This window comes from Chryseobacterium foetidum, from assembly GCF_025457425.1.
Classification (GTDB): domain Bacteria; phylum Bacteroidota; class Bacteroidia; order Flavobacteriales; family Weeksellaceae; genus Chryseobacterium; species Chryseobacterium foetidum.
In genome coordinates, this window is the sequence record NZ_JAMXIA010000001.1 from 1612958 (window position 1) to 1670628 (window position 57671).

Sequence of the window (57671 nt, forward strand, 5' to 3'; positions counted from 1 at the left end):
TACAGAAAAACCGAGTGCATCGCTTCACGTACCGTATCATTTCCACGAAACGAGAACGAAACATTGGAAACTCCTCCACTGACTGAAGCATAAGGAAGATTCTGTCTTACCCATCTCGTAGCTTCGATGAAATCGATTGCGTTCCGACGGTGCTCATCCATCCCAGTGGCTACGGGGAAAATATTTAAATCGAAAATAATGTCTTCAGCAGGAAAACGAACAATTTCGGTTAAAATTTTATAGCTTCTTTCGCAGATTTCGAGCCTTCTGTCATACGTATCGGCCTGCCCTACTTCATCAAAAGCCATAACAATCACGGCTGCTCCATATCTTTTGATGGTTTTTGCCTGTTTTATGAATTCTTCTTCACCACCTTTCAAACTGATGGAATTCACCACGCATTTTCCCTGAACAACCTGCAAACCGGCTTCCAGAATTTCCCATTTGGAAGAATCGACCATAATTGGGATTTTGGAAATATCCGGTTCGGAGCCAATCAAATTCAGGAATTTAATCATGGAAGCTTTTCCGTCGATCAAACCGTCGTCAAAATTCACATCAAGAATCTGAGCACCGCCATCCACCTGATCTCTTGCGATATCTAAGGCTTCAGAAAATTTCTCTTCTTTTATTAATCTTAAAAACTTTTTAGATCCGGCAACGTTGGTTCTTTCGCCCACGTTGATAAAATTTGATTCCGGAGTAATAATCAGAGGTTCCAGCCCTGATAATTTTAAATATTTCATTTTTATTTATGTAACAATTTATCAATTTAACAGTACACCAATGTTTGGAATCGCTAAACTGATTTGTTTTTAATTTAAATTTTTAATCATCATTTTAAATACTAAGTACACTAAGTTTTTTAATGCTTATTGTTTTAAGTTTTACGAACCGTTAAACCTGTAAAAGCAAGCTAAGTTCTTTATCTTAAACAGTACTCAATATTCATCTTTTTTTATTTTAAACCATTTATTCTTCTAAAATAAAATAAGCGTTGTTCGCATTTTGCTTCAGCAAATCGACGTGTTTGCCCAAAGCGGTAAACATTGGAAAGCGTTTGTAACCCAAATTGTTTTCTTTGGCAAACTGCTCAATTTCCTCTGTAATTTCGTTGTAATACATATAGCTGTAGTTTGGGAAAAGATGATGGGCAACGTGAAAGTTGAAATTTCCCAACACATTTCTCACAAACCAGTTGTTTTCTTTTAAATCATTCGTCACTTCGAGCTGATGACGGATCCAGCTGAACGGGAGTCCGTTTTTTTCATCTAATTTCGGAAAGGCATTGTCTGGCAGCGGATGTAGTGGCAACAGTACAAAAAGCGCAAAAATGCTCGCTGCAATTACCTGTAAAAACCATGCACCCAAAGCCAACCCCAAAGAAACCTTTAAAAATAAAACCGGCACGGCGATTTGGTAGAAGAAGTAAAATAATTTAAAGCAAATCATCTTAATTTTCTCTGAAACCGGAATTTTGCCCTGCGTTTTTAAAATCACTCTGTCGTTATCAAAAAAATCTCTGAAATCCCTGATAAACATCCAGTTGAACAGATATAAAGGATACACCAGAAAGAAAAAGAAGTGTTGGTATTTCTGAATTCCTTTAGCCTTGATCCATGGCACAATCAGTAAAAGACCGCTCTGCTCGATGTCGGTATCCCAGCCGTCCACATTCGGATAGGCGTGGTGCGCTGCGATATGTCTTTTTTTCCAGATGTAGGAATTGGCTCCCACAAAATCGAAAATCTGCAGCACAAAACTGTTGAGTTTTTTATTTTTAAAAATATTGTTGTGAGCCGCCTCGTGAATCAGATTTAAATAGATTAAAACCAGAGAAATTCCCATCAGAACAAAACTGGAAATGTAAATCCAAGGTCTGTCTGCATTAAAAAGTGCAAACACATACAAACCAAAATAGACCAAAGGCAAAATAATGGCTTTGATCTGGATGTAAATATCTCTGTTTTTGGGAAGTTTTTCTACGCGCTCGTTCACTCTTTTTCTCAGTTCATTAAACAGTTTTGTATCGTCGGAATTTTTAAGGTAAAGTGGCTTGTCCATAAGATTGTTGATTTGATTTTAAAAAAGTTTTTACACTCGTTCTAAACTTTCAACAATCAAAAATCATACAAAATCCTTTACTTTTCTCGGTTCGTATTTGTCGACCAGTTCGGCAATCGCTTTGATGTGTTCAGGCGTTGTACCACAGCATCCACCGATGATATTGATCAATCCTTTTTCCACATATTCTCTGATCTGAGCAGCCATCTGATCCGGCGATTCATCATACTGCCCGAACGCATTCGGAAGACCCGCATTCGGATAAGCCGAAACATGGAATTCTGAATTGTGCGCCAGTGTTTCCAGATAAGGCGTCAGCTGATTGGCTCCCAAGGCACAGTTGAAACCTACGCTCAGTAAATTTAAATGAGAAACTGAAATTAAAAACGCTTCGGCTGTCTGCCCGCTCAACGTTCTTCCTGAGGCATCGGTAATCGTTCCCGAAACCATAATCGGAATCTGAATTCCTCTTTCCTCCTGAATTTCGTCAATGGCAAACAATGCCGCTTTTGCATTTAGTGTATCGAAAATAGTTTCTACCAAAAGAATGTCTGAACCTCCATCCAACAAAGCTTCTGACTGTTGTTTGTAAGCCAGTCTCAAGTCTTCAAAAGTAATTGCGCGGTAGCCCGGATCGTTCACATCCGGACTTAAGCTTGCCGTTCTGTTGGTTGGTCCGATGGAGCCTGCAACGAATCTCGGTTTATCAGGATTTTGAGCTGTGAACTCATCACAAACTTTTCTTGCGATTTTAGCTGACTCAAAGTTAAGTTCGTACACCAGATCTTCCATGTGGTAATCTGCCATTGCGATGGTCGTTCCGGAAAAAGTGTTGGTTTCCAGAATATCTGCTCCTGCTTCCAGATATTTCCTGTGAACTTCTTCAATTGCGTGAGGTTGAGTTAAAGAAAGCAGGTCATTATTTCCTTTTACCGGATGTTCCCAGTCTTTGAAACGCTCACCACGGTAATCTTCTTCTTCGAATTTATATCGCTGAAGCATGGTTCCCATTGCTCCGTCGAGAATAAGGATTCTTTCGGAAAGGGCTTTGTATAGTTGTTCTGAATTTTTCATTTTTATTTAATACTAATTACACGAATTATATTCGAATTTTTCAAATTTTTGCGCTGAATCTCTCTTGCAGCCCGACTTGAACGGAGCTCTTTTTGCCGCAGCGCAGCGGAGGCAAAAAAGCGGGAGTGGAAGGCGGATACAGCTGCCCAAATCATTCTACTCCAATGCCTGCTTCAAATCGGCAATAATATCATCCACATTTTCCAGACCTACCGAGCAGCGAACCAATCCTGCAGTGATTCCTACTTCATTTCTCTCTTCATCAGAAAGTTTGGAATGCGTTGTAGATGCCGGATGAGTGACAATGGTTCTGGTATCGCCCAAGTTTGCAGACAGTGAACACATTTTTATTTTATCTAAAAAGTTTCTTCCTCCTTCAATTCCGCCTTTGATTTCAAAAGCAACGACGTTTCCGCCTAACTTCATTTGCTTTTTGGCAATTTCATAGCTCGGATGCGATTTTAAAAACGGGTACTTTACCAATTCCACATTTGGATGATTTTCTAAAAACTCTGCTACTTTCAAAGCATTTTCGCAGTGTCTTTCTACACGAATCGCCAAAGTCTCTAAACTTTTCGACAAAACCCATGCATTAAAAGGTGACATTGCTGGACCCGTATTTCGTGCAAAAAGATAAATTTCTCTGATTAAATCTTCTCTTCCAACGGCTACTCCGCCCAAAACACGACCCTGACCGTCAATCAGTTTTGTGGCTGAATGCACCACCAAATCGGCTCCGTATTTTATCGGCTGCTGAAGGTAAGGCGTCGCAAAACAGTTGTCTACAATGAAAATCAAATTATGTTTTTTGGCAATTCGTACAAAAAATTCTAAATCTAAGACTTCAATCGCTGGATTGGTCGGCGTTTCTAAGTATAAAATTTTTGTGTTGGGTTGAATATATTTTTCTACGTTTTCAGCATCTTCGGCTTTGAAATAAGTCGTTTCAATATTCCATTTCGGGAAATATTTTGTGAACAATGTGTGCGTGGAGCCGAAAACCGACTGACAGCTTACGATGTGGTCTCCAGCATTCAACAAAGTTGCAAAGGTAGAGTAAATTGCGGCCATTCCTGTGGCAAAAGCGTAACCTGCCTCAGCACCTTCCATTTTGACGATTTTATCTGTAAATTCTGTAACGTTCGGATTTGAAAACCGGCTGTACAGATTTTTAGATTTCTCTTCGGCAAAACTCGCTCTCATATCTTCTGCATCCTCAAAAACAAAGCTTGAAGTAAGATATAAAGGCGTAGAATGCTCGTCAAACTGAGTTCTTTCGGTTTGTGTTCTTATCGCGAGGGTTTCGAAATTTTCGTTTTCCATTTTTTATATGAATTTGATTGATAGGATTGCATCCTATCCTTTATTAAATCGTCCCGTTGGGACTTTTTACATTTCTACTTTATACTTTTTACAAAACCTACTTCGTTTCACTTAATCTTAAAATATCTCCAAAAACACCGCGGGCAGTTACTTTTGCGCCGGCACCAGCTCCCATGATAACGATTGGGTTTTCGCCGTAACTTTCGGTATAGATTTCGAAAATTGAATCTGAACCTTTTAACTGTCCCAAAGCGGAAGTTGCGGGAACGGAAATTAATTTCACATCCAGTTCACCTCTTTCTTTCTGTAAATCTCCGTGCAGATCGCCAACGTATCTTAAAACATGATTCGATTCCTGATTTTTCTTGATTTGATCGTATTCCTCGTCTAATTCTTCCAATCGTGAAAGAAATTCCTGTTTTGAAACTGAAAGCAAAGCTTCAGGAACCAAATTCTGAATGTTGATATCACTAAATTCATTAATTAAATCCAGTTCTCTCGCTAAAATCAAAAGTTTTCTTGCGACGTCGTTTCCGGACAAATCCTCTCTCGGATCTGGTTCGGTAAAACCTTTTTCTAAAGCTTCATTAACGATCGTGGAAAATTTATCATCGCGCAAAGAAAAATTATTGAAAACATAGCTCAGTGTTCCGGAAAACACACCTTTGATTCTCGTAATATTCTCTCCGGAAAGGTGAAGAAGCTTTATCGTATCGATTAGAGGCAAACCTGCACCTACGTTTGTTTCATAAAGATAACGTTTGTTATTTTTGTTCAACGTATATCTTAGTTTACGATATTCTTCAATCGGAAGCGTGTTGAAAATTTTGTTGGAAGAAACCAGATCAAAACCATTTTCTGCCAAAGCCTGATAATTTTTCACGAAGTCAACACTTGCTGTGTTATCTACAACAATCAGGTTTTCAAGTTGATTTTCCTTTGAGAAATTAATGAGTTCAGAAACATCAGAAGATTTTTCGGCCGCAAAAACTTCGTCACTCCAAGTATTGTCAAAACCTTTTTTATTGAAGGCAATCTTTCTGGAATTGGCCACTGCCACAACTTTCAGGTGTATATTTTTTCTTCTTTTAATTTCTTCTGAAGAATGTAAAACCTGCTCAATTAATGTCTTTCCAACATTTCCATGACCGATAATTGCCAAATGAACCGTTTTTGGTTTTTTAAAAATTTCCGATTCAATGATATTTTTAGTTTTCTCATCCTGAGAAGACGTCACCACAATATTGATTCGCTTTTCGCTTGAATTTTGATTTAAAAGCAACGGAAAAACATTGTTTCTCGCCAGTTCAGAAAGTATTTTATTTAAATCATCCGCCACAAAACCTATGACAGAAACATTATTGATGCTGTAAATCTGAGAAACCTTACCTGATTTTCTTTCTTCGGCAAATTCCTCGATCAGACAGGTTACTGCTTTTTCAGAATCATCTTCGTGTACCAGAATTGACAAACCGTTCTCAACGGCTTGCTGAGAAATTACGCCCACGCTGATTCTCGCTAAAGTAAGCGCTTTAAAAACCCTTCCATCAATCCCTATTTCACCAAGGAAATCTGCTCCTTCAAATTTGATAATTGATCTGTTTTTTAAAAATTTTATTTCGTTTGCATTAATCTTACTCATCTCTACAAAATATTTTTTATGATATAATTTAACTGTTGATATTCCATTAAAAAGGCGTCGTGCCCATGAATTGATTTGATCTCGTGATAGAAAACATCCTCTTTTTCCTTTCTCAGCTTTTCAAAACACATTCGGATTTCAGAAGCAGGGAAAAACAAATCGGTATCTACGGAGATCATGTGCATTCGTGCTTTGATTTTATTTAAATCTTTATCGTTTGCATTGATGTTCATCAGTAAGTGATTCATCAGCTTATAGGATTCTAAACTAAATCTATCGTTTAAAGAATTTCCGTGATAAACAAGCCAATCTTCAGATTCTAACTTCTGCTTTTCCTGATTGAATTTATTCTGAAACCTGTCATTTAGAGACTGTGGTGTTCTGTAGCACAACATCGCATGAATTCTTGCTTTCTGAAGTGGCTCATCATTTCCGTTCAGTAAAAATTTCTGAACAAGACATTGAGCGTGCAGCCAGTCATGAGTTTTGGAATCACAGGCGATCGGAATGAATAGCTCAGCCAGATCTGGATTTTTAGCCAGCATTTCCCAGCCAATTCCACCTCCGAGCGATCCTCCGATAATCGCGTAAACGTTTTTAATATTTAAAATTTCTAAACCTTTCAGAAAAATATTGGCTATGTCTGAAGGCGTAAAATCTGCGTAGTCATCAACAAAAAAATCATCATATCCGTTTCCGGGAATATTGAAACAAAGCATTGTATATTTATTGGTATCAATTACCTGATCTTCACCAATCAACTGTTTCCACCAACCTTTTTCTCCGGAAACGTTTGAATTTCCGGTTAAGGCATGATTAACTAAAATGATGGGTGCAGAAAACAGGTCTTTCCCAAAAAGCTGGTAGCTCAATGAGATATGGTATTCCTTTTGGGAATCGGTTTGATACGGAAAATTAATATATTGCAGTTCTGTTTTCAATTCTATTATACTTTTTGATAATACAATTTGAAAATGCCATGAGAAATGGCTGAAAAGAACTTCAGTAAGTTATCTGTCCAAAAAATAAAAACTTTTGGTAGAACGTAGCACCTTCTTCGCTTGCGCAAAGGGTTGCTAAGGTTTCACAGGGTCTGTCCCTCAACCTTTCTTGATAACATTTTCAATATGTGAATGATCGAATGGTGCAAAGATATATCATTATTTTTAAATATTAAAATAATTTAATTTAACATTGAAAAATACCTCTAATAAAGCAGAAAAGGGCTCTGTTAATAATAATTCAGATACTAAAAATTGGTTTTCTGTCAATAAAAAATTAAATTCGTAAAGAAAAAGGAGCTTTATGAGTGTAGAAAAAGAAAGACTGAACAGCCACGACTGGCAAAACTGGGGACCATACGTAAGCAACAGGCAATGGGGAAATGTGCGGGAAGACTACAGCCCAAACGGTAATGCATGGAATTTCACCAATCACGACAGTGCTGAAAGCTACACCTACCGCTGGGGTGAAGAAGGCATCGCCGGAATCTCCGATCACAAACAGCTTCTTTGTTTTGCGCTGTCTTTCTGGAACGGGAAGGACAAAATGGTGAAAGAGCGTTTGTTCGGTCTCAGCAATCCGCAAGGGAATCATGGTGAAGATGTGAAAGAACTTTTTTACTACCTTGACAACACGCCTACTCACAGCTATATGAAGATGCTGTATAAATATCCCATCAATGAATTTCCTTACGATGATATCCTGAATGAAAACGCAAGCCGCAGCAAAAGGGAGCGTGAATACGAGATTATAGACACCGGAATTTTTGATAACGACGAATATTTTGATATTTTCATTGAATACTGCAAGGCAGATAAAAACGATATTTTAGTCCGAGTGACCGTTCATAACAGAAGCAAAGTGGATGCACCACTTACGGTATTGCCTACGCTTTGGTTCAGAAACAACTGGAAATGGGGTTACAATGAATATAAAGGACAGCTCAACTCTTATTCAAACAATCACATCAACATTTACCACGACAGTATTGGAATTAAAAAACTTTATACTAAATCTTTAGGCGAAACACTTTTCTGCGAAAACGAAACCAACAGACCAAAAATCTACGGCTGCCCTGAAAAGGAAAACACTTACTACAAAGACGGAATTAATAATTATATCACCAAAAACGAAGCAACCGTAAATCCTGAAAAACGTGGTTCCAAGGCTGCGATCTCAATCAATAAGGTGATAAAAGCAGGTGATTCTGAAGTTTTTGAGTTTAATCTCTCTTCGGAAGAAACGGACAGCCCGTTTGAAAATTTTGATCAGATTTTTGCACAGAGAATAAATGAGGCTGATGAATTTTATAAAAACATTCAGGAAGAAATTTTAAATGAAGATGAAAGAAATGTTCAGAGACAGGCTTTTGCAGGTCTTCTCTGGAACAAACAGTTCTATCACTATAACGTTGGAAAATGGCTGAAAGGAGATCCTAATTTTGAAGCTCCCAGAAATTTCAATGATTATGTAAGAAATGTAGAATGGGATCATCTTCACAACAAGGATATTATCTCAATGCCCGACAAATGGGAATATCCCTGGTATGCGACGTGGGATCTGGCATTCCATTGTGTTCCGTTTGCCATCATTGACGCAGATTTTGCAAAAAACCAGTTGCTTCTATTGACCAAAGAATGGTACATGCATCCAAACGGACAAATGCCTGCCTATGAATGGAATCTGAGTGATGTGAATCCGCCTGTACATGCGTGGTCGTGCTTCAGGGTTTTTAAAATTGATGAAAAACACAACGGGAAACCGGATCTTCTTTTTTTGGAAAAAGTGTTCCAGAAGCTGCTTCTTAATTTCACGTGGTGGGTCAACAGAAAAGATAAAAACGGGCAGAATATCTTCGGTGGAGGTTTTCTTGGTTTGGATAACATTGGTGCCTTTGACCGTAATATGGAACTGAGAGACGGTGAACATCTGGAACAGGCCGATGGTACCAGCTGGATGGCAATGTATGCACTCAACATGATGAGAATTGCCATGGAACTGGCTCAGTATTATCAGGTTTATGAAGACATGGCAATCAAGTTCTTTGAACATTATCTTTACATCGCCGAGGCCATGGAAAATCTTGGTGAAGGCACAAAAGGTCTTTGGAATGAAGAAGATGGCTTTTTCTATGACGTTTTACAATTGCAAAGCGGTGATGCGGTTTCGTTGAGACTGAGAAGTATTGTCGGATTAATACCGTTGTTTGCGGTAGAAATTATCGATCATCATTTGCTTGAAAAGATGCCGAATTTTCAGGGAAGAATGGAATGGATTCTTAAAAACAAGCCCGAGCTCGCCAAACTAGTTTCCCATTGGGATGAAGAAGGACAGGGGCGTAAGCATTTAATGAGCATCGTAAGAAGAACGCGGTTAACCAAAGTGCTGACAAGAATGCTTGATGAAAAAGAATTTCTGAGTCAGTATGGAATTCGTGCCATGTCTAAAGTGTATGAAGAAAACCCATTTATTTTTTCGATAGACGGCGTTGAGAATATTGTTTACTATACTCCTGCAGAAAGTGACAGCCGGATGTTTGGAGGAAACAGCAACTGGCGCGGCCCGATTTGGTTTCCTATAAATTTTCTGATTGTGGAAAGTCTTCAGCGTTTCCATTTTTATTACGGAAACAGTTTTAAGGTAGAATTTCCTACGGGAAGCGGCGAAAAGAAAAATCTTGATGAAGTAGCACAGGACATCAGCCACAGACTTTGCTCAATATTTTTGAAGGATGAAAACGGCAGAAGAGCTTTCAACGGCGAATATGATAAATTTAATTTCGACGAGAACTTCAAGGATTATATCACATTTTTTGAGTATTTCCATGGCGACAATGGTCGTGGTGTAGGAGCTTCTCACCAAACCGGCTGGACGGCTACTGTTGCTAAACTTTTGAAACCGAGAATGAATTTTTAATACATCATCTGAATTAATTTTAAAATTAAATTCGTAAAAAATCCTCTTTCTAATTTGAGAGAGGATTCTTTTATATCTGAAGTATAATTAAAAACTAAAAAGGCAAAAAATTACGGTTTTATCAAATTCCTGGTTTCGAACATTCACAAAAATATATGACAAAATCACAATTTTAAATTAACAACAACAATAAGTGAATCATATTGCTGAAAAATTAAAATAATTGCGAAACAATTATTATATTAGCAGTTCAAATCAAATTATTAATTTATGAAAACAAAACTACTGTCTGTAGCTGGGGTTGTTCTGTCCAGCATTTTAGTCAATTCATTAAATGCTCAGGAATACCAGCCGATTTCGTTATCAGGCTTTAATGCCGATGTAATTGCAAATGGCGTTGGAACTTCGGCAACGTCTACAAATAATGATGTGGATGGGGTAAGCTATAATTTTATATCAAGAGACTTTCAGCTTACAGCAACCAGCACTCCACTCACATACGGCTTACCTACAAACGGAATTATCAGTACTGCTGTGGCTTCAACATCTGGACTCCAGTATCAACTTGCTCCTTACAGTTCTAATAATTCTCTAAGGTTAGAAACTGCTGGTACTTCAGGGACATTAACATTATCCACTCCTGTTGCAGCATTAAGTTTATATATGCTGGCCACTGGCGGAAGCGGCGCCTGTACAGTAGATGTAACCGTAAATTTCTCTGATAATACGACACAGGTTTTCGCAGGACAAAGTATTTCAGACTGGTATGGAGGCACCAATTACGCCATTCAGGGGATTGGTAGAATCAACAGAAACAATGATAATTTGGAATCCGGCGGTGGTACCAATCCAAGACTTTATCAGATTCCAATGGCAATTTCTGCAGCCAATCAGTCAAAACTTATTCAAAGTATTACGGTAACTAAGACAGGAACAGGCGGAATACCTAATATTTTTGCTTTCTCAGGTGATTTATACACCAGCTGCCCGGCTCCTACCAATTTCACATCTACTACAACGATGAATAGTGCAACCGTAAACTGGACAGCTCCTACAACAGCCCCTACAGCTGGCTATCAGTATTATCTTACAACATCATCTACTCCACCTACAGCTACTACCACTCCATCCGGAAGTGTAGCTGCCGGTACAACAACGCTTAATTTACCAGGACTTCAGACCGGGCAGACATACAATCTCTGGATCCGTTCAAACTGTGGAGCGTCACTGGGATTCTGGAAAATGACCAGCTTTACGACAGGACAGATTTCAGTAACTTATTCAGCCGGCGATATTAATACAGAATTTAATAGCTCTGTAAGTGCAACAAGCACAACCAACTGCCCTGGAACTATGTCTGTTACAATTCCTGCCGGATACAAAATTAATTCAACAAGCGTTTCTTACAATATGACCACCGCAGATAACGGATGGATGTCGGAACAAAGAAGTATTTTGGTATGTTCGACTAATGGAAATACAGAGTCTGCCATATCCTCAGGAAGTGGTAGTAACGCAGGAACATTTTCCTATAACAGAACAGGCCTGGCGCTTGCTAATGATCTGACAGGCACTGTAAATTTTGAACTTCGTGCATGGAGAACGTATGGCGGATCTGCATGTTCTGCAACGCACAATAAAGTAGACAACAATACATGGAAAGTGACTGTTACCCTGGAAGCCCTTCCTCAACTGGCAACGGCCGAAACTCAAAACAAAACAAAAGAGATCTCTGCATATCCTAATCCTTTTCAGGATGTGTTGAACATTAAAAATCATGGAGATATCAGAAAAATAACGATCACAGATTTCTCTGGAATTAATTTAAAAACAATTGAAAAGCCATCAGCTACAATTCAGTTATCTGATTTAAAATCTGGCGTTTATATTCTTACTTCTATTATGAATGACGGTTCTGTAAAGAGCATGAAAATTATCAAAAAATAGATTCTTATAAAAGATAAAATCCGTTCTGCAAAACAGAGCGGATTTTTTTATGCTTAAAATTTTTCTAAATTTTATAAAACTACTTTTTCTCCATTGACAAAAACTTCGTAGCTGATTTCTACATTCGGTTCCAAAGTTTTTGAGACGGAACAGTATTTTTCAAAAGATAATTCTGAAGCTTTTAATGCTTTTTTTGGATCGATATTCCCTTCCAGGAAGAATTTTACAATCATTGATTTAAATGGTTTTGCATCATCAACGGGAATTCTTTCGCCTTCCACTTCAGCTTTGAAACCTGTGATTTCCTGTCTTTGTTTTTTCAAAATTGAAACGACGTCAATTCCGCTGCATCCTGCTACCGCCATCATGACGCTTTCCATGGGAGAAACGCCTTTTGCTCCAGGTTGCGAAGTGTTATCTAAAAGAATTGAATTTCCCTGTGCGTTGGTGCATTCAAATAAAAAATCGTCATTGATTCGGTTGAGGGTTATTTTCATGAGTAATGAGTAATGAGTAATGAGTGTAAAATTACAAAATCAATTTTGAAATTTTATAAGTACAGAAAATCTCTTTAGATTAAAATATATCATCATCAGAATAATTCATAGAAAATACAGATAAATTATTAAGGTAGGAATCAGATTATTCAAAATATGCACAGACAAACAATATAAAAAGCCATATTTTATTCTTATGAAACCTGCAGTAAGTCCAAAAATCAGTTGAGGCAGTATTATCAAGGGATATACTAAATATTTATCTAAACTTATTTGAAAATTTGATATATGTAAAAAAGCAAAAATTAGTGATGAAATATAAAATACAGTTCGGAAATTATTCTCAAAAAAATAAGCAAGCATTCCTTCATATTTCTTATAAGCAAAATAAAAGATGATTCCAATAAGAATTGAAATCATTAGTGAGGATATGATTCTTATCAAATAATAATTTTCGCCGATAAATATGTCCCGAGTTTTAAGGAAGTTATTAATAATTAAAAAAAATAATCCAGCAGTAGTAAAGGACAAGTTACATCTTGAGTAAATTAGCGATAATCTAAATACTATTTCTTCTATCAATGGTAAAAAGAAACATGATAAAAAAATATAACCAAAATTCAGATCAATATGTTCAGCTTTTCTTTGAGGTGTATCAATAAAATAATAAACAGCAATTGAAATAGAAGTACTTAATATTAAACAAAATAAGTAAATAAAAAATGTTTCAGAAATTTTCCTGTATAAAGGCCTATGCGACGTTATTAAAAGTGGCGTAAAAATAAATTTAAAATAATCAGCGAAAAAAGCAAACTTAATGAGATATGACATTATTAGAGATAGGGATAAAGAGCTGTTTAATTCTATCTTAATTTACAAAATTCCTCTTGCTTTAATCTCAAGATATTTATTAATCACCTCAATATTCAGATTTTCGGGAAGGGTGTAGACAGAAAAAATTCCGTATTTTCGGAGTTCCTGAATGATGAGTTTCTTTTCAAATTCAAATTTCTCGGCGATGATCTGGTCATAGACTTCCTGAGTGTTCTCAGGTTTTTTGCCGATAAGCTGATGCAGTTCAGAATTTTTGAAGAAAACCACGACGAGTAAATGATTTTTGGCAATTCCTCGAAGGTATTTCATTTGGCGGTTGAGCCCGTCTAAAGTTTCAAAATTGGTAAAAAGCAAAACCAGACTTCTCTGATTCAATGAAAATTTTACGTCCTGATACAATCTGTTGAAATCACTCTCAAAAAAATCGGTTTTCACATTGTATAAAGCTTCGGAAATCTTTTTCAGTTGGCCAGATTTATTGTCTGCAGCTACTTTGTTTTCTGCTTTTTTAGAGAAAGTCATCATTCCGGCTCGGTCGCTTTTCTTCAAAATAATATGTGATAAAGCCATGGACGCATTGATGGAATAATCCAGTAAACTCAATCCTTTGAAAGGCATTTTCATTGTTCTGCCTTTGTCAATAATCATGAAAATACGCTGCGATTTTTCGTCCTGAAACTGATTTACCATCAACCTGTTGGTTTTGGAAGTCGCTTTCCAGTTCACCGTACGGATGTCATCGCCAGGAACGTATTCTTTAATCTGCTCAAATTCCATCGTGTGTCCCAGCTTTCTGATTTTTTTGATGCCGCCCAAAAGGACTTCATTCTGCAAAGCCATTAATTCATATTTCCTTAAATGAATAAACGAAGGATACGTTGCCAGCATCGCATCTTTCTGAAATCTGAATCTTTTTGCCACAAATCCCAATGGCGAAGATGCGTAAACATTTAAAGCTCCAAAACTGTATTCACCACGCTCTTTTGGCTCTAAAATATATTGGAAATAGGCGTTTTTTCCACTTTCAATCTGCTTTTTAATTAAAAAATTCCTCTTCTGAAACTGAAATGGTATTTCATCAATCACATTGACATTGACTTTAAAACTGTAATTATTTCTAAGGTCAATCTTCACTGGATTTTCGTCACCGTTTGAAAGTTTTTCAGGTAAAATTCTCTGTGCCGAAATGTTTTCTTTTCTGCTGAATAAAAACAGGGATTCCACCATTGCCGCAAGAAAAACCAGCAGCAGTAAAACATGCGCCACGACCATCATCCACGGAAAGAAGAATGCAAAAACATACACAATTCCCACTATGATGAGCGCCAGAAAAAAACGGGTATGGATGTAGAGATTTTTCATTGATTTTAAAGTTAAAAGTCTTCAGACTTACTTATTGTGAAAGGATGTAGTATATTTCTTTTTCATTCTTATTTTTTAAGATGAAAAATCTTTCTACCTTAATAATTTCAAGATTTGTTTTATCCATCATTTCCAAATTAAGAAACCAATTGGGTTTATTTTTACTGTTATTTCGCATTTCATTCTCAAATAATTCTACATTAATTTCCTGATTTTTTGAAAAAATTGAGTCATATAATTCTGAGTTTTTGTAGCTAAATTTCCCAAATGCATTTTGGGAATCTAAATAAGAGATGTTTCTTAATTTAGTAGCGTCAGAATAAATAATTGGCGGAAACCAGCCCTTATTTCTTTGATTCATTTGATTAAACTCATCAAACGTTTTGTAATTCTGCTCATACCCATTACTACAACTCAAAATACAAGTCATTATAATAGACATTATCAAAATTCTCAGTTTGCTCATACAACTCAAATATTCAGATTCTACCTCGGAATTTCAATTCCTTCTAAAATCTGTCTGATAATTTCGTCGGCGGTAAGACCTTCCATTTCACGCTCAGGAGATACGATTACACGGTGTCTTAAAACAGCAAAACTCGCTTCCTTGATGTCTTCAGGAGTTACAAAATCTCTTCCTCTCAATGCAGCAAAAGCTTTTGATGCTGTAAGCAATGCCAAACTTGCTCTCGGAGACGCACCCAAATATAAAAACTGATTTTCTCTTGTATTGGAAATGATTTTAGCGATATATTCAATCAGCTGAGATTCTACAACGATTTCTTTTACTAAATTCTGATAGGTTTTCAGCTGACTTGCTGTAATTACTTTGTTGATACCTTCAGTCTTATCTTCAACACGGCTTTCGTGCTGGTTTTTGATAATGGCAATTTCCTGTTCTAAATTTGGATAGCCAACATTGATTTTAAATAAAAATCTATCCAGCTGAGCTTCCGGAAGACGGTATGTTCCTTCGTGCTCGATTGGGTTTTGGGTGGCGATGACGATGAAAGGTTCATCCATCTGATAACGGATTCCGTCCATCGTGATTTGTCTTTCCTCCATCACTTCAAATAACGCGGATTGCGTTTTCGCAGGTGAACGGTTGATTTCATCAATCAAAACAAAGCTTGAAAAGATAGGACCTTTTTTAAATTCAAATTCAGAATTTTTGACGTTAAAAACTGATGTTCCCAAAATGTCCGAAGGCATCAAATCCGGTGTAAACTGAATTCTGCTGAAATCGACCTCGATCGTTTTTGCCAAAAGCTTTGCCGTGATGGTTTTTGCCACTCCCGGAACGCCTTCAATCAGAACATGACCGTTGGAAAGTAATGCTGCGAGCAAATGCTCAATCATATCTTCCTGACCTACAATCACTTTTGCCAGTTCAGATTTTACTTTTTGCAGACTGTTTTTCAGATCGATCATGTCGATTCTCAATTCGAAGTTATTGTCTTCTTTCTGCAGATTGATTCCTTTGTTTTCTGTATTTTGATTTTCAATGTTTTCCATTGTTTGTTTTTTTAATGTTTTAAATTAGATCGAAGAATTTTAACCTGTGATTTAATTTTATAATTATTTCAATATTTCATCCAGCAATTCATTCATTCTCACTAAATCTTCCTTCATTACCGATGCATACGGATCCTGAGCTTTTTTGATTAAAACGATTGCTTCATTTATTTTTTCTTCGCTTCTTCCTGTTTTCAGCTGAAGTTTTTTAGCAAAATCATCATCTATATTTTGGGTATCGATTAATAGATCAAGTCTCACCTTATGAAGAAAATACTGTGCTTTTTTAGCCATCATTTCATGGAAATCGCCTTCCTGCATGTAGAGATTTCCAATACTTTTCACAAAATCCACAGAAGAATTTTTTAACGGATCGATAATGGGAACAATTCTCTGTTTTCTTTTTGCGTTGAAGAAAATGAACAAAATCATTCCGGCTAGCAAAAGCCACCACGCATATTTCAGCGCTGGATTGCTCAGAATAAACCTCATAAAAAACTGCGAGTTTTCACTTTTCTTATCCGTAAACCAAAGCGTTTCCCTGTCCGGTAGATACGAAAGAACATCCTGTGCGTACTGCGTATTCCCTTTTTTCAGAAGATAATAATTGGTGAGAAATAGCGGTTCTGAATGTACGTAAAAATGACCTTTCCCAAAATTGGCTTTTATAAAACCTGCCTGATCATCCGATTCTTCCGAGATAATTTTACCCAAAATTTCTATTTCAGGTTTAACAAATGTGAAACCCCGTCCTCCCGGAAATTTTTCAATTTTCACATAGCTGTTGGAGAACTTTTTATCTGTGAGTTTCAGTACATTGCTTTCAGAATAAGAAAAGTTTGAAGTATAAAAACCGATACTGTCTGAAATATCCTTCGGAACGTGCTGATTGATGATCATTGCATCTGAACCTTTGGCAACTTCATCCATGATTTTCTTCCACGATTCCAGATCAAGCTCAGTTTCCAGAACAAAAATATTGTGTGGTTTCCGGTCTGAACTTTCGTAATAATCGTATGGGTTTTCTGAGATTTTTTTGAGTTTATCTTTAAATAAAAATTTTGCCTCATGATCAAAAATATAAAGACCAAAGGGTGATTTTTTGGAAGTCTGAAAATTTTTGCGCCAGTCTGTAACCTCAGTTTTATTGAGTTCAAGCAACGCTATGACCGCCAGAATGATGGCGAAAATTACAGCATATATTTTGAAGGTTCTGTTCATTTTTTTTAAATCTGATTTACGGTTTGAATGACTGAAACTGCTCTTTAAACTTAAGGTAAGAATTGTGATCTACACCAAACTCGCCATACCAGATGTAATCGAAAATCAAAGCCAGATCTGAGAATTTATTTTTCAGATTTTCGTCTTTTATTTCGTAGCTGTAATCTTTATTTGTTTTCTCGGGATTCCATGAAATTATTTTTTTATCACTGAGTTTTTTTAGAATTAAAAGGAACTGATAGCGTACCGCCAGACGGTATTCTGCAGAGTTTTCAAACTTTGCGATGGTATCTGAAAAATTAATTTCATGAATATTTTCGTGCAGATCTTCATCTTTAATATCGATAGTTGAATTTTTCTTTCCGAAGAAACCGATGTTTTTACCGATCAGAAATCTTATTAGAAAATAGATGATAAATCCTGCCAGAATGATCACAAATATTCTCAACAGAATTTTTCCCAAACTGAAAGATGAGTTTAAATTGTTACCGAAAATACTGTTTAAAAAACGGTCGACCTTCCGCATCAGTCTGTCCCAGAAAGATTCACGGGGTTTTATCGTTTCGTAATTAAATTCCTCATCTTTGTATCGGGACGGAATATCTTCTTTAAATTTTCTGCTGTAAACTTCATTTTCAGTCTGAGGCCTTCCTTTCAGCAATGAGTCTGATGCCACCATCCCGTCAAACGGACTTTCTTCCGAAACCATCTGCTCAACAGAATCAATTTCCACGTATGCGGAATCATAATCCTGTGCAGTGGCAGGATTAGTGAGAGAAAAAATGCTTAAAATTATAATCAGCTTACGCATTCAGACCGATGGTATCAATTTCTTCCATTTCCAGCTTCTGGTGTAAATCTCGCCGGCTGTCGAAGTACAGCAAACCTGCATTTACGTAAAGAATATTCATCAGTAGAGAAGACATGATGATTGAAATTCCGTAAATAATCATAATGACTGCACCAAAACCTCCTCCGAACGGATTCTGCTCAAATCCATTATCTGAAGTAGTCGTAGCAAGTCTCATCATTAAAATAATCATCGGAATCGCTGTGAAAACAGATGTGATGACGTAATACAAAACAAAAAGAATGATGGTGGAGCCCCAATATTTCCAGTAAGGCGTTTTTTCTCTCCCGTTTGAATAGGAAAACTGAGATCTGATCGCATAACTCAGGCTTTCAAAGAAACCACGGTCTGTATAAACAAAATCGTAAACCAAAAATGTAATTGCGTTGAAAAGTGTAGGCACCACGAAAATCAGTACAGGAATTCCTATCAGTATCAAAACCATCGCATACGAAATCGCAAAAAGCACGAATGCCGCAGGAATCACCAGAAGTATTAAACCAAAATACAGTTGAATAAGCTTTCTGGAATTGCTTTTCAGATCAGAAATAATATCTTCAACGCTCACCTGCTTTTGTCCATTGGCGATTCGTCTGACATAAAATACAGGATACAGAAAATTGAGCATCATCAGAAAAGAATAAATCAACATGATGATAATTCCCGTGATGATCGTTAGCCCGAGATTATCTTCAAAATATCTTTCAAAAAAATAACTTTGCCCTTCCAAGTTTCCGTTAAAAAACTGCCCTAACAATTCTCTGAAACCGAAATACATTACCAAAACCAAAAGAATCAGCACCATCTCGTTGATGAGAATAAAATTTTTAAAATAATTCTTTCCGTTGGATTTGAAGAATGCAAAACTGTCGGTGATAAATGTTCCGAAGTCGCGCTTTTTATAAAATGTGATCATTCGCTAAGAGTTTTTGCTGTTTTGCAACATAGTTGGGATAAATAATATAGTAGCCGCCGATTAAAAAGAGCGAACCTAAAATAATAATAAAGTTGAGTACCAAAGGCATATTTAGAGCATGTCTCGTCACATATCCTTCAATAATTCCGGCACAGATGGTAAACGGAACGGTACTTAAAAATATTTTAAATGAATCTTTGAAACCTTTTTTAAGAGAGTTGAATCGCGAAAGCGTTTTTGGAAAGAGGATGGACGCTCCTAAAATCAATCCGCACATCGCTTCGATAATCATAGAAAAGATTTCGAAAGTTCCGTGAAGCCAGATTCCTTTGGCACTGTCTGCCAACGCTCCGTAATCGTAGAAAAAATACTGGAAAGAACCCAGCATCACACAGTTTGAAAGGTAAACAAACAGAGTTCCGACACCTGCAAAGAGACCAAACAGATACAGTTTTGCACCCACCTGAATATTATTAAACACAATCCCAATCGTACTTCCCCACGTAGAACCGCTCTGGTAAACACCCACCGCATTTTTGTTTTTGATATTTTCAACGGTCATATTTACGTAATCTTCACCCAGAATGATATTGACAAATTCTTTATCATAAACCGCAGAAATTAACCCAATGCAGGTGAACAGTAGAAAAAAAGCAAAAGCATATCCCAAATACCTTCTGTACTGGTGCACCAGCAGCGGAACTTCAACAGCAAAAAAATGGAAAAGCCTGTTCTGCTCTACCCTTTTGGTCTTATAAATCTTTTGATAGATCTGCGAAGAAAGATGATTGAGATAAACCACCGTATTGCTTTTCGGGTAATAAGTCTGGGCAAAAGAAAGGTCGTTGATCAGGTTGATGTAGAGAGATGAGAGCTCATCAGGATTTTTTTTCAATTTACCCTGAATAACCTCCTCTATTCCCAACCATTTTTCTTTATTTTGTTTGATGAAATAAACTTCTCTCATAATTGTAAAGCTAAAATAATAAAAATTATGTCTCAAATTGCGATAAATACATCACAAAATGTTAATATTAATTTTAACATATCCAATATTGGTGAAAGATTTCTGGCATTTTTGATCGACGGCGCAATCCGGATTGCTTACCTTCTCCTGATCTACTATGTTTTTTTTGATTTTTTTAATCTGAACAGGTATCTGATGGGCATGGATCAGTGGTCGCAGAGAGCCATTTCGATCGCTATCGCATTTCCGGCCTCTATTTATCCATTGGTAATGGAAAGTCTGATGGAAGGGCAAACCCCAGGAAAAAGAATTATGAAAATAAGGGTGGTGAAAATCGACGGATATCAGGCAAGTTTCGGAGATTATCTTATCCGTTGGGTGTTTAGAATTATTGATGTAACTTTTTTGGGAATAGTGGGTCTTGTCTCTGCCATCGCCACTAAAAACAATCAAAGATTAGGCGATATCGCTGCCGGAACTGCTGTGATTTCATTAAAAAATAACATCAACATTTCGCATACGATTCTTGAGAAACTACAGGATGATTATATTCCGACATTCCCACAAGTGATTGCTTTGAGCGACAATGATATGAGAATTATTAAAGACAATTTTCTTAAAGCATTAAAAATTGACGACAGACAGGTGATTACCAAACTTTCAGACAAAATAAAAAGTATCCTCAAACTTGAAATTGATCCTCAGCAAATGACCGAAAGACAATTCATTGGCGTGGTCATCAAGGATTATAATTTTTATACCGGAAGAGAAAGTTAGTAAGATTTAAAACCAGGATTTAAATTTAAAATCAATTTGAGGAAATTGTGATTGAATTTCTTACTCTGTTAATCGGTTCAGTTTTTGTAAGATTTTATTTAAATTAAGCTTATGACATTCACTAATAATAAAAGCGGAAACGGCGGCGTGATTACCTTGAACAACGAGATCAGCGAGGTCGGAAGATTGACTTATACCATTTTCCCTGAAGACGAAAAGCTGATTATTTCATTCGTTTTGGTTCACGGTCAGTTTGAAGGCCGTGGAATGGGGAAATTTTTGGTAGAAGAAGCCATCAGATTTTCAAGGGATAACAATTGGAAAGTTTATCCTCACTGTTCATACGCCAGAGCCGTGATGCGCAGAATGAATGACGTGGAAGACATTTTACTTGAAAGGTAAAACTTCTGTTACCAGAATATCTTCAATATTATCGGGATAATTTACCCTCAAATGTTGTCTGGAATTGACCCAGTTTTCAATTTCTTCTTTTCTGAGGGTTTTCGAATTGGGAATTCCCAGTAAATCTAAAGCAGCAGCGTTGCATTCCTGTTCGTACTGGTTATGAATAGGAATGACAAATAGTTTTTTATCCAAAAATAAAGCCTCTGCCGGAGTTTCAAAACCTGCGTTGCATAAAATACCTTCACAGCTTTCGAATGCCTTTAAATATTCAGTTTGGTCGATTAGGAAAATCTCAACATTTTTTTCTTTAAAATAAAGTTTGGAATATTTTGAAAAGACTTTCCATTCAACAGCAATCTGACTTAAAATTTTAATAATATTTTCATCCGAAAAACTCGGTAAATACACAAGATAAAATCCTTTTTTTGAAGCGTTAAGTTCTCGGATTTTCTTTCTTATTACCGGCGTTTTGATTTGATCATGATAGGATTCAAAATGAAAACCAATACGGTGTTCGCTCGGAACATAATACTTCAGAATCTGCTCACCAAAAAAATCTTTTCTCGCTGGTTTAGGAGTTTCCTTAAAACTCATAGAAGCCTGATGGCTCAGTTCCAGAAAACGGATTCCCTTTGTTTTGCAGGCCCATCCGGTCAAAGGCTCGTAATCGTTAATGATCAGATCATATTTAGAAAGATCAAGAGATTTGATGGTATTAAAAGCCTTGAGATAATTATTTTCAAACAGAATTTTAGAATATGAAATCCCTCCTGAATTATTGTACAGAAGCGAAATTCCTTTATGCTGAAAATCAAGCTGAAAATCTGCTTTCAGCTGTGACTGATGCCCGCTGATGAGCGTTTCTACATGACCATATTTCTTAAGCAAAGGAACAATTTCCTGTGCTCTTGCCATGTGGCCGTTTCCTGTTCCCTGAAAAGCGTAAAGAATTTGCATATCACGAAAATTGAGTTACAATTTGCATCAGCTGATCGCTGTTGATGTCCTGAATTTCATCCGTCTCATCGTCTTTCAGATTATGTTTATGATCATCATAATTAAATATGGACCACTTTCCTTCATTGTATTCCAATGCCGACAGATTTTCAATCCAATCCCCTGAATTTAAATATAAACAGGAACCTTTTTTATTCTGAACTTCTCTCATTTGAGGCTGATGAATATGGCCACAAAGCACGTAATCGTAACCATTGTCGATGGCTAATTCTGAAGCTGTCAGCTCAAAATCACCGATATATTTCACGGCTTTTTTTACGTTGTTTTTAATCTTTTTTGAAAATGAATATTTCTCACGACCCATTTTCTCCAAAAACCAGTTAACCATATTATTAATGACAATCAGAAGGTCATAGCCTTTTCCGCCGAGTTTGGCAATCCATTTCGAATGTTGAACGGAAGCATCAAAAACGTCGCCGTGGAAGATCCATGTCTTTTTCCCGTCAAGAGTAAGGTGAAGTTTGTTGCAGACTTTAAGTTTACCGAGCTCAAAATCTGTGAATTTCCGAAACATCTCGTCGTGATTTCCGGTGATGTAGAATACATCGGTATTTTTTGTGGCCAAGGAAAGAAATTTCTTGATGACCTTTAGGTGGGGTTTAGGAAAATAAGACTTTTTAAACTGCCAGATATCGATAATATCTCCGTTTAAAACTAATGTTTTAGGTTGAATAGAATTCAGGTATCTGAGCAACTCTTTGGCTTTACATCCATAAGTTCCCAAATGCACATCTGAAATGACAACCAGCTCAACGTTTCTTTTCATTTGCCGAGATTTTTTTCTCTCAGATCAAATGTGATCGCCATAACCGTAAGTATTTTGATTAACCAATGATGGCGATGTCACAATTGATTCTTATGCAAAGAAAGTGATTGAAAATGAACTGTGTATGAATGCAATATTATTTTTCCTGCTGTCTGAAATTTGAGTCATAAAATAGCCACGAATTCACGATTTATTCAGTTTTCTTTGAAAAAGATTTTAAATAAATTCGCGAATTCGTGGCAAAATATTTTAGCCGTTGAAAAACTGTTTGACTTATAAAGATTCTAACAATTCGTCAGTAATTTCCATGTTGTGATAAACGTTTTGTACGTCATCATCTTCTTCAAAACGGTCAAGCATTTTCATATTTGCCTTAAACTGTTCCGCCGTTACTTCTTTTATATTGTTTGGAATTCTCTGCAGCTCTGCACTTTTAGCTTCGATTTTCAGTTCATCTAACTTGTGTGATAACGATCCGAAATCTTCAAACGCAGTCGTAATCATTACCTCTTCATCGTCTTTTTCAACATCTTCTGCACCACCGTCGATCATTTCCATTTCAAAATCATCCCAATCCATTTTGATTTGAGATAAATCTATCGTGAAAATTCCTTTTCTGTCGAAGATAAATGCCAACTCACCGTTCTTACCTAGGTTTCCGTCGAACTTATTGAAAATCGCTCTTACGTTAGCCACCGTTCTGGTTGTATTATTCGTTGTACATTCTACGAAAAATGCAACACCACCCTGCCCGTAACCTTCGTAATTGATTTCTTCATAGTTTTCGGCATCAGCACCGCTGGCTTTTTTTATAGCTCTCTCCACATTGTCTTTTGGCATGTTGGCACCTTTTGCATTCAGAATACATCTTCTCAATGCAGGGTTGGCTTCCGGATCGGTTCCTCCGGCTTTTACCGCTAAAGCAATGTCTTTACCAATTTTTGAAAAGGTCTTGGCCATTTTATCCCAACGAGCCATTTTCGAGGCTTTTCTATATTCAAACGCTCTTCCCATTTTATGTATTATATTTTGACAAAAATAATTAAAATCAACCACAAAAAAAATACCCCCAGATATCTGGAGGTATTTATTATTTAGAAAAATTAATTATTTTCTTTTTTTAGCCGGAGCTTTTTTCTTAGCCGGAGCTTTTTTAGCAGGAGCAACTACATCTTCGTAGTCTTTCTTCTTGATAGAGTTCCACTCATTCATATCTGAAACCGCTCTTACTTTTACAACTCTGTCTTTTTGTCTCTCAGCATCAGAAGCTTTCTCAGAAACTGTTGCTTTAGATTCACCAACACCTATAGATTTAAGGGCGTCAGCATCTACACCTCTTGCATCTAAAGCAGCAACTACAGAAGCAGCTCTTTCTCTAGATAATTTCAAGTTGTAAGCCTCAGATCCTTTAGCATCAGTTCTACCTTCTAATAAGAAGTGAGCACCTGTTGCACCTTTGATGATAGTTGCAGCTCTGTCTAATGCAGGAGCAGACTCAGCTTTAATTGTAGCTTTGTTGAAGTCGAAGTAAACATTGTTAAATTCTTTTTCAACTTCTATACCTACTACCTCAGCTGGTTTAGGACATCCGTTGTATTCAGGAAGACCTGGAACTGTAGGACAAGCATCATCTTTATCTAAGATACCGTCATTATCCTGATCTGGCCAAGGACAACCGTTGTTTTCAACCGGACCTGGTACTGAAGGACAAGCATCATCTTTGTCGATTACACCGTCACCATCTGTATCTGGCCATGGACATCCACCGTTTTCAACCGGACCAGGTACATCTGGACACTGATCGTCTTTATCTGGAACGCCGTCACCGTCTGTATCAGGACATCCCTGGAATTCTGGTAAACCTGGTGTATCAGGACATAAATCGTCTTTATCTAAGATACCATCCTTATCTCTGTCTCTGTTTCCGAATCTGAACAATAGGGAAGCAGAAGCCTGCCAAAAGTTAGCATAATCCGGCTTGTCAATTGGAGTTCCAACATAATCTCCCTGAACACCTACACCGAAGTTTTTAGTTACCCAGAAGTTTGCACCTGCACCGGCAGATACTGTAAAGAAGTTAGCTTTACCGTTAAGGTCACCATCATTGTCATGAGTATACCCTAATCTGTCTGTTCTTGGGAATGTAAGACCAGTGTAGTCTTGTCTTAAATAGTTAGCACCTACTCTCAAGTAAGGATCAAACCAAGATTCTTCGTCCCAAAGAAGACCTGCTGCTTTAGCCTGTAAACCAAGACCTGTCATCAACATAAACTCTTTCCCTGTGTTGAATCTTTGATTTTCAACATTACCTACAGTAGTAGACCAATCGATAACGAAACCTTTGGTGATGTTTCTTGCTACCATTAGCTTTGAAAGCGGTGGCGTGATCGAAAAATTGTTCATATTGAACATAGTTTTCGTTAAGTTTCTAGCCGAAAAAGTTTGGCTGAACTCTCCACGTACTGCTTTATGATTTTCACCATGAGCACCAACTCCGATTAACCACGGATTGTTGGTAGTCTGTGCGAAAACAGTAGAAGCGACAGTAAGTGCCAATACTGAAATTCCTAATTTTAGATTTTTCATAGAATTAAATGATTAAATAATTGATATTGCAAAATAAATATAATTTTTCTTTATAAACAAAGTTTTCCAGATGATTTTTAACTTTTCTTTAATATTCTGTCGAGGTTTCGTTTGCTTTCTCTATCCTTTATTGACTCTCTTTTGTCAAACAGTTTCTTACCTCTCGCCAGTGCAATCCTCACTTTAGCTTTGCCTCTATCATTGATATACAACTTTAAAGGAACTATTGTATTCCCCGCATCTTTAAGTTTTTTCTCCAGCTTTGCCAATTCTTTTTTGTGCAACAGCAATTTCCGTTCCCTTTTTGTTTTGTGGTTATAAAACGTTCCCAGCTTATATTCATCAATCATCATATTGATGATATATAATTCACCATTAATAAACTGACAGAAAGACTCTGCTATCGATGCTTTGGACGAACGCAGAGATTTGATTTCAGTACCTGTAAGTACCATCCCCGCTTCCAGCTCATCAAGAATTTCATATTCAAATCTTGCTTTCCTGTTTAATATATTGACTGTCTTTTCAATTTTCATTCTTCAAACTTTTCAAATGAATATACAAAATTGATGCACTTGCCCCAACTTGTATACTATAATATTAGAGTATACCGAAATTCTTTTTGTATTTTTGTGCCCAAATTTACAAACTTATATGTTAACAGTATCTAACTTATCTTTACAATTCGGGAAGAGAGTGCTTTTCGACGAAGTGAACATCATGTTTACGAAAGGTAACTGCTACGGAATCATTGGAGCGAATGGCGCAGGAAAATCTACATTTCTAAAAATACTTACAGGAAAACAGGATCCTACTACAGGACACGTATCTCTGGAGCCCGGAAAAAGAATGTCGGTTCTTGAGCAGGATCACTTTGCATACGATCAATACAATGTTCTTGAGGCCGTTTTAAGAGGAAACAAAAAATTATTCGAAATAAAAGAAGAGATGGACGCCCTTTATGCTAAGGAAGACTTCTCGGACGAAGATGGAATCAAAGCAGGCGAACTTGGCGTTGTTTACGACGAAATGGGTGGATGGAATTCAGAATCTGATGCACAGACCATGCTTTCAAACGTAGGTATCAAAGATGATATGCACTGGCAGATGATGAGTGAACTTGAGAACAAGGACAAAGTAAAAGTTCTTTTAGCTCAGGCACTTTTCGGAAATCCTGATGTTTTGATTCTGGATGAACCTACGAATGACCTGGATATCGACACCATTGCGTGGCTGGAAGATTTCCTTGCTGATTACGAAAATACAGTAATCGTTGTATCTCACGACCGTCACTTCTTAGACACCGTGTGTACGCACATCGGAGATTTGGATTATGCTAAACTAAACCTGTATACAGGTAACTACTCTTTCTGGTATCAGGCATCTCAATTGGCGACAAGACAGAGAGCTCAGGCCAACAAAAAAGCGGAAGAAAAGAAGAAAGAACTTCAGGATTTCATTGCACGATTCAGTTCAAACGTTGCAAAAGCGAAACAGGCTACCGCAAGAAAGAAAATGATCGATAAACTGAACATCGATGACATTAAGCCTTCATCAAGAAGATATCCAGCCATTATTTTCGAAATGGAAAGAGAGGTTGGAGATCAGATTTTAGACATCAAAGGTTTAGAAAAAACAAAAGACGGAGAATTATTATTTTCCAATATTGATTTAAATCTTAAAAAAGGAGATAAAGTAGCTGTAATTTCTAAAAACTCTTTGGCAATCACAGAATTTTTTGAAATATTAGCAGGAAATAATCAGGCAGATAAAGGAACTGTGGCTTGGGGAGTTACTACGAATCAGTCTCATATGCCTTTAGACAATACAGATTTCTTCCAGGAAGATATTAATCTGGTTGACTGGTTGAGACAGTTTACTAAAAATGATGAAGAACGTCACGAAGAATTCATGAGAGGTTTCTTAGGAAGAATGCTATTTTCAGGAGACGAAGCTTTAAAATCATGTAAAGTACTTTCAGGAGGTGAAAAAATGAGATGTATGTTCAGCAGAATGATGCTTCAGAAAGCGAATGTACTTTTATTGGATGAGCCTACAAATCACTTAGACCTTGAAAGTATTACAACTTTGAACAACTCTTTGTCTAACTTTAAAGGCAATCTTTTACTGTCATCTCATGACCACGAAATGCTTCAAACCGTTTGTAACAGAATCATCGAACTGACTCCAAAAGGAATCATCGACAGAGAAACTACTTACGACGAATATCTTGCAGATAAAAAGATTAAAGAATCAAGAGAGAAAATGTACTCTTAATCTGAAATCATTTCAATATATAAAAGTCTTCAAATTCAGTTTTGAAGGCTTTTTTTATTTAACTTAGATTTCCAAATTATATGAAATGACACAAAAATATTTTTCTCTAGTCCTCTTATTATTTTTTCTGAATGTATTTTCTCAAAACAAAGATTTGAGATATGTTTCTAAGCCTTATGTTGAACTTCAGCATCCTGAATGGTCGAGGAATGCAACAATCTATGAAGTGAATATCAGACAATATTCAAAAGAAGGAACTTTCAAGGCTTTTGAAAAGGATTTGCCGCGAATAAAGAAGCTGGGAATCGACATTATCTGGCTTATGCCGATTCATCCGATTGGTTTAGAAAAGAGAAAAGGAAGTTTGGGAAGCTATTATTCCGTAAAAGATTTTCGGGGAGTCAATCCTGAATTTGGAAATATGCAGGATTTTAAAAGACTGGTAGACAAAATCCACTCGATGGGAATGTACATCATTATCGATTGGGTGGGAAATCACTCTGCATGGGACAATCCTTTAGCAAAACAGCATCCCGACTGGTACACCAAAACCAAAGAAGGTAATTTTCAGCCAACTCCCTGGTACGACTGGGATGATGTGATCGACTTTGATTATGAAAATCCCCAACTTCGGGAATACATGACAGAATCTTTGAAATTCTGGGTAAAGGAAGCGAATATCGACGGTTACCGCGCAGATACAGCAGGATTTATACCTGTGGATTTTTGGGATGAAGCCAGAAAGCAATTGGACGAAATAAAGCCTGTCTTCATGCTGGGCGAATGGGAATCCCGCGACTTGCTGAAAAAAGCATTTGATATGGAATACTCATGGAGCTTATTTGAAAAAATGAAAGACGCCACGACCAGAAACAAAGGCATTGGCAATTTGGTTGAATATCTCGCACACGATGTTAACACATTCCCGCGAAACGCCTACAGAATGACGTTTGTAGACAATCACGACATGAATTCGTGGAACGGAACACCGCAGAAAAATTTCGGAGCAGGCCTCGAAACATCCATGGTTTTTGCAGCGGTCATCAACGGAATGCCACTTGTATACAACGGTCAGGAAGCAGGTCTGGATCGAAGTTTAAACTTTTTTGAAAAAGACCCGATTGTCTGGAAGGAAAGTCCATATTTCGCAATGTATCAGAAATTATTTAAATTAAAGCACGAAAACCATGCACTCTGGAACGGAAAATGGGGCGGCGAAATGATCCGTGTGGTCAATAACAAACAGGATAAAGTGATTTCCTTCTACCGCGAAAGTTCGGGCGATGCAGTTTTGCCTATTTTTAATTTTAGCGGAGAAGAAACTCCTGTGAATATCGACACGAAGTATTACAAGGGAAAATATGTAGAATTGTTTTCCGGAAAAGTATTCATTTTAAATGACCAGACTTCCCTGAAAATGAAGCCATGGGAATATCTGGTTTTAGTTAAATCCAAATAAAAAACCGGTCTGCATGCAGGCCGGTTTTCGTTTATTTAGTAAGTTTTGTTTTCGGTAATGAAACAGTTCCTGGATCTTTCCAAAGACCGTCTTTCTCAGCTTTTTTCTTAATTGCTTCTGCTCTTTTGTTGCTGTCGGGATGCGAATTAAACATTTTTTGAAATTTAGACTGAGCCGTTCCGCCTTCTGAAAGCAAAGCCAATTTTTTAAATGCTGTATAGGCTCCCACAACATTGTATTTATTAGACTTCATAAAATCATAAGAATAATCATCAGCCTGATTTTCCTGCTTTTTGCTGTGTGAAGCATCAAGAAAAGCGTTCGCCATCTTTCCTACCTGACTTTCGCTTAAAGTTGCGACTGCGTTTGACGCAGAAGATGCCGCTTCCATTGCTGCTGCTTTAAGATAAGCAGATTTCATGGCATCTTTTGTATCTTCATTTTTCACATGACCGATTTCGTGACCGATCACCGCTAACAACTCATCATCAGTCATAATATCCATCAAACCTGAAAACACTCTCACACTTCCGTCAGCACAGGCAAAAGCATTGACATCTGTAACTTTATACACTTTGTAATTTAAGTTTAAACCGTCCTGAGATTTATGCTTAGCGAATAGTTTGTTTAATCTCACGGTGTAAGGATCTTTCGGGCCGGCAACAGGATTGTTTTTATCCATGTAATCAACCGATTCTTTGGAAAGTCTGATTGCATCTGCATTGGAAAAAGTCAGTGCCTGAGCACCTTTGGTAACTACACCAGCCGCTTTTCCGAGATTGATTTTCTGCGCATTTACCGCAGATACCGCGCCTAAGAGTGCGAGGCATAAAGTAATTTTTTTCATGTGGTTTATTTTTTGTCTGACCAAGATAAGCATTTTTAAAAAACCTGAACAATATTTTTTTTCGTTTCTGAAAGCTAATATTTTTCCCTATTTTTGTGAAATGAGTCATAAATGGATTTTTAAACCCGAACCCGATGAAGAAATTGTAGACGGATTGAGCTCGTCGCTTGGTTTTGGAACTTTTGAATCTAAAATCCTCGTTATGAGAGGAATTGACAATTATCAAAAGGCGAGAGAGTTTTTTAAGCCAAATCTGAACGACATCCACAACCCATTTTTGATGGCAGATATGCAAAAAGCGGTAGAACGCATTGCAACTGCAATTGAAAACGGTGAAAAAATAATGGTTTACGGAGATTACGACGTAGACGGAACCACGGCGGTTGCGCTGATGTACCTTTACCTCCGAAAAATCGTTCACAAAAGCTATCTCGATTACTATATTCCAGACAGAAATTCTGAAGGCTACGGAATCTCAACCGAAGGAATCGATTTTGCCAAAGAAAACGGTTTTTCCCTGATTATCGCTTTAGACTGCGGAATCAAGGCTTTGGATATGATTGATTATGCCTCTGGCAAAAATATCGATTTTATTATCTGTGATCATCACCTTCCGGGCGACGAAATCCCGAATGCTGTAGCTGTTTTGGATCCTAAAAGAGCAGATTGCCGTTATCCTTACAAAGAACTTTCAGGATGTGGTGTTGGGTTTAAATTATGTCAGGGTTTAAATACAATTTATAAAATTCCCGAAGCAGAACTGTTTGAACTGACCGACCTTTTAGCCATTTCTATCGCTGCAGATATCGTTGCAATGAATGGTGAAAACAGAGTTTTGGCAAAACAGGGCTTAAAGGTTCTGAGAAAAACCCGAAATATGGGCTTAAGACTTTTGATTCCCGAAGAAAAGTTATCCCATTTTGAAATTTCGAATATTGTTTTTGAAATTGCTCCGAAAATAAATGCTGCCGGCAGAATCTCACAGGGAAAGGCAGCTGTAGAATTGATGGTTTCAGACAATCTGAAGCACGCTCATCAAATCGTTTCGGATATTATGAATCTGAATGACGAAAGACGCGAACTTGATATGCACTCCACGGAATCTGCTTTGAAACAAATTGTAGAATCCCAGCAGGAAACAAAATACACGACCATTGTTTACCATCCTGAATGGAACAAGGGCGTGATCGGAATTGTAGCTTCAAGATTAATTGAGACCTATTACAAACCGACTTTGGTTTTCACAGACGGTAACAACGGCGAAATGGTAGCTTCCGCAAGGTCAGTTTCTGATTTTGATGTTCACGAAGCTTTGGATATCTGTTCGGAATATTTTCTGAAATTCGGAGGACATCACGCTGCGGCAGGACTTTCGATGGAAAAAGACCGGTTTGAAGAATTTAAAATTAAATTTGAAAAGACGGTTGCGGAAAAAATTAAGGAACACCAAAAAGAACCTTCGATCACGATAGATTCTGTAATGGAAATTGACGAGATCAACCGTGAATTTATCAACTTCCACAGAAAACTGGCTCCGTTCGGACCTCACAATATGAAACCAAATTTGGTTTTGCAAAATCAAAAAATTGCAGGTTACGTAAAAACGATGGGGAAAGACAACAGCCACCTGAAATTTTACATCAGACAGGAATCAACTGGAAGAAATATAGAATGTGTCGGCTTTAAACTTGGTCAGTACGCTGATGATTTCAGAACTAAAAACTTCGATATAGCTTTCACGCTTGAAGAAAACCACTGGAAAGGCAATGTGACGCATTATCTGAATATCAGGGATGTGAAGTTTCATGACAGTGAATAGGTGAATTTTTCCTTCGGAAATGAATGGTGAATTCCAAAAATCACATTCAAATTAATATTTTAAAGATTGACAAACGTAGTGAATTGACTTGCGAAGTTAAATTGACAATTGACTTTTAACAATGAAAAAAATCGGTCTCTTTTTCGGATCTTTTAATCCCATTCATATTGGGCATTTGATTTTGGCAAATTATATTCTGGAAAATTCGGATATGGATGAGCTTTGGTTTGTCGTTAGTCCGCAGAATCCATTTAAAGATAAAAAATCGCTTTTAAAAGACCACAACCGTTTGGATATGGTCGAAATGGCGATAAAAAACTATCCAAAAATGCGGGCATCCAACGTGGAATTTTCTCTGCCAACGCCGAGTTACACCATTGATACTTTAACGTATTTGAAAGAAAAGCACGCCGAATACTCTTTTAGTTTAATCATGGGCGAAGACAATCTGAAAAGCCTTCACAAATGGAAAAACTACGAAAATTTAATTAAAAATCATCACATCATCGTCTATCCGAGAGTTTTTGAAGGCGACAAAAAAGATTCCGAATACCTTCAGCACGAAAATATTTCGATGATTGAAGCTCCTGTTATTGAATTGTCTGCCACAGAGATCAGAAACATGATCAAGAATGGAAAAAACGTAAGGCCGATGCTTCCGCCGGAGGTTTTTGAGTATTTGGATGGAAGTAGTTTCTATAAAAGTTAGAAGTTGGAAGATGGAAGATGGAAGATGGAAGATGGAAGATGGAAGATGGAAGATGGAAGATGGAAGATGGAAGATATGCAAAATTAATTATTATATTTAAAAATGGAATTTCTCGAACAATTCTTCTCAAAATATCCACAGGAAAAAGTGATCAGATGGTTTAAACAAATCTGTCTGGCAGAAGCCGTTTCATGGTTTTTCCTGTTCACTGCCATGATTTGGATCCGTATGGAACCGGAAAATGTTTTGGCTATTATTTACATTAGTACCATCGGAAGTATTCACGGTTTATTTTTCACTTTGTATCTTCTGTTTTTACCTTCCATCAGAAAAATTTTTAACTGGGATGATGAGGATTCTGTTTTTGCCCTCATCTCTGCATTTTTCCCTTTTGCCACCATTTGGATTGATAAAAAACTGGCAAGATTCGACAGGGAATAAACAGATTTATTTCAATATTTTTCATTTTTCATGTAACAAAATTGAAGTTGCGGTTGTCTAATCATTATAAATATTGGCAACCGCAGTTATTTTTTACACTGGTTTACAACACTTTAAAACTTTAAAAACATTTAATTTACTACTTTGTATTGCATAATACTAATTAATTGATATATCTTTGCAATGTTAGATAATAACAAATACATACAACCTAAACCAACCAATTATGAAAACCTCAATTTTAATCGCAGCAATATTTTTTTCAGGATTAAGTTTTGCACAGCAGAAAAAGACAGATTCTACCAAAACCAAAGACATTGAAGGGGTAGTTCTTACCAAACAGGTTTTTAAAAAGCAGTCAGACCGTTTTGTGTACGACGTTGCCGCATCGCCGGTTACTAAAGGAAATACCACTTTCGACCTTTTGAGACAAACCCCTCTCCTTTCTACAACTGATGACAAAACCCTGAAGATTGCCGGAAAAAATAACGCCCTCATCTACATCAACGGCAGAAAATCAAATATGGACGCAGAGTCTCTGGCTCAGTTTCTTAAGAATACGCCAGCGGAAAACATCCAGAAAATTGAAGTAATCACGATGCCGGGAAGTGAGTTTCAGGTAGAATCTTCAGACGGAATCATCAACATTGTTTTGAAAAAGAAAATGAGCGACGGCCTGAACGGAAACATGAGAATGTCTAACTCTCAGAACAAATACAACGGAAGCTCTGCAAGTTTCTCAGCCAACTACAGAAAGGATAAACTGGGAATCAGTGCGAATCTTTATGGTGGTGAAAATATTCAGGCTCAGGATTATGTTTTGAAAAACGGTACATCACTTTTGCAGAATGAATCGGTGGGATCTGTAGACGATCCTAACCAATACATCGGTGGATATTTAAATTTTGATTATCAGCTGAACGATAAAAGCAACCTCGCACTGTCATGGAATACCAATGCCACAAAAAGCTACGGTTCTTCTGTAAATCTTCTCAACACACTGAGAACTTTTGACACAGGCGGATCTCTTCTCGACACCAAATACAACAAATCAGACAATCTGGAAAATGCCAGAAACTACAACAATTCTGTGAACCTGAATTACGAACTTAAAACAGATTCTCTGGGCAGCAAACTCAACCTCAACGCGGCTTACCTGAATTTCAGAAGATTTCAGAATTCAGATAACAGGACATTGGTACCCGCAGCTGACGGCAGCTTTACCCAGCTCAGACAGCAGGTTTTACAGGATATTCCGCAGGTCATCAATAATTTTTCGGCAATGGCAGATTATATTCAGAAGTTTAAAAAAGATCTTACTGTTTCCGTTGGGGGAAATTTTAACAAAACGAAAACCGACAACGATACCAAAAACTTTTTCTATTTCTATGACACTTCAGGTAATTTCAATAATCTGAGACCAGACCTCAACCATTTTATTTACGATGAGAATATTTATGGTTTTTACCTTACTGCCGAGAAAAAGTTTTCAGATAAATTTTCAGGAAAAATCGGTACAAGACATGAAATCACCAAAAGCATGGGAACTTCTGAAATTCCTGATAAGCCGATGCAGGTTTTTGAGCGTGATTACAACAATCTCCTTCCTTATTTGAGTTTCAATTATGCCATAAATGATAAAAATAATGTTTCCTACTCATTTTCCAGCCGGATGAGAAGACCAAGCTTCTGGGAACTGAATCCTGTAAAAAATATACTTACAGAAGACAACTACACACAGAACAATCCGTTTGTAAAAGCTTCAACAACGTACAATCAGGAACTGACGTATATGTACAAAAACTCTTATTTCCTGATTTTGAATCACTCCCTTTTCAAAGATGTGATCACGCAGGTTCCTTTGCAGAGAAATATTGAAAGAGATGGAAAGACCTATCGCCAGCTTGCGTACATCAGAACCAATTTTGGTGACAAACAGGAAATGTCTGCCATGCTCGGAATGCAGAAAACGTTTTTCAAAAAAGCCCTGACGACCAATTTTAACATCGGTATTCAGCACAACATCAACGACGGAATGCTGAGCACAGATCCGACTACAGGAATTGTTTTTGACACGTACATTAATAAAAACAAATCGTCAAGCCTAATCATCCAGACCAACAACACACTGGCATTAGACAAAAAGAAAACATGGTTTCTGGGTATAAATTATTTCTACGTAGACAAACAGCAAATTGAGCTCGGAATGCTGAAAGACCTGATGAGTTTGGACCTGAGCCTTAAGAAAAACTGGAATGACTGGACTTTTGCTTTAAACGTAACCGATGTTCTCAGAACCAATGTTGTTGAAATTGAAGACTATCAGGCGAACGGAAATTACAACTATGTGAAAAACGACCAGTTCAGAAGAGGAGGAACGCTGAGCATCACTTATAATTTCGGAAACCAGAAGGTAAAGAAAGTAAGAGACATCGAAGGTGCGTCTGATGCCATCAAAAGCAGAACAAGATAAAATTTCATTACTTCATATTTCAATTATTATTGTTACAAGCTTGCCGTAAAAGGCAGGCTTTTTATGTAAAAAAAACGCCCTGAAATATTTCAAAGCGCTCCTATTAAGTCCTCATTTTCTCATTCCGCAGGAATCTCAGCAATGTAAAATTCTCTGTTTAGGTTCCTACGGAATGACAAATTTGGTGTTGACAAGTAAAAAATCATTCAGACTTCACCACCTCCGTTCTTTCCGAAATACCATTTGCATTGAACGCTTCAATCTGGAAATAATAAGAATCTACCCTGTCGGCTCCGGTGAAGAAATATTCGTTTTTGCCATACACCATAATGCTTCCATAGAGTTTATCTGGAGATTTCCCCCAATAAATCACGTAACCATCGGCGTCTGAATTCTGTTGCCATTTCATCCAGATGCTTCTTCTTTCGCCATACTTTTTCGGATCAGCTCTTAACGGAACAAAATTCTGAACTTTCGCAGGCTTTACTCCCGCACCTTTCCCGAATACTCTGAAACCGCTTAAGGCAAATTTTCCTGTCGGCATTTTCAGGTTTTCCATTTTTAAAAATCTTGCTGACGCCGGTTTTTCCAGTTCGATATAATCGTGAGGAACGTCTTTGGTATTTTTGCTTTTATCGACAATCACTTTCCATTTTTTACCGTCATTGGAACCGTAGATTTTATACTGATGCATTTTGCCTTCGGTCTTTCCCATGAACTCCACATCCTGATCCGCATAATTGACCTGAATTGCATTGACCGTTGAAACTTCACCTAAATCCGTCTGAAACCATTCTCCGGAATTTCCTGTTTTGGCACTCCAATAGGTTTTAATGTCTTCATCTACCGCAAAATTTGAATGGTAGCCACCTAAAGTTGAAGAAACCTGAACAGGTTTATTGTAATTCAGCAACATCCAATTCGTGAACAGTCCTTTTGAAAAATCTTTTCCCTGTGCGAATTGCGGAAGTAAAGTCGGGTAGTCACCGTAAGCGGTATTCGTGTACATCACATCATCTTTGTCAAAACCTGCAGGCCAGATTCCCAGACGTCTTTCAAAATTGTTTTTAGTGGAAATAAAAATCGTTGAAATGTGCCACCAGTTTTTAAAGTTATCCTCAAACGTCGCACCGTGCCCCGCTCCTCTCGCAAAACCGCCAGGCTTGTAAGAAAACGGATTGTGCTGTTGGTATTCATACCCCTGCAATGGGTCTTTAGAAACATAAACTCCGTCAGAATATCCGCTGAATTCTGTTGCCGGAGCTCCGTACTGCATGTAATATTTGTCTTTATACTTCGTCACCCAAGCCCCTTCCACAAAAGGCTGCAGGAAAACATTATCATTGTATTCCCCGAATCTTTCCCAACCGTGATCTTCAGGCTTGAGTCTTAAAATAGGTTTTACAAAACCTTCAGACTGCAGATTTTTTACTTTTACTTCTGTTCCCAAAAGTGGCCATTCGTTGCTTGAGCCCCAATAGAGATAGAGTTTGTTTTTATCTTCATCATAATGGAAAGCAGGATCCCACGCACCAACTTTCAAAGTATCGACAGCAATTTTCCAGTCGTCTACGGTTGGATTGGTAGATTTCCAAATCGGGAAATCAGATTCCCATGTTGAGCCGTAAACGTATAAAGTATCTTTCATTGCCCAGACTGCTGGAGCATTCAGATCGTGCGTGTATTTGTTGTCTCTGAGGAATTTTCTTTTCACGAATTTCCAGTCGAGCATATTGTCGCTGTGCCAATAGCCTTCCTGATTTGTAGAAAAAAGAAACAGTTTTTTCTGAAAATTAACGATCACCGGATCGGCCGTGGCGCGGTGTTTTCCCTGTTTTGAAAAAACTTCAAAAGGCGTGTAACCATAATCAATATTGATCGGGTTACAAAACGTTTTTTGCTGAGCATTGATAGAAAACCCTAATAGAACCGCTAAAAAAAGGATGTGTTTTTGCATTGGAATAATTTCTTGAAGACAAATTTAATTAAAGTTTTTTGGGTAGGTCTCATTTTGAGAAATTAATGCTTTAAAGAAAAAGCCGCACGAAGAGATTCGGGTAGAAAAAGGTGGGTTTTGATGCTAAGCTGCTCAAAGTCGGGAGACTTTGAGCAGCGGTTTTTATGATAAATTAATGTAATTTTAGAAAATACTATTCCACAGCAGTTAACGTAAAAATTTGCACAGCCTCAAATTGAAACATACCAAAACTTAATTATGGTTAGAATTATATATTTGCTACTTTTCTCAGTTTCGCTTTTGTCGTGCAGTAAAAACACGATAGATAAAGTTGATACCTTTGGTTATTCCGGTTTACAAAACAGCTTTGACTCTGAGTCGGGAGTTTATACAAGAAGATATTGGGGGAAAACTAAAGAAATCAAGATTTCTTTAACAGCTGATGAAAAGGTGTGTATTATTAAACATTTGAAAGAGCTGAATATGAAAGATACTATAGATTGCTCAGATGGCACTAAGCCCCAAATGTATCTCAAAATAACAATTAATGGCAAGCATTTCACCTGCATAACAAGTCCCAGTGAAAGCCTTTTTTGTCCGGGTCGCAAATCCTTTAATAAAGCTTATAATTATATGCGTCATGTTGTAGAAAGCAAAAAATCTGTAAAAGATATGCCTGACTCAAATATTTATTATGAATAATAAAGTTCTGGAAGATTTTTGAACCATTAATTAGGAATAATAAAAAGCTACAACCTCCTTTACAACTACACCGAATATGTCATATAAGTATTTCTAGCCCCTTAATAACAGTATTCAGCCCCTTGATTAACTGCCCTACCCCCCTTCGGAACGGGGGTATCCACCCTTGGCAATCCCCTGCATCCCGTTATGAAACCGACCCGACCCCGTTATACAACAGGATCGGGACAGTGTTATAAGGCCTACAGTTGTCTGAAAGGCCATTTTTTAATTTTTATTTTAAATTTAAAACTAAAATCTTCTGCTCATAAAGTAGGAACTGAGAATGTGTTTTTGCATTGGAATAATTTCTTAAAGACAAATTTAATTAAAGTTTTTGGGTAGGTCTCATTTTGAGAAATGAATGTCTTGAAAAAGAAAAAGCCGCATGAATGGGATTTGTGCGGTGGCGTTAGGTTTTGATTCTAAGTTGCTCATAGTCGGGAGACTTTGCCCAGCGGTGCAGCGGTGTGATGTCTTCCCAAAAAATCTTAGATATACTTAAGTTTTCAGCATAGAAAAACTTCTGACTTAAAATCAGAAGTTATATTTTGTTAAAATGAAAACTTATTATTTTTTCGGAAGGAAAACCTCAGCAAGCATACATCTTGCGCTTCCGCCACCGTTCACTTCAATAGTATTTAAATCTGAATAGATAATCTCACAATATTTTTCAATATTTGAAACCTGTTCAGCATTTAATGACTGATAAGCGGTTTGGCTCATCACCAGAAACTTTTCACCATCTACATTCTGAACCTGAAGCATATTTCCTGCGAACTGCTGCATCTGCGCTTCAGATATTTCAATGATTTCTTTTCCTGAATTTTTAATGGTTTCAGCCACTTTATTTCTTTCAGCTTCATCATCGATACAGTCGAGGCAAATCACCACAAACTGATCTGCCACACACATCATGACGTTGGTGTGATATATCGGAAGTCTCTCTTCGCCCACTGTTTGAAAAGAATGAAAAACGACAGGCGTAAAATTATATTTAGCGCAGAATTCTCTGAATAAATTTTCATCTAATCTTAAAGAAACCGAGCCGTACGCGATCTTTTTATCGTGATCGAAAATCATACTTCCCGTACCCTCCAGGTAATGTCCCTGAAATTCCGGCAAAGACCAATCATCAATTTCTGTGACTTCAAAACCTTGATTTTTGATGCTTTCGATGATATCTTCACGACGTTCCACTCTTCTGTTCGCAGCGAACATTGGATATAAAACCACTTTTCCGTCTTTATGAAAGCTTACCCAATTGTTGGGGAAAATAGAATCCGGCGTGTGTGGGTCCAAGGTATCTTTAATGGATATAACATTGATGCCTTTGCTTTTCAGTTTTTCAACAAAAATTTTGAATTCTGCCAAAGCTTTAGACTGAATATCTGCACCTTTCTGCTCTACCTGAAAGTAGTTGTTTTCTGCCGTTTCTGCGTTGTAACCGAATGCAATCGGCTCTATCATTAATACTGTATCTGTTGTCTGCATTGTTTAAAATTTAAAATTCAAGATTTAAGGTTCTATGTTTCAGATTTAATTTACTCCAATCTAAAAATTAATCTCTAACCAACGGCATCGTGGAGCATCGTAAAAGCCCTCCCATTTTCGAAATTTCCCTGTACGGAATTTCTTCCACGGTCATTCCCCAAACATCTCTCAAATGATTGTTCATTCTTGTAAAAGCTTTATCTGAAACCACAACTTCGGGAGAAATTGAGAATACATTGGGTACCATTTCAAACATTTCCTCATCGGTAACATGGAAACAGTTTTCTTCCCCGAAAATATCGATGATTAAATTATAATCGCTTTCATCTACAAATCCGTTTTTGTAAATAATACATTTGTCTTTTCCGATCGGATTAAAGGTACAGTCTAAATGTAAAATACCTTTGTATGGCTCTCTATCGTTTTTCTTCAGTTCAAGATCGATGATTCTTTTTTTCGGAAAATATTCTTTCAGAATCTCAATAGCGTACTCGTTGGTTCTCGCCGTTTTATAACTTCTGTAATCTTCACTGAAACATGTTCCGATGAAGAGGAAGTCGTTCCAGACGATCACGTCGCCACCTTCGATGTGAGCCGTTTCGGGAAGGTTGATGATTTTTCTCCAGGCTACTTCTTCGAAAACGGTTTTGTAAGCTTCCTGTTCGTCTGCTCTGTCGGCAATGACGTTGGAAATGATCATTTTATCATCAATTACAAAAGCAACATCTCTGGCAAACACCTGATTGTAATCTTCAATAATATCAGGACGGAAAACCTGTACACCGTATTTTTTCAGAACCTCTTCAAAAGCGTTCATTTCGCTGATGATATCTTCTTCAGTTGGGTAAATGTCGTGCTCTATCGTGTGGTAAGATTTGGCATCGTAGCTTTCTTCTAAAGTAGGAACTGCTCCCATCGATTTGGGCTGTCCCAATACTACAGACCTGAGCCTTCCTGTTTCGTTTTTGATGTTTAGTTTCATAAATAATACTTATGGTATGAATGCTTTTAAATAAAGCATTTTCCGCATAGCGTTTGCCACAAATATAATCAAACGGCTGTGATGTGGAAAGGATTTTATTGATACAGTACACTGATGTGCCAAATGAATTTTGCAGAATTTGTATATTCCAATAAAAACATCTTGCAAATCGATATTTATCAGATGAAAATTATCTTGTACCCAAGAATTTCAAGCGTAATATCTTTGTTAAATTTTGAACATACTTATTTATTAGGTCTGCTGACGCTCCTGCAGTACAATTCTACGCCAACCATGTAAATGTTAAAAACATTAATCATCCCTAGACAGTATCACAAGCAGTCGCTATCTATATGTAGTCGTTTTTAAAAGCTATAATCGTTCAATATACTCAGTGGGTGTAAGCCCTGTATGTTCCTTAAATATTCTGTTGAAGGTAGACTGAGAGGAAAATCCGGCATTGGTATAAATGTGCTCCAGTGTAAATTTGTAATGTACATTTTCTTTCATCAATATCTTTACCTGCTCGATTCTATACTCGTTTACCAGTTGATTAAATTTTTTATTCCCCATTTTATTGAGTGCTGCAGAGACGTATGATGTATTGGAATTCACTTTGTCTGCAAGAGTTCTGATATTAAACTCTGGGTATTGAAATGGTTTTTCTTCTTCAAACAAGATAATAATTCTGTTATAAAGATGCTGAAGTCTTTCCACTCTACTGTCCTCCTCACGAAGTGGCGATGCATCTGCAACATTGAGACTAAATGCAGGAATTTCGACAGATGGATCAGTTTCACCTTCTGTTGAAGTTTTATTTTTAATTTCTATAAACTTCACCATATAGTAAAGAATAAAAAAAGTATAAAATGTAGATATGGTTACTACCTCATATTCTTTAAACTTCAAAGCTTGATGATTTCCTTCAAACACACTTTTATCCAAAGAAATCCCTAAGCTTAGGGATATTTTTGGTAATACGTAACAAAGCACCATTATAGCAAGAGTGAACAGTAATGTCTTTTTGAAATCAGTAAGCATTAAAAATAGAGCAACAACAGGAAAATAATAAAGGAAAATAACTTCCGAAATATTACTGAGTATCAAGCTGAGATATGTAAACAAAATAAAGAATACACAGAGTACAATAATAAATACAGCCCTAAAATTGTATTTCACTTTGTATAATAATAAACCTGTATATATAGCCAAAATGCACAGTATTACAAAAAGATAAGTAGGAACTACATACAATGTGTATCCTACATAATTAGACCATACAGATAACAACATGTTTAAAAACAACACTCCTAATATTGAGTAGAAAAACCTCTTACTAAATTCATTTTCTTTTTTCTGAAGTTCCTTACTTCTTTCCATATATCATCAGTGCTTACAAAACAAAACGTGAACCTAATTCTTTTCTTGCATCAGGAGGTTCTGGTAAACCATAAGGAAGCATCAAGAGTGGTTCAAGCAAAAAAAGTGATCCGTTTACTCTTCTCCCCCCTTATTTTTTAAAGAATGTACCAGATTCCTGATGGAGAGTATAAGCGTTAGCTACTACAAATTTTATCAGAATATACAATATTTAGACAAAATACTTTTGCAAATATTTAAAATAATTCTGGCTGCAAAGATATAAAATATGTTTTCACATTACCCAAACCATAAAAAAAATGTAATCAAAACAAATAAGTAGCAGCCAAAACATAAATTATGTATTTAAGTAAAAACTAAGACCAAGACTAAAACCCCTTACGAACACTATAAATCAACAAGTTACATTAAAGATAAAATCAATTGAAAATTTGATTGGTTGTCTTCTAAATTCTCTTTAAAAAAAAGACAACATTTGTAACAGAAAACACACACTCAAATCAAGAATAAAAACAGCTCTTCAAAATAGAGTTTTTTTTATGCGAGTATTTTTATCTTAAAACCAAATGATGACTAAAACCATACAGCGAAAATTATTTCGTCAGCTTTTTCCGGCTACAAACAGAGTTTTTTTCTGTTTGGGCTTACTGGTTCATCTCTGTACCTTGCATTTTGCCAATACACCTGCAAAAGAAAAAAATCTCGTAAAAACCGATTCTATAACTATAACAACTTCCGGCATTACAGGAAAAATCTTCCTACAAGGTGGTGCTTATATTTGGAAGTCAAAAAAAACATCGTCCCTAACTTCTTCGTACAAAAAAGAGCAGAAAAAAGAATCTCTAGCGCTATCAAAAAAAACGAGGTCTACAAACCAAACAGAAACTCCTAAAAGGCAAAACGACACCATTGCAAAAGGCGATGAAAAAGTACTTGTTCCCTCAAGGTCTTCGGGAGTTTCATTTTCTGAAAAAGCACAAACTGAAAGCCTGGTATTACAGGACAACTCTTCAAATGTGCTTTTAACCAGTGTAAACACAAACTTTTCATTTATCTATACTTTTTTAACAGAAAGAAAAGCCGGTTTTGAGCTTCCTATAGATCCTGAGCTGGCACCTTTTGCACATATTTTCTGTGTGCGACCTCCACCGGGGTTGAGTAAGAGGGTTTGAGTCCTTCGACAGGCTCAGACAATGGGTTAGAGAGGTGAGTGCAGAGAGGTAAACTTCTCACAGTTAGGTTCTACTGCATAAGTTTCTTACCTCCGATTCTACTTTTAGATTCTCATTCTTCTCTAAAGGAAGAGTGCAGAATAAGAAACCGAAATTTTATAAAAAAGAAAGCATAAAAAACGGCTTTCCGGCTTTTGGCCTTCTTCAGATGAAGAGGGTAAGGAAAGGGCTGGTTTTAAATTAATAAAAAGGGCTGGGCAGGCTGGAAATTACAAGCCGGTACAGCATCTAAGAATAGCAATAATTATATACGATGAAGAAAAACAAAACAATTGAAAATCTCGCAAAATGCTGCTTTTCCCTTGCACTTTTTGTCTTGACGCACAGCATGGGATTTGCACAATGCACTAATAACGGCATACGTCCTGATGATGGTTTCACGGTACTACCATGGAATTCAGCTTGTAATGGCAGCAACAATGGCTACTTGCAATTAACAGGTATTACAAGTTCGTCAAATGTACAACCTACTGCAAACAGACCATATTCTGTAAGAATTTTAACTGCAATAGGAGGCGGAATTCATCCGAGCTATCCTACACCTTTTACGATTCCGGGGAATGCTACCAACTTTGACATTACCAATTTACCGGCAGGAAATTACGTAATAGACATTGTGGATGCTTGCGGAAATACAAGTGCCGACAAAGCAGTAACCATCGGACAACCTGCAAATCCGGAATTTTCTATAAGTACGGTAGATATTATCCGGAGAACCACTTCTCCGGGCGGAACCTGCGGAGATACCTTCCTTATCAAAACACGAGTGGACAGAGCTGCAAACGGGCAAACTTTATCCTTAAATTTTACCAACGGAATTGGCGGAACATTTACACCAACTCCAAGCACTGTTACTATCCCAAGAACATTTAATACCAGTACTAATTTCAGCGATTTTATTTCGGAAGTGCCTGTTGCTTTTTTTAACAGCGGAGCTATAACTGCAAATGTGAGTAGTGATTTTTGTGGTAGACCTGTGCAACATAGAAATATTTCATATCCACCGAATTTTCAAGTAACAGGAACAGGAGCGCAAGGAACTGTTCAATCTACAGTAAATCCATGTTTGCAGGGTTATAACATTAGCAGATATCTTCGATATGGTACTGAGCCGGTTTCTGTTTCAATTTCAGAAAACGGAAATCCGGGAGCTGCTTTGGATATTAACGGAAATATTTTAACTTTTACCTATCCTTTAGGAAGTAACTGGCAAGATCCTATTTCTATTTTTAGTGGATTAAAATATGATGTCACTTACACCATTACTTACACAGATGCTTGTGGTTTAACACAAACTGAAACATTAATGGTTTCTTCTCCAGCAGTTGCTACTGCAGGTTTCACAGGTTGCGCAGGATCTGCTCCTTTTGCACCATTCATTGATGATGCAGGCTCATTACATGTCAATTTAAGCAATGCTCTTACAAAGTCTTTCCCGATAACATTCACAATCAATAGCGGACCATCTACCTGGACTTCTACTTTGGGAGATACTATTGTAAATGTTCCTCTCACATATCCTCAGGTTTATAGTTTTGATGCTCAAAGTTCAAACGGAACTTACCAATTGGGAACCAATATCAACATTGGAAATCCTTTAAGTGATAACGCCGCAACCAGAGCAAAACAATTTGCACCGGGAACATACAACATCACTTACACCGATGCTTGTGGAAGAACAAATACCTTTTCTACAACGATAAGCAATACCTCAAGTTGTATCATAAACAGCAGTACAAGCTATAAAATCAGCAACTGTAATTACACCAACGGAAATGTGGATTTAACTTATACTATTGCGCCAAACAACAACGTAAGAAGAGCCCTTTATAAAATAAACAGCGATGCCACTGAAACTTTCATAGCAACATTGAATGGCTCTGCTATCCTCCCACAAATTTTCACAAATGTAGAACCGGGAACTTATAAAGTGCGGTTTGGTGGTGTAAGCGGAAACAACAAAGCAGATTATCCCGGAATTGGTGGTTTAAATGGAATCCCAAGACTTGCCGGAACCAATTATATTTACGAAGAGACCATCGTAGTTGCACCTGTCACTACACTTACTTTGAGCAGTCTTGCTTCTTGCAACGGTTCTGTAAACGGAATTGCAGCAGGTGGTCAAGCTCCTTACACTTACACGCTTTACAATGCTGCAGGAACAACCGTGGTTCGTCCAACTCAATCAACAGGTTTATTTACAGGGCTTACTGTGGGTACAACCTATCAAATTCAGGCGACAGACGAGTGTGGGAGAACATTTAATCAGTCAATCACCATAATAAATGACTTACCAACCCCCCAAATTGGAACTGTTGTTCAAACTTCTTGTTCAGGAGCAAATAGTGTTGAAGTCATAAATCTACCATCAGGAACATGGACATTAGTTGACAGTTTTAATAATTCTGAGATTACGGCGAGTGGTATAACATATATGCTTATAAATCTGCCTCAAGGAATACATACATTTCATTTAAAGAATAATGTAGGATGTACTTCTGCTGCATCTGCATCTGTTACTATTAATGCCCCATCTACTGTTGCAAATTTAGTAATTACTAACCCAGCTGCCGTTTGTAGTCCCGCTACTATTGATTTGACAACTTCAAGCATAACTGTAGGAAGCCAAACGGGACTTACATTTACTTATTATACAGACGTAGCTGCGACAATGCCTTTGGCAAATCCAAATGCAGTTTCTGTTTCGGGCACTTATTATATTAAAGGAGAAAGCGGAGCGTGTAGCTCAATAAAGCCTTTGGTGGTGACTGTTAACAACTGCTTCTGCTACGAAAACCCAGGAACTTCAACAACATCTTCGCCTGTGAAACATGGTATCACGGTACTTGGAAGAGCAGGAGCAGAAAACGGAAACTGGCCGATGCTTAGAAATTCTGCCTACACCGCATTAGAAAGTAAAACGAAAGGTTTTGTGATTACAAGAAATGCAAACCCTGAAACCTCTATCACACAACCTGAAGTTGGTATGATGGTTTTTGATATTGATGCCGATGCAGGTAAAGGATGTCTGAAGATCTACATGGGATCAGGAGCCGGAGAAGGATGGAAATGTTTCAACACCCAAACTTGTCCTTAATTTTAAACTAAACCTTCACTATTCCCTCTTCTATATGAAGGAGAAAGTGAAAAATGAATTACTACAATGAAAAAAATATTAATTACAATAACACTGGGTGCTTCTCTTATAACTTATTCTCAAATCAGAATCGGAGGCACTAACTCTATTACCGGACTAACGAATGACACATCTGTTCTTCTGGAATTCGGCACAGACAACAACAAGGGAATAATTTTACCTTATGTAGAAACAGTTCCTACGGGAGCAAACAACTCTAAAGGCGGAACAATGATTTTTGATGTTTCTGCAAATGGACAATACAAAGTAAAGGTCAAAAACGAAAATTCCGGATGGACAGATCTAAGCGGACAATCCGGATATTCTACCGCTGTTGCCAATATTGTAAAAACACCGCAAGCATTATTGACAGATAATCCAGAAGCGAAGGCAATAATCGGTAATTCCAGTACAACCACAGAAGGGGTTTTGGTTTTAGATTCGCCAGATAAGGCAATGATTTTACCAATTGTGTCTGACTACACAGCCATAAAAGATCCTTCCCCAGGAATGATTGCTTTTCTAAAAGGTACCACTTCAGATAAGCACCGCCTAATTGTTTTCAACGGGGTACAATGGAGTTTTTGGAAACCATAAACAAATAACCAATTCAGTTAACCTTCGGCATATGCGCTTTTGGAGTGTAATACAATATTCAACCGCCGAAGGTTTTTTAAACGGATAAAATAATCAAGAGAATAATTTCAAAGTTATAGCCACTTTTTTCATAACATTTCTGATACTTATTCGATAGACGTGTTTATAAATTGTGTTTTTATAAAACAAAGGCAGAGAAGCGCAGCGATCTTACATTAAACTACGGCTATAACTAATTATTTAATATCTGCCTAAGTTTTCATCTTAGGTGTCTTCGGCTGGATCATCAGCCGAAGTTTTTTTTTTGAAAACAACGAATCTGTTTTACGTAAAAGTTGATTACAAAATGATTTACCAGTCTTTTTTATCACAATATTATTCTGGAATTTAAAGCATTTTCAAAAATCTGTTAAATCACAAGGATGTGCTTCTTTGTATTTTTTTTGATATCAGCAGATTAGTCAAGTAGAACAGTATTCTCTTTATATGTGTTTATCCTTTCAGCAGTTCAGTGTAGCGATGATCTCAGATACTATATTGCTTTAATGTGATGCACAGTAAAGAGTGATATCTTCATTCAAAAACAAAAACATTAAAACATTAAAATCCGGAAATCGCAGATCTCTGCATAATAAGTTTGTTTTATCAAACAAAAAAAGATATTTTTGCACCCAAACACAATCAAAAATTAATATTAAAAACCAGGAATATACCACTGGTACTATAAAATATTAATTACGAACACAATTGATGCGAAAAGTTAGTTCAGACATCCTATTCTTCGATGTTAGTGACGATCTGCTACATAAGACCTGGTTTTATGTTGTTTTATTTGTGTGTATCTGTTCGCCTACGGTATTATCAGCTGAATTTTCTTCTTACACCTCAAAAAATATTGCTGCAAGTGATTCTTTACAGACTTCTTCGTCAAGTAAAGGCATCATTACTTTGCAGGGGGCTGTTACATTAGTCGATTATACGGTTCCAGTTACTGAAAAGACTTATTTTTCGAAAACACGCATTGATAAGACTCCTACCACCAGGAAAAGGCAGAAATTTACTGTAGAAAAGATAAAAATTAACGGTAGTCAAAATCTAAAAGTAAAAAATTCTTTTAAGGATAAATACAAAAGTTCTCCATCTACATTTCTATACTCTTCCCCAATTTTCAAAAACGCAATTTCAGTAGCGCAACAGGTTAGATTGGCACTGGAACCTCTTGATAAAATTTCTATTTATATATACTCCATCTTCAAAGAAAAAAATAAATATAAATCTATTGATGGCGAAAAATACCAGGTAAACTTCAATACATTTTATACGCGGCCACCTCCTTTTTTTGGAAAATATGTATGACTGCACACACATCTCCTTAATCAAATAAAAATCTTATCACTTTTATAGTTTTGCTACAGGAAATTTGTGATAGTGACATCTTTTGAACCTGGTTAAACTACACATACTGCGATACAAGAATTGATCCTGCTGCACTTTTAACTAAAGACAGGTATCGGAGAATTGTATTAAAAGGTTTGCGAGGTCTAAATTTCTCACAATTTAAACTATTCATTTGGTTTTTTTAACAGAGGTGGGGAACAATCTTAATTCTGCTCATAATGATGAAAGTGAAGGCATTACATATTTGAAAATGATTACAAATGATTAAAAAAATACTAAAATAAAAAATACAAATACACAATGAGGAAATCAATAATTTGGTTTGCAGCCTGTCTCTTCCTGCTATTCTCGGAATATGCGAATGCGCAATGCGATACAGCTGGAAACGGAAATTTAAGCACGGTGACTACCGCCAATACATGTAATGGAAACGGATCCATTACGGCTACATTTACCAATAGTACAAACGCTGCAATACAGCTAATAAAGGGAGGTTCAATACTTCAGTCGGTAGTGGCTCCTACGAGCCCTTATACTTTTACAAATTTACAGGCAGGATCTGACTATGAAATAAAGATAGTCTGCTCTGAGAATAATTCTGTAGTTTATTCTGCCAACTCAGGCGTAACCATAGCACAGAATTATAATCCTATATCAAATGCTGACATCAACATTTCAAATGTCTGCACTAGCTTTAGTACTGGAGGAAGGTTTACAATCAGCAACGTTACAGGAGGTAATGCGCCCTACCAATATTCAGTTGTTTTAAATAATGAAGCAAATTATGCTGATGCATTAAGTTCATATTCAGCCAGCAATGCGAAAGATGTTACGGAGTTTGGAACTTACCAGATACGTATAAAAGACGCATGTAACAATTACTCTACGTTTACTCGTACTATTTCGCCAAATCTTCCCGCTTACAGTTTTAACTGGAGACCTAAGAAAATTTGTGGAACCAATACTGCGGAGGGCTACTTCTGGTATGCCAATACAACAGGCGCCAGCTCAACGACTCTTACGGACGGAAACATCACATCCTCGGGAGGAGTAAAACTTTTGATTAAAGCTGACAATGCCTCAGGTGCAGTTCTGTTTAACGGAACGTATACTGGCGCTCCCTTTGTATATACTGAAAGTCCAACCCATGTCTACTATGTGGAGGCCACAAATTCATGTGGTTTGGTAAGCACTTATACACATAATCTCAATGGAGGAGATTATCCCGAATTTGATAAAATTAAGGCTGTGGCATCCAATGCTGGATGCGGAGCTTCATCAACAATGATAATTTCTGCAGATACTAATATTTCTTATTGGAGATATCCCATCACGGTATCAGTAAGAAGCCAGCCCTCAGACACAGAAGTTTACATTAATTCTTCTGTTGCAGAATGGTCTTCCTGGTCAACTCCTGGTTTACCTTTAGGTAACTATTCAGTTACATATACAGATCAGTGCGGAGAAAGTTTTACAGAATATGTTACAAACCCTTCATCGGCTGGCACAGCGGTACTAAGTGTACATGATTTCAGAAAATATCACTGCGGCTCTATCGGACCGCTTACACAAACAGGAACAACTCAGCTCCTGGTGAAAATTGAAGGATATCTTCCGGACAGAGCTAATGCTGTTGTAACCATTACAGCAGGACCTTCAAATGTGGGGGTGAATGCAAATATGATAGATAACCTGTATTGGGGGTGGACAAATATGTCACCGGGTAACTATACTATATCCTATACATCATGCGGAGTTACGAACACTGCAAATGTCAATATTCCTTCCTCTGGTGGACACTTACTGACGCAAAGCCTCAGTTCTACAGCTAAGTCTTTCTGTACACAGGGTGGAACGATAAATTCTAATAAAATTTACACGGGAGCATATTCAAATTCTGTACAGCTTTTAAATGCTTCCGGGACGGTAATCGATACAAATGCTACCGGTATTTTTAACAATATTCCTGCAGGAACTTACAGTACAAGGCTTCGCGTGAGCTCATGTAATGGTAACGTGTATTATGTTGCAGGAAATACAGTCACTATTACCAACCAAACCACAGGACCAATGATTTCTGCCTCGGTAGGAGTGATTTGCGAAGACGTCAATAGTAACCCTTTGGCTACGGGTACTGCATACATTGATCTTAGTGGTGTTGCACCTTATACCTTACAATACAGACCACAAGGCGGCACTGCTTGGACAACCATTTCCAATGCGCCGTCATTCAATGAAATATCCGGCCTTACCGCCAATACCATTTATGATTTTCTTCTTTCTGACGGTTGTGGTGGAAGCTACAGCACAAGCATTCAGATTAAGACTATGGGTGCCCTCAGTACAGTTACTAATGCTCAGCCTTGTAATAATGCGCCATATGAACTTTCGATGCCTTACTATGCAGGAGCAATATACAGATGGACTAACAGTGCAGGGACAGTAGTTTCAAACAGCCGATTTTATTCGATTGCAAACTATACCAACGCTTACAATGGTTCGTATACCTGTCGAATTACCTGGTCAGACTGTGTGACCAGATATGCAACTGTAATCTTAAACAGTATGCAATGCGGACAGCCACTCAACAATTGTGGTTTAACAGATACTGACGGTGACGGTATAGGCGATCTATGCGACGCCGATGATGATAATGACGGTATTTTAGATACAGACGAATGCACTGTGGATTTGGTTGCCACCTTTGCGCCAAATAACTTTACAAGTGTAGATTCTTCGGTACCAGGCTCAACATCAAACAGCAACAAGTTTTTAACCATAAGACCTTCTGATTTCGGATTTACAACCTTGGGAGCAACAAATGTAAGCGGAACACATGATTACAGCAGCTTCTTCGGATTGCCTACGGGCTCTGTAATCGTAGAAGTTACCCACGGAAATGTGCATCCAACAGCTAATACCTTTTACACAACAGCCCTCACAGATAAAACGAATATTAAATTTAGAGGTTCAGTAGGACAATTCGTAACGTTTAATCATGGTATGCAGTATATAGGTTTGCAGGAAAGAGGTTTTGAATTTGTAGGACAAACCATCAACGGTATTACTCCCTTCACTGTACAGCCAACAGGGGGGAATTGGGTAAGTGGAAGTACTGGACAGTATTATTATGTGAGACATACAGTAAATTCAACGGAAAACGCACCGCTTTTCATGGCAACGGCTAACAGCCAGATAATGAACAAAGAAGTTATTGTTTCTACCAATAATATGGAAGTAACAAACTACAGCACCTATTTTATCTCTATTTTTCCTGAGTGTGATACAGATAAAGACGGCATTCCAAACAGATTAGATCTAGACAGTGACGGAGACGGCTGTTCTGACGCGATGGAAGGAGGTGCCGCAATTAACAGTACTCATCTGGTAACTGCCGGAGGTATAACTGCCGGAGGGAGTACTGGTGTAGACGAAAATCTTTGTGCAGGCGGAACTTGTGTGGATGTAAATGGTATCCCTCAACTATCTCCAGTGCCTGCAGGATACAGTAATACAGCAGGTCAATCTGCAGGTGATTCGCAAAATGCAACGGTAAACAGCTGCTTCTGCTACGAAAACCCAGGAACTTCAACTATATCTTCACCAGTAAAACACGGTATAACGGTGATGGGAAGAGCTGGTGTTGACAGCGGAAACTGGCCCATGCTCAGAAATTCCGCTTACACTGCACTGGAAAGTAAAACCAAAGGTTTCGTAATAACAAGAAACGCAAACCCTGAAACCACTATCACAATGCCTGTAGTAGGTATGATGGTTTTTGATACTGATGCTGATTCCGGAAAAGGATGTCTGAAAATATACATGGGATCAGGTGCGGGAGAAGGATGGAAATGCTTTAATACACAGACCTGTCCTTAATTATAAATTAATTCTTCGCCTTCCCACAAATCTATTGGGAGGGCGAAATAAAAATTATTAAAATGAAAAAAATATTAATTACATTAACACTTTGTCTTGCTGCAGTATCCTATTCTCAAATCAGAATCGGAGGCAACAACGCTGTAAACGGACTAACTAACGATACGTCTGTTCTCTTGGAATTTGGCACTGATAATAATAAAGGAATCATTTTACCATATGTAGAAACAGTTCCCACCGGAGCAAACAGTTCTAAGGGTGGAACAATGATTTTTGATGTTTCTTCCAACGGACAGTACAAAGTAAAAGTTAAAAACGAAAACTCAGGTTGGACAGATCTTAGCAAAGAATCCGGATATTCCGTATCTGTAGCAAATACAGTAAAAACACCTCAGGCGCTCCTAACAGATAACCTTGATGCAAAGGCAATCATTGGCAACTCCAGCACTACTACAGAGGGAGTTCTGGTTTTAGATTCGCCAGATAAGGCTATGGTTTTACCTATTGTTTCTGACTTTACAGCCATAAAAGATCCATCACCAGGAATGATTGCTTTTCTAAAAGGTTCTACTTCAGATAAACACCGTCTTATTGTTTTCAATGGGACTAAGTGGACCTTCTGGAAACCTTAAAAAGTCGCTAAATTAATAGATCTTAGGCATGTCTATTTTATGATAATATATTCATTTCCCGAAGGTTATAATAAAAATTTAAAAATTGATTTTAAAGGTACAGTTATCTCTATACGACATTTTACTTTTCTATCTGACGAAAGTATTTAAATTATATTTAAAAGTCAGATGATCAAAAGCGTAGAGAGCTTAAATAATAAAACCTGAGCAGGACAATAAATCCTTCTTTATGCTCATCTTAAAATTACTTCGGGCAGTTAATTTGTCCGAAGTTTTTTCTGAAAGATACCTCATATTACAATTTTGATTATTAATCTATTTTTTTTAAAAAAAAATGGAAAAAAAAGGTTTCACATCAAATAGACTCAATGAACTGGTACAGTAGAATTTGAATATTTAAAATCAAAAAATCCCAAAGCAAAAACTTTGGGATTTTAAATGTATTTGATAAAACAATATTATCTGTTTGAAATATCGATGTAATCTCTTTTTTGAGCTCCTTGGTAAACCTGTCTTGGTCTCCCGATTGGGTCTCCTTTTAATCTCATTTCTTTCCACTGAGCGATCCATCCTGGAAGTCTTCCCAATGCAAACATTACGGTAAACATTTCTGTAGGAACTCCCAATGCTCTGTAAATTATACCCGAATAGAAATCTACGTTTGGATATAATTTTCTTTCGATGAAATATTCGTCTTCAAGAGCTACTTTTTCTAACTGCATTGCAATATCCAAAGCTTTGTCTTCAATTCCTAGTGCGGCTAACAAATCGTCAGCAGCTTTTTTGATGATTTTTGCTCTTGGATCGAAGTTTTTGTAAACTCTGTGACCAAAGCCCATCAAACGGAAGCTGTCGTTTTTATCTTTCGCTTTAGCAACCCATTTGTTGACGTCTCCACCATCTTTTTCGATCAATTCAAGCATTTCGATAACGGCTTGGTTTGCGCCACCGTGAAGTGGACCCCAAAGTGCCGAAATACCGGCAGAAACTGATGCAAAAAGACCTGTGTGAGCAGAACCCACCATTCTTACAGTAGATGTAGAACAGTTTTGCTCGTGGTCAGCGTGAAGGATTAATAATTTATCTAAAGCTTCAGTTACTACAGGATTGATTTCAAACTCCTCGTTTGGTAGTCTGAAAGCCATTTTGTAGAAATTCTCTACATAGTTTAAGCTATTATCTCCGTGGTTTAATGGTAAACCTAAAGTTTTTCTGTAAGTCCACGCACAAAGGTGAGCGAATTTAGCAATAAGCAATTCAGCAGCAAGATCCATCTCTTCTTTAGACTGTACGTTAACCGCTTTAGGGTTAAACGCAGTTAAAGCAGATGTCAATGTAGATAAAACTCCCATTGGATGAGCAGAACGAGGGAAAGCATCGATGATTTTTTTCATCTCCTCTGCTACGAAGTTATATTTTTTGATGTTACCGTTGAAGGTATTGAACTGCTCTTCAGTTGGCAACTCACCGTGTAACAACAGGTACATTACTTCTGTAAAGTTTGACTTCTCAGCGATTTGCTCGATAGGATATCCTCTGTAGAACAACTCTCCCTGATCTCCGTCAAGATACGTGATGTCACTTAATGTAGCACCTGTATTTTTGTATCCTAAATCTAAGGTAATAAGACCCGTTTGGTCTCTTAATTTTGAAATATCTATTCCTCTGTCTCCGATTGTACTATCTACGATAGGAAATTCATACGAATTACCGTCGTAATTCAATATAACTTTGTTGTCTGACATTATTATAATATTTTATTTTAAATTTCTTAAAAATACACAAAAAAACAGCAACCAAAAAATAGTATGCTGTTTTTTTTAGATTTTATTATCTGTTAATCTTAAATGCGTCTAATCCAGGGAAATAAGCTGTATCGCCCAAAGCTTCCTCAATTCTTAGTAATTGGTTATATTTCGCCATTCTATCTGATCTTGAAGCTGAACCTGTTTTAATCTGACCGCAATTCATTGCAACCGCTAAATCAGCAATTGTAGAATCTTCAGTTTCACCCGATCTGTGAGACATTACTGATGTAAACTTGTTGTGCTGAGCCATTTGTACAGCAGCCATAGTTTCAGAAAGAGAACCGATCTGGTTTACTTTAACCAAAATTGAATTTGCAATTCCTTCTTTCACACCTCTTGCCAGTCTTTCAACATTGGTTACGAACAAATCATCACCAACCAACTGTACTCTGTCGCCGATTTTATCAGTTAACATTTTCCAGCCTTCCCAATCATTTTCCTGCATACCGTCTTCGATAGAGATAATCGGATATTTGTTTGCCAATTCAGCTAAGTAAGAAACCTGCTCGCTGCTTGAGAACTGAGGCGCATCAGCAGTCTGGAATTTTCTGTAATCGTAAACTCCGTCTTTGTAGAATTCTGAAGCTGCGCAATCCAATGCAATCATTACATCGTCACCCGGCTTATAACCAGCTTTTTCAATTGCCTGAAGCAGAGTATCCAAAGCATCTTCAGTTCCTGCAAAAGTCGGTGCAAAACCACCTTCGTCACCTACCGCAGTAGAAAGACCTCTTGAGTGAAGAATAGATTTCAGGTTGTGGAAAATTTCAGTACCTTTTCTCAACGCGTGAGAGAAAGAATCTGCTTTTACCGGCATTACCATAAATTCCTGGAAAGCAATCGGCGCATCTGAGTGAGAACCACCGTTGATTACATTCATCATCGGTACAGGAAGTGTATTGGCATTTACACCACCAACATATTTGTATAACGGCATTTTTAACTCAGCAGCAGCAGCTTTTGCAGCAGCCAAAGAAACACCGAGAATAGCATTTGCTCCTAAGCTTCCTTTATTGCTTGTACCGTCTAACTCAATCATAATCTTGTCGATTAAATTCTGATCATACACAGGAAGCCCAACTAATTCCGGAGAAATAACGTCCATTACATTTTCTACAGCCTTAGAAACACCTTTCCCCATCCATTCAGAACCACCGTCACGCAATTCCACTGCTTCATGTTCTCCTGTAGATGCTCCGGAAGGAACGGCAGCACGGCCCATTGCCCCACTTTCCGTATATACATCAACTTCAACTGTTGGATTTCCTCTTGAATCTAAGATCTGCCTTGCGTCTATGTAAGAAATGTAACTCATAATTATTTATTATTTTTTATAGTTCAGACAAATTTACTGAAATTTTAAATCTTTGAGTTACGGGAGTGTTATTTTGTGGTGGTTTTTTGAGTTAAATTTTAGTTAATATTCTCTTGCTCCAGAATACATGTTAAAGAGTTGTGCTGTACTTATTTTAAAGAATTCCTGGATGTAAGAACTATCAAATTAACACAAAAGAGTAATTGAAAAATATTATTTGAAACTAAAACCAGATACATTCCATATCTATCGTCATTTCCGGTTACTAAGTTCTTCACAATCGTTTTGATCATTGGTTTATTTCCAATATGATTTAAAACTTTTCTGGCAATTGAGAAACTTCATCGGGACACCGCCGTTGTAGACATCACGGATTGAACTGAGAATCTTATCCATGCTTTCGCCTTTTATGAGATAGCAAGTGGCTCCTGATTTAAGAGAGTTGAAGACTTTTTCGTCATCTTCAAAACTGGTACACATAATGAATTGGGTTTTCGGAAGATCTTTTTTGATTTTTGAAATGACATCGATGCCGAGCATATCCTAAAGCTGAATATCACTCATTACAGCGTCTGGTCGGTGAAACGAAAGTTCTTCCAAAGCATTTTTGCCATTGAAAAACTGGGCAACCACCTTCATGTCATCCTGGTAATCGATAACTTTCTTCAACGCATTGTTGTAGTTTTTTTCGTCTTCTACTATGGCTATGGAAATACTCATGCTGCTAATATTTAAAGACAAAATTCGACAGAATTAGAAACAGAATCAATTACACCTTTGGGTAATTTTAAAGTTTTTGAGTTTCCGTGGAATGGTTTAGTTTTTGTTTCTTAAATTTAGTTAAATTTTAAACACAAAAAAGAGATTTAATGTAAATTTTTTAACAAAATTATGAACTATGAAAAATATAGCTTTAGTCCTACTTTTCTTCTCGGCAGCACTTTCCAGCTGTAGTAAGGAAGGGAATAAAAATGTGATAAAAACCGATGGCGACGGAACTGTTTTGGCAGACAATGGAAAAGTGGACGAAAATATTTCTTATAACACTGATGTCAACGGAAAAAAAATGGTCAGAACAAATTATGTGTACAAGGCCACCGACGGTTCTCAGGTAAAAGTTATCTTCGATTATGAACCTGGAACAAGTGATGTAGAAATCAGCAGTAACGGCAAAACTTTTAAATTAGATAAAATCAAATCAGACGGACAAGTGACCACCTACAAAAAAGGCGATATGAAAGCCACTGTAAAAGGCGACAGTCTGATTCTGCACCAGGGGAAGAACATTATTGAACTTGTAAAATCGAAATTGTAAAACACAAAAAAACCGCTCAGAAATCTGAACGGTTTTTTTTATTTATCTGTAAGAATATTATTCTCCAGCTTTCTCTTCAGTAGAATCTGCTGATTCAGC

The 57671-nt window shown here is 37.2% G+C and carries 48 protein-coding genes and 1 riboswitch (2 of these 49 running past the window's edge); of the genes, 18 read left to right on the forward strand and 30 right to left on the reverse strand.

Translation table 11 applies throughout. The annotated features are described in order from the left end of the window. The 6 genes from metH to NG809_RS18410 all read right to left on the reverse strand — a co-directional run. Positions 1–746, reverse strand: partial view of a methionine synthase gene (metH, locus tag NG809_RS07555; RefSeq protein WP_262149438.1) — the 5' end (the start) only. Its footprint begins 1921 nt before the window's first position; 746 of the gene's 2667 nt are visible here — the first part of the coding sequence; it begins with the start codon at positions 744–746; its stop codon lies off the left edge, out of view. A gap of 226 nt (positions 747–972) precedes the next feature. Further along, a complete protein-coding gene (locus NG809_RS07560) occupies positions 973–2064 on the reverse strand; it encodes a fatty acid desaturase family protein (RefSeq protein ID WP_262149439.1) in 1092 nt (363 codons plus the stop codon). A 63-nt stretch (positions 2065–2127) separates the two neighbouring features. Beyond that, complete coding sequence (locus NG809_RS07565) at positions 2128–3138, reverse strand: homocysteine S-methyltransferase family protein (RefSeq protein WP_262149440.1); 1011 nt, start codon at positions 3136–3138, stop codon at positions 2128–2130. A 156-nt stretch (positions 3139–3294) separates the two neighbouring features. Beyond that, on the reverse strand, positions 3295–4461 hold the full coding sequence (locus NG809_RS07570) for an O-succinylhomoserine sulfhydrylase (RefSeq protein ID WP_262149442.1): 1167 nt from the start codon (positions 4459–4461) through the stop codon (positions 3295–3297). A 97-nt stretch (positions 4462–4558) separates the two neighbouring features. Next, the gene (locus NG809_RS18405; protein ID WP_262149443.1) at positions 4559–6103 is read right to left on the reverse strand and encodes an ACT domain-containing protein; all 1545 of its coding nucleotides are present in this window, start codon (positions 6101–6103) and stop codon (positions 4559–4561) included. Between the two features lie 2 nt (positions 6104–6105). Beyond that, positions 6106–7044, reverse strand: a complete 939-nt coding sequence (locus tag NG809_RS18410) for an alpha/beta fold hydrolase (RefSeq protein ID WP_262149445.1) — start codon at positions 7042–7044, stop codon at positions 6106–6108. A gap of 66 nt (positions 7045–7110) precedes the next feature. After that, a riboswitch (SAM riboswitch) is annotated at positions 7111–7223 on the reverse strand. A gap of 185 nt (positions 7224–7408) precedes the next feature. On the opposite strand from NG809_RS18410, the gene NG809_RS07585 reads away from it, so the two are divergent. Beyond that, complete coding sequence (locus tag NG809_RS07585; protein WP_262149447.1) at positions 7409–10021, forward strand: MGH1-like glycoside hydrolase domain-containing protein; 2613 nt, start codon at positions 7409–7411, stop codon at positions 10019–10021. A 270-nt stretch (positions 10022–10291) separates the two neighbouring features. Next, positions 10292–11968 carry a T9SS type A sorting domain-containing protein gene (locus NG809_RS07590; RefSeq protein WP_262149449.1) on the forward strand — a complete coding sequence of 559 codons (1677 nt, stop codon included), beginning with the start codon at positions 10292–10294 and terminating at the stop codon, positions 11966–11968. 71 nt (positions 11969–12039) lie between these two features. Here NG809_RS07590 and NG809_RS07595 read toward each other — a convergent pair whose 3' ends face one another. The 9 genes from NG809_RS07595 to NG809_RS07630 all read right to left on the reverse strand — a co-directional run bounded on the left by NG809_RS07595 (position 12040) and on the right by NG809_RS07630 (position 20130). Further along, entirely contained in the window at positions 12040–12465 is a 426-nt protein-coding gene (locus NG809_RS07595; RefSeq protein WP_262149451.1) for an OsmC family protein, read from the reverse strand. Between the two features lie 105 nt (positions 12466–12570). Continuing rightward, positions 12571–13296, reverse strand: a complete 726-nt coding sequence (locus NG809_RS18415; protein WP_396124833.1) for a CPBP family glutamic-type intramembrane protease — start codon at positions 13294–13296, stop codon at positions 12571–12573. A 42-nt stretch (positions 13297–13338) separates the two neighbouring features. Next, complete coding sequence (locus NG809_RS07600; RefSeq protein WP_262149452.1) at positions 13339–14661, reverse strand: DUF58 domain-containing protein; 1323 nt, start codon at positions 14659–14661, stop codon at positions 13339–13341. A gap of 31 nt (positions 14662–14692) precedes the next feature. Next, positions 14693–15022 (reverse strand): hypothetical protein, encoded by a 330-nt coding sequence (locus tag NG809_RS07605; protein WP_262149453.1) that lies wholly within the window; start codon positions 15020–15022, stop codon positions 14693–14695. A gap of 125 nt (positions 15023–15147) precedes the next feature. Continuing rightward, positions 15148–16176, reverse strand: a complete 1029-nt coding sequence (locus NG809_RS07610) for an AAA family ATPase (RefSeq protein ID WP_262149454.1) — start codon at positions 16174–16176, stop codon at positions 15148–15150. A gap of 63 nt (positions 16177–16239) precedes the next feature. Beyond that, on the reverse strand, positions 16240–17397 hold the full coding sequence (locus NG809_RS07615; RefSeq protein ID WP_262149455.1) for a hypothetical protein: 1158 nt from the start codon (positions 17395–17397) through the stop codon (positions 16240–16242). A gap of 16 nt (positions 17398–17413) precedes the next feature. After that, positions 17414–18208, reverse strand: coding sequence for a DUF4129 domain-containing protein (locus NG809_RS07620; RefSeq protein WP_262149457.1), 795 nt, complete (start codon positions 18206–18208; stop codon positions 17414–17416). After that, on the reverse strand, positions 18201–19163 hold the full coding sequence (locus NG809_RS07625; protein WP_262149458.1) for a DUF4013 domain-containing protein: 963 nt from the start codon (positions 19161–19163) through the stop codon (positions 18201–18203). Before NG809_RS07625 ends, NG809_RS07620 begins: the two co-directional genes overlap by 8 nt. Continuing rightward, positions 19147–20130, reverse strand: coding sequence for a stage II sporulation protein M (locus NG809_RS07630; RefSeq protein ID WP_262149459.1), 984 nt, complete (start codon positions 20128–20130; stop codon positions 19147–19149). The genes NG809_RS07625 and NG809_RS07630 overlap by 17 nt, the downstream gene beginning before the upstream one ends. A gap of 27 nt (positions 20131–20157) precedes the next feature. Here NG809_RS07630 and NG809_RS07635 point away from each other — a divergent pair, with 27 nt between their 5' ends. Together NG809_RS07635 and NG809_RS07640 are read left to right on the forward strand one after the other, a co-directional pair. Further along, positions 20158–20907 carry an RDD family protein gene (locus NG809_RS07635; RefSeq protein WP_262149461.1) on the forward strand — a complete coding sequence of 250 codons (750 nt, stop codon included), beginning with the start codon at positions 20158–20160 and terminating at the stop codon, positions 20905–20907. A 111-nt stretch (positions 20908–21018) separates the two neighbouring features. Then, the gene (locus NG809_RS07640) at positions 21019–21309 is read left to right on the forward strand and encodes a GNAT family N-acetyltransferase (protein ID WP_262149462.1); all 291 of its coding nucleotides are present in this window, start codon (positions 21019–21021) and stop codon (positions 21307–21309) included. Here NG809_RS07640 and NG809_RS07645 read toward each other — a convergent pair. The 5 genes from NG809_RS07645 to smpB all read right to left on the reverse strand — a co-directional run bounded on the left by NG809_RS07645 (position 21295) and on the right by smpB (position 26217). Further along, a complete protein-coding gene (locus tag NG809_RS07645) occupies positions 21295–22269 on the reverse strand; it encodes a glycosyltransferase family protein (protein WP_262149463.1) in 975 nt (324 codons plus the stop codon). The genes NG809_RS07640 and NG809_RS07645 overlap by 15 nt on opposite strands. Position 22270: 1 nt before the next feature. Continuing rightward, a complete protein-coding gene (locus NG809_RS07650; RefSeq protein WP_262149464.1) occupies positions 22271–23095 on the reverse strand; it encodes a UDP-2,3-diacylglucosamine diphosphatase in 825 nt (274 codons plus the stop codon). A gap of 273 nt (positions 23096–23368) precedes the next feature. Then, positions 23369–24109 (reverse strand): YebC/PmpR family DNA-binding transcriptional regulator, encoded by a 741-nt coding sequence (locus NG809_RS07655; RefSeq protein WP_262149466.1) that lies wholly within the window; start codon positions 24107–24109, stop codon positions 23369–23371. A gap of 93 nt (positions 24110–24202) precedes the next feature. Further along, entirely contained in the window at positions 24203–25681 is a 1479-nt protein-coding gene (locus NG809_RS07660) for an OmpA family protein (RefSeq protein ID WP_262149468.1), read from the reverse strand. Positions 25682–25758: 77 nt separating this feature from the next. Then, positions 25759–26217, reverse strand: coding sequence for an SsrA-binding protein SmpB (gene smpB / locus NG809_RS07665; RefSeq protein WP_262149469.1), 459 nt, complete (start codon positions 26215–26217; stop codon positions 25759–25761). A 118-nt stretch (positions 26218–26335) separates the two neighbouring features. Between smpB and NG809_RS07670 the strand changes: the two genes are divergently transcribed. Together NG809_RS07670 and NG809_RS07675 are read left to right on the forward strand one after the other, a co-directional pair. Further along, entirely contained in the window at positions 26336–27958 is a 1623-nt protein-coding gene (locus NG809_RS07670; protein WP_262149471.1) for an ABC-F family ATP-binding cassette domain-containing protein, read from the forward strand. Between the two features lie 85 nt (positions 27959–28043). Continuing rightward, on the forward strand, positions 28044–29417 hold the full coding sequence (locus NG809_RS07675; protein WP_262149472.1) for an alpha-amylase family glycosyl hydrolase: 1374 nt from the start codon (positions 28044–28046) through the stop codon (positions 29415–29417). Positions 29418–29448: 31 nt separating this feature from the next. On the opposite strand, the gene NG809_RS07680 is transcribed toward NG809_RS07675, so the two are convergent. Further along, positions 29449–30264, reverse strand: a complete 816-nt coding sequence (locus NG809_RS07680) for a M48 family metallopeptidase (RefSeq protein WP_262149473.1) — start codon at positions 30262–30264, stop codon at positions 29449–29451. A 100-nt stretch (positions 30265–30364) separates the two neighbouring features. Here NG809_RS07680 and recJ point away from each other — a divergent pair, with 100 nt between their 5' ends. The 4 genes from recJ (at position 30365) to NG809_RS07700 (ending at position 35706) form a co-directional block, all read left to right on the forward strand. After that, on the forward strand, positions 30365–32083 hold the full coding sequence (gene recJ, locus NG809_RS07685) for a single-stranded-DNA-specific exonuclease RecJ (protein WP_262149475.1): 1719 nt from the start codon (positions 30365–30367) through the stop codon (positions 32081–32083). A gap of 121 nt (positions 32084–32204) precedes the next feature. After that, a complete protein-coding gene (gene nadD / locus NG809_RS07690) occupies positions 32205–32792 on the forward strand; it encodes a nicotinate (nicotinamide) nucleotide adenylyltransferase (protein ID WP_262149477.1) in 588 nt (195 codons plus the stop codon). A 102-nt stretch (positions 32793–32894) separates the two neighbouring features. Next, on the forward strand, positions 32895–33233 hold the full coding sequence (locus tag NG809_RS07695; RefSeq protein ID WP_262149479.1) for a DUF3817 domain-containing protein: 339 nt from the start codon (positions 32895–32897) through the stop codon (positions 33231–33233). Positions 33234–33459: 226 nt separating this feature from the next. Next, on the forward strand, positions 33460–35706 hold the full coding sequence (locus NG809_RS07700) for a TonB-dependent receptor domain-containing protein (protein WP_262149481.1): 2247 nt from the start codon (positions 33460–33462) through the stop codon (positions 35704–35706). Between the two features lie 202 nt (positions 35707–35908). Here NG809_RS07700 and NG809_RS07705 read toward each other — a convergent pair whose 3' ends face one another. Beyond that, entirely contained in the window at positions 35909–37663 is a 1755-nt protein-coding gene (locus tag NG809_RS07705) for a discoidin domain-containing protein (protein WP_262149482.1), read from the reverse strand. A 258-nt stretch (positions 37664–37921) separates the two neighbouring features. Between NG809_RS07705 and NG809_RS07710 the strand changes: the two genes are divergently transcribed. Continuing rightward, positions 37922–38365, forward strand: coding sequence for a hypothetical protein (locus NG809_RS07710; protein WP_262149484.1), 444 nt, complete (start codon positions 37922–37924; stop codon positions 38363–38365). A 609-nt stretch (positions 38366–38974) separates the two neighbouring features. Here the strand turns inward: NG809_RS07710 and ctlX are convergent. The 3 genes from ctlX to NG809_RS07725 all read right to left on the reverse strand — a co-directional run bounded on the left by ctlX (position 38975) and on the right by NG809_RS07725 (position 41789). Continuing rightward, on the reverse strand, positions 38975–39898 hold the full coding sequence (ctlX, locus tag NG809_RS07715) for a citrulline utilization hydrolase CtlX (protein WP_262149486.1): 924 nt from the start codon (positions 39896–39898) through the stop codon (positions 38975–38977). A 67-nt stretch (positions 39899–39965) separates the two neighbouring features. After that, on the reverse strand, positions 39966–40880 hold the full coding sequence (locus NG809_RS07720) for a dimethylarginine dimethylaminohydrolase family protein (protein ID WP_262149488.1): 915 nt from the start codon (positions 40878–40880) through the stop codon (positions 39966–39968). Positions 40881–41252: 372 nt separating this feature from the next. Beyond that, positions 41253–41789: a helix-turn-helix domain-containing protein gene (locus NG809_RS07725; RefSeq protein ID WP_262149490.1), complete on the reverse strand. Its 537-nt coding sequence runs from the start codon at positions 41787–41789 to the stop codon at positions 41253–41255. 1040 nt (positions 41790–42829) lie between these two features. Between NG809_RS07725 and NG809_RS07730 the strand changes: the two genes are divergently transcribed. The 6 genes from NG809_RS07730 (at position 42830) to NG809_RS07755 (ending at position 53134) form a co-directional block, all read left to right on the forward strand. Then, positions 42830–43432 carry a hypothetical protein gene (locus NG809_RS07730; protein ID WP_262149492.1) on the forward strand — a complete coding sequence of 201 codons (603 nt, stop codon included), beginning with the start codon at positions 42830–42832 and terminating at the stop codon, positions 43430–43432. 313 nt (positions 43433–43745) lie between these two features. Continuing rightward, the gene (locus tag NG809_RS07735; RefSeq protein WP_262149493.1) at positions 43746–46589 is read left to right on the forward strand and encodes a hypothetical protein; all 2844 of its coding nucleotides are present in this window, start codon (positions 43746–43748) and stop codon (positions 46587–46589) included. 66 nt (positions 46590–46655) lie between these two features. Further along, positions 46656–47225: a hypothetical protein gene (locus NG809_RS07740; protein WP_262149495.1), complete on the forward strand. Its 570-nt coding sequence runs from the start codon at positions 46656–46658 to the stop codon at positions 47223–47225. Positions 47226–47975: 750 nt separating this feature from the next. Beyond that, the gene (locus NG809_RS07745; protein WP_262149496.1) at positions 47976–48581 is read left to right on the forward strand and encodes a hypothetical protein; all 606 of its coding nucleotides are present in this window, start codon (positions 47976–47978) and stop codon (positions 48579–48581) included. Positions 48582–48923: 342 nt separating this feature from the next. After that, the gene (locus tag NG809_RS07750) at positions 48924–52502 is read left to right on the forward strand and encodes a hypothetical protein (protein ID WP_262149497.1); all 3579 of its coding nucleotides are present in this window, start codon (positions 48924–48926) and stop codon (positions 52500–52502) included. A 62-nt stretch (positions 52503–52564) separates the two neighbouring features. Then, positions 52565–53134: a hypothetical protein gene (locus NG809_RS07755; protein WP_262149499.1), complete on the forward strand. Its 570-nt coding sequence runs from the start codon at positions 52565–52567 to the stop codon at positions 53132–53134. 458 nt (positions 53135–53592) lie between these two features. Here the strand turns inward: NG809_RS07755 and NG809_RS07760 are convergent, their stop codons facing one another. The 4 genes from NG809_RS07760 to NG809_RS07775 all read right to left on the reverse strand — a co-directional run bounded on the left by NG809_RS07760 (position 53593) and on the right by NG809_RS07775 (position 56977). Continuing rightward, positions 53593–54879 (reverse strand): citrate synthase, encoded by a 1287-nt coding sequence (locus NG809_RS07760; RefSeq protein ID WP_262149501.1) that lies wholly within the window; start codon positions 54877–54879, stop codon positions 53593–53595. Between the two features lie 85 nt (positions 54880–54964). Then, positions 54965–56257, reverse strand: a complete 1293-nt coding sequence (gene eno / locus NG809_RS07765) for a phosphopyruvate hydratase (protein WP_262149503.1) — start codon at positions 56255–56257, stop codon at positions 54965–54967. A gap of 297 nt (positions 56258–56554) precedes the next feature. Further along, positions 56555–56797, reverse strand: a complete 243-nt coding sequence (locus NG809_RS07770) for a response regulator (protein ID WP_262149505.1) — start codon at positions 56795–56797, stop codon at positions 56555–56557. A gap of 3 nt (positions 56798–56800) precedes the next feature. Next, complete coding sequence (locus tag NG809_RS07775; RefSeq protein ID WP_262149507.1) at positions 56801–56977, reverse strand: response regulator; 177 nt, start codon at positions 56975–56977, stop codon at positions 56801–56803. Between the two features lie 178 nt (positions 56978–57155). Here NG809_RS07775 and NG809_RS07780 point away from each other — a divergent pair, with 178 nt between their 5' ends. Next, entirely contained in the window at positions 57156–57572 is a 417-nt protein-coding gene (locus NG809_RS07780) for a hypothetical protein (protein WP_262149509.1), read from the forward strand. 57 nt (positions 57573–57629) lie between these two features. Here NG809_RS07780 and rplQ read toward each other — a convergent pair whose 3' ends face one another. Next, on the reverse strand, positions 57630–57671 hold the final stretch of the coding sequence (gene rplQ / locus NG809_RS07785; RefSeq protein WP_262149512.1) for a 50S ribosomal protein L17. Its footprint extends 477 nt past the window's final position; only the last 42 of its 519 coding nucleotides appear in the window; its start codon lies off the right edge, out of view — the gene reads right to left on this strand; it ends in the stop codon at positions 57630–57632.

What these genes read in the sequence shown, in the direction of transcription:
- NG809_RS07560 (WP_262149439.1), bottom strand. Translation starts at nt 2,064, where the DNA reads ATGGACAAGCCACTTTACCTTAAAAATTCCGACGATACAAAACTGTTT.
- NG809_RS07565 (WP_262149440.1), bottom strand. Translation starts at nt 3,138, where the DNA reads ATGAAAAATTCAGAACAACTATACAAAGCCCTTTCCGAAAGAATCCTT.
- NG809_RS07570 (WP_262149442.1), bottom strand. Translation starts at nt 4,461, where the DNA reads ATGGAAAACGAAAATTTCGAAACCCTCGCGATAAGAACACAAACCGAA.
- NG809_RS18405 (WP_262149443.1), bottom strand. Translation starts at nt 6,103, where the DNA reads ATGAGTAAGATTAATGCAAACGAAATAAAATTTTTAAAAAACAGATCA.
- NG809_RS07585 (WP_262149447.1), top strand. Translation starts at nt 7,409, where the DNA reads ATGAGTGTAGAAAAAGAAAGACTGAACAGCCACGACTGGCAAAACTGG.
- NG809_RS07590 (WP_262149449.1), top strand. Translation starts at nt 10,292, where the DNA reads ATGAAAACAAAACTACTGTCTGTAGCTGGGGTTGTTCTGTCCAGCATT.
- NG809_RS07595 (WP_262149451.1), bottom strand. Translation starts at nt 12,465, where the DNA reads ATGAAAATAACCCTCAACCGAATCAATGACGATTTTTTATTTGAATGC.
- NG809_RS18415 (WP_396124833.1), bottom strand. Translation starts at nt 13,296, where the DNA reads ATGTCATATCTCATTAAGTTTGCTTTTTTCGCTGATTATTTTAAATTT.
- NG809_RS07600 (WP_262149452.1), bottom strand. Translation starts at nt 14,661, where the DNA reads ATGAAAAATCTCTACATCCATACCCGTTTTTTTCTGGCGCTCATCATA.
- NG809_RS07605 (WP_262149453.1), bottom strand. Translation starts at nt 15,022, where the DNA reads ATGAATCAAAGAAATAAGGGCTGGTTTCCGCCAATTATTTATTCTGAC.
- NG809_RS07610 (WP_262149454.1), bottom strand. Translation starts at nt 16,176, where the DNA reads ATGGAAAACATTGAAAATCAAAATACAGAAAACAAAGGAATCAATCTG.
- NG809_RS07615 (WP_262149455.1), bottom strand. Translation starts at nt 17,397, where the DNA reads ATGAACAGAACCTTCAAAATATATGCTGTAATTTTCGCCATCATTCTG.
- NG809_RS07620 (WP_262149457.1), bottom strand. Translation starts at nt 18,208, where the DNA reads ATGCGTAAGCTGATTATAATTTTAAGCATTTTTTCTCTCACTAATCCT.
- NG809_RS07625 (WP_262149458.1), bottom strand. Translation starts at nt 19,163, where the DNA reads ATGATCACATTTTATAAAAAGCGCGACTTCGGAACATTTATCACCGAC.
- NG809_RS07630 (WP_262149459.1), bottom strand. Translation starts at nt 20,130, where the DNA reads ATGAGAGAAGTTTATTTCATCAAACAAAATAAAGAAAAATGGTTGGGA.
- NG809_RS07635 (WP_262149461.1), top strand. Translation starts at nt 20,158, where the DNA reads ATGTCTCAAATTGCGATAAATACATCACAAAATGTTAATATTAATTTT.
- NG809_RS07640 (WP_262149462.1), top strand. Translation starts at nt 21,019, where the DNA reads ATGACATTCACTAATAATAAAAGCGGAAACGGCGGCGTGATTACCTTG.
- NG809_RS07645 (WP_262149463.1), bottom strand. Translation starts at nt 22,269, where the DNA reads ATGCAAATTCTTTACGCTTTTCAGGGAACAGGAAACGGCCACATGGCA.
- NG809_RS07650 (WP_262149464.1), bottom strand. Translation starts at nt 23,095, where the DNA reads ATGAAAAGAAACGTTGAGCTGGTTGTCATTTCAGATGTGCATTTGGGA.
- NG809_RS07655 (WP_262149466.1), bottom strand. Translation starts at nt 24,109, where the DNA reads ATGGGAAGAGCGTTTGAATATAGAAAAGCCTCGAAAATGGCTCGTTGG.
- NG809_RS07660 (WP_262149468.1), bottom strand. Translation starts at nt 25,681, where the DNA reads ATGAAAAATCTAAAATTAGGAATTTCAGTATTGGCACTTACTGTCGCT.
- smpB (WP_262149469.1), bottom strand. Translation starts at nt 26,217, where the DNA reads ATGAAAATTGAAAAGACAGTCAATATATTAAACAGGAAAGCAAGATTT.
- NG809_RS07670 (WP_262149471.1), top strand. Translation starts at nt 26,336, where the DNA reads ATGTTAACAGTATCTAACTTATCTTTACAATTCGGGAAGAGAGTGCTT.
- NG809_RS07675 (WP_262149472.1), top strand. Translation starts at nt 28,044, where the DNA reads ATGACACAAAAATATTTTTCTCTAGTCCTCTTATTATTTTTTCTGAAT.
- NG809_RS07680 (WP_262149473.1), bottom strand. Translation starts at nt 30,264, where the DNA reads ATGAAAAAAATTACTTTATGCCTCGCACTCTTAGGCGCGGTATCTGCG.
- recJ (WP_262149475.1), top strand. Translation starts at nt 30,365, where the DNA reads ATGAGTCATAAATGGATTTTTAAACCCGAACCCGATGAAGAAATTGTA.
- nadD (WP_262149477.1), top strand. Translation starts at nt 32,205, where the DNA reads ATGAAAAAAATCGGTCTCTTTTTCGGATCTTTTAATCCCATTCATATT.
- NG809_RS07695 (WP_262149479.1), top strand. Translation starts at nt 32,895, where the DNA reads ATGGAATTTCTCGAACAATTCTTCTCAAAATATCCACAGGAAAAAGTG.
- NG809_RS07700 (WP_262149481.1), top strand. Translation starts at nt 33,460, where the DNA reads ATGAAAACCTCAATTTTAATCGCAGCAATATTTTTTTCAGGATTAAGT.
- NG809_RS07705 (WP_262149482.1), bottom strand. Translation starts at nt 37,663, where the DNA reads ATGCAAAAACACATCCTTTTTTTAGCGGTTCTATTAGGGTTTTCTATC.
- NG809_RS07710 (WP_262149484.1), top strand. Translation starts at nt 37,922, where the DNA reads ATGGTTAGAATTATATATTTGCTACTTTTCTCAGTTTCGCTTTTGTCG.
- ctlX (WP_262149486.1), bottom strand. Translation starts at nt 39,898, where the DNA reads ATGCAGACAACAGATACAGTATTAATGATAGAGCCGATTGCATTCGGT.
- NG809_RS07720 (WP_262149488.1), bottom strand. Translation starts at nt 40,880, where the DNA reads ATGAAACTAAACATCAAAAACGAAACAGGAAGGCTCAGGTCTGTAGTA.
- NG809_RS07730 (WP_262149492.1), top strand. Translation starts at nt 42,830, where the DNA reads ATGACTAAAACCATACAGCGAAAATTATTTCGTCAGCTTTTTCCGGCT.
- NG809_RS07735 (WP_262149493.1), top strand. Translation starts at nt 43,746, where the DNA reads ATGAAGAAAAACAAAACAATTGAAAATCTCGCAAAATGCTGCTTTTCC.
- NG809_RS07740 (WP_262149495.1), top strand. Translation starts at nt 46,656, where the DNA reads ATGAAAAAAATATTAATTACAATAACACTGGGTGCTTCTCTTATAACT.
- NG809_RS07745 (WP_262149496.1), top strand. Translation starts at nt 47,976, where the DNA reads ATGCGAAAAGTTAGTTCAGACATCCTATTCTTCGATGTTAGTGACGAT.
- NG809_RS07750 (WP_262149497.1), top strand. Translation starts at nt 48,924, where the DNA reads ATGAGGAAATCAATAATTTGGTTTGCAGCCTGTCTCTTCCTGCTATTC.
- NG809_RS07755 (WP_262149499.1), top strand. Translation starts at nt 52,565, where the DNA reads ATGAAAAAAATATTAATTACATTAACACTTTGTCTTGCTGCAGTATCC.
- NG809_RS07760 (WP_262149501.1), bottom strand. Translation starts at nt 54,879, where the DNA reads ATGTCAGACAACAAAGTTATATTGAATTACGACGGTAATTCGTATGAA.
- eno (WP_262149503.1), bottom strand. Translation starts at nt 56,257, where the DNA reads ATGAGTTACATTTCTTACATAGACGCAAGGCAGATCTTAGATTCAAGA.
- NG809_RS07770 (WP_262149505.1), bottom strand. Translation starts at nt 56,797, where the DNA reads ATGCTCGGCATCGATGTCATTTCAAAAATCAAAAAAGATCTTCCGAAA.
- NG809_RS07775 (WP_262149507.1), bottom strand. Translation starts at nt 56,977, where the DNA reads ATGAGTATTTCCATAGCCATAGTAGAAGACGAAAAAAACTACAACAAT.
- NG809_RS07780 (WP_262149509.1), top strand. Translation starts at nt 57,156, where the DNA reads ATGAAAAATATAGCTTTAGTCCTACTTTTCTTCTCGGCAGCACTTTCC.